Consider the following 54,737-nt stretch of genomic DNA (forward strand, 5'->3'; position numbering starts at 1 on the left):
GCGGTGACCTGCCATGCGTGCACGCGGTTCTCCTGAGGTCGGACGGGGTGGAGCGAAGGTCAGTCGGTGCCCATGGTGACGGCCGGCAGCGCACCGGCCATCCGCCGCATACCGGCGAGCCAGCGATCGGGATCGCTCGCGCGGCGGGCGTACATCGTGGCCACCTCGGGGTGCGGCAGGACGAGGAAGCGCTCCTCCTCCATCGCAGTGAAGAGGTCGCGCGCCACGTCGTCCGGGTCGACGGCGTCCGGCTCCATGAGGGCCCGCCCAGCGGTGCCGGAGCTCCACAGCATGTCCGTGCGGACGCCCTGGGGACACACTGCATGGACGCGGATTCCCTTGTCGCCGTAGGTCATCGAAAGCCACTCGGCAAATGCGTATGCCGCGTGCTTGGTGACGGCATAGGGCGCGGCTCCGGGGATGGAGAGCAGGCCGGCGGCCGAGACGGTCGCGACGAACGTGCCACTCCCCCGCTCGAGCCACCCGGGCACGAGCAGTTTGGCGGCGCGCACGTGCGCCATCACGTTGACGTTCCACGAGACGTCCCACGCCTTCTGGGCCACGGCCTCGGTCCCTCCACGGGCGACGCCCGCGTTCGCGCAGTAGACGTCGATCTCGCCGAGGTGCTGACGGGCCGACTGGACGAGCGCCGCCACGCCGTCCTCGCTGGAGGCGTCGCCGGCGACCGCGAAGGTGTTGTCCCCCAACGACTCCGCCACGGCGGTGGCGGCCCCGGCGTCGAGGTCATTGACGACGACCCGCGCACCGGCAGCGACGAACGCCTTCGCGTACGCGGCCCCGATCCCCCGACCGGCGCCCGTGACGACGACGCCCCGGCCCGCCAGGTCGAGCGTCACAGGTTGCCGCCGAGGGTGACGCCGCCGTCGACGACGAGCGTCTGCCCCGTCACCCAGCCTGCATCCCTGGACAGCAGGAACGACACGGCTCCCGCGATGTCCTCCGGCAGCCCGAGCCGCTTGAGCGGGTAGGCCGAGGCGACCTTCTCCTCACGACCCTCGTAGAGCGCCTCGGCGAACCTGGTCTTCACGACGGCCGGGGCCACGGCGTTCACGCGGAGGGCCGGTCCGAGCTGGTAGGCCAGCTCCACGGTGAGGTGGATCAGCGCGGCCTTGCTCACGGCGTACCAGCCGATCGAACCGGTCGCTCCGAGGCCGGCGATGGAGGCGACGTTGACGATCGCACCGGGGTTGCCCTCGCTGCCGAGTCCGGCAGCGACGGCCTTCTGGGTCCAGGAGAACGCCGACAGGACGTTGACCTCCATGATCTTGCGCGCCACGTCGAGCGGGGCGTCGAGCATCGGCCCGTACACGGGGTTGATGCCCGTGTTGTTCACGAGGTAGTCGAGGCCACCGAAGGTCTCGCGGGCAGCCGCGAGGACCTCGTCCTGGTGCGCCTCGTCGGCGGCGTTCCCGACGATGCCGAGGGCCTTGGACGGTCCGCCGAGGTGGGCGACCGCCTCGGCGAGGGCCTCGGGCTTGCGGGCCGTGATGACCACTCGGGCACCCTCGGCGACCAGCTTCTCGGCGATGCCGAGGCCGATCCCGCGAGAGGCGCCCGTGACGATCGCGACGGCGTTGTCGTGCGTCGGGTGGGTAGCCATGGGTGTCAGAGGCCGAGGTCGCGGCCGATGAGCTCCTTCATGATCTCGTTCGAGCCGGCCCAGATCTTCGAGACGCGGGCGTCGCGCCAGGCGCGGGCCACGCGGTACTCGTTCATGAACCCGTAGCCGCCGTAGAGCTGGACGCACTCGTCCAGGACGTCGTTCTGCACCTGTGCGGACCACCACTTCGCCTTGGCGGCGTCGACGGCGGTGAGGGTGCCGTCGGCGTGCGCGGCGATGCAGTCGTCGATGTAGGCCTGGGTGACCTCGAGCTTGGTCTGCAGCTCGGCCATCTTGAACTTGTTGTGCTGGAAGGACCCGATGGCCTGCCCGAACGCCTTGCGCTCCTTGGTGTACTCCACGGTCTCGCGGAAGATCTGGAACGCGTGCGCGGTGTTGGCCACGGCGGCGCCGATCCGCTCCTGCGGAAGGCGCTGCATCATCGAGATGAAGCCCAGGCCCTCCTCGCCGAGCCGGTTCGCGTCGGGGACGCGGACGTTCTCGAAGAACAGCTCGGAGGTGTCGGCCTCCTCCTGGCCCACCTTGTCGAGCTTGCGCCCGCGGTTGAAGCCCTCCATGCCGGCCTCGACCATGAGCAGGCTGATGCCCTTGGCGCCCTTGGAGGGGTCGGTGCGCGCCGCGACGATCACGAGGTCGGCCTGGTAGCCGTTGGTGATGAAGGTCTTGGAACCGTTGAGGATCCAGTCGTCACCGTCACGCACCGCGGTCGTCTTCAGGGCTGCGAGGTCCGAACCTCCGGAGGGCTCGGTCATCGCGATCGCGGCGATGAGGTCGCCACTCGCCATGCCCGGCAGCCAGCGCTGCTTCTGCTCCTCGGTGCCCAGGTCCACGATGTAGGGCGGGCAGACGTCGGAGTGGATGCCGAAGCACGAGGACACCGCGAAGTTGAAGCCGGCGATCTCCTCGGCGGCCACCGCGTTGAAGCGGTAGTCGTCGGCGCCCATGCCGCCGAACTCCTCGGGGATGTCGAGGCCGAACAGGCCCTGCTTCCCGGCTTCCTTCCAGATGTCGCGGTCGACCGACTTCACCTCGAGCATCTGCTCGGCCCGTGGCTTGAGGTTGCGGTCGATGAACTCGCGGACGGAGCTGCGGAAGGCCTCGTGGTCGGGGCCGTAGATGTTCCGGGGCATTGCGATCCTCCAAGTGACTAAGCGCTTGCTTAGTCTGCGATGGCTGCGGCATGCTGTCAACCATGTCGACCCCCGTGCGTGCCGCTGCCGCGAGCGAGCCCGGCACCGACACCGCGCACCGCCTCCTCGAGGCTGCCGCGGAGGCCTTCGCCGACCGCGGCTTCCATGCGACGACGACACGCGACATCGCCTCACGCGCCGGCCTGTCACCCGCCGGGGTCTACGTGCACTTCGCCTCCAAGGAGGAGCTGCTCTACCAGCTCAGCCGCGAGGGGCACGAGGCCGCGCGCGACATGCTCGTCGAGGCGTCCGAGGCGGCGGGGTCCCCCACCGAGGCGTTGCGCGCCATCATGGGCACCTTCTCGCGCTGGCACGCCGAGCACTTCCGCGTCGCGCGCATCGTCCAGTACGAGTTCGGCAACCTCACCCCCTCCCACCGGGACGCCGTCCTGGGACTGCGCAAGCAGATCGACGCCGTGGTCCGCGACGTCGTCACGGCGGGGGTCGCCTCGGGCGAGTTCAGCGTCGAGGACGTCCCCGACACGACGCTGGCCCTGATGTCGATGGCCGTCGACGTCGCGCGCTGGTACGACCCGGAGATCAAGCGCACCCCCGCCGCGATCGGCGAGGCCTACGCCGACCTCGGCATCCGCCTCGTCACCGCCCGCTGACCGACCCCACCGCGCCCGTATGGCGCAGGCTCCCCCGAGGGGGCCCGCGCCATACGTCGTTGGTCGGACTACTTCACCTCGGACCGGCGCACGCGCCAGAAGCCGATGGCGAGCGGGAGCACCACCCACACCAGGCTCGACGTGCCGACCTGCGCCCAGTCCCGTGCCGACATGGCTGCCCCCTCGAGCAGGGGTTCGGTGGCGGCGCCGATGTCGAGCCATTGGCCGACGCTCCTCATCTGCTCCACCAAACCGGTGACGATCGACCAGACCGTCGGGAGGACGAGGTAGCCGACGATGGCCGCCGGGGTGTTGAGCAGGGACAGTCCGAACCCGACACCCTGGGCCAGGCTCAGGACGAGCACGAGCGCCACGCCCCACAGCATCCCGGCGGAGAGGGTCCACGGGCTGTCCGCACCGCGCCCCTGGACGGCGACGAGGTTCGCCACCGCCGCGAGGGCCAGGGCGGCGACCAGGCAGGCCACCGCCGCGACCGTCGACGCGACCACCTTGGCCAGCACCACCCGGTGGCGCCGCGGCTCGAGCGCGAACGTCGTCAGTCCCGTGCGCTGGGACCACTCGGCGGTCGCGGCGAGGATGCCGACGATCGGCACCAGGAGCATCAGGGGCAGCGCGGTGGCCCCGAAGTACCCCTCGTAGCCGTGCGCACCTCCGCCGACGAACAGCATGATGGTGACGATGCCCGCGACGACCAGGCCGATGGTGACGAGCAGCCAGCGGCCGGCGCGCGTGTCGAGCTGCTTGCGCAGCTCCACGAGGGCGAGCCGCCCGAACGGGATCCCCGTCGTGGGACGCGCTCCGTCGATCCGCGGCAGCGAGACCTGGGAGCCGGGGCGCGTGACCGGGTGCGCGGGGTTGCCCGTCGCACCCGGCGCGGTCGCCGACGTGGGCTGGGTGCCGACCGGGGCGCTCATGCCGCCACCTCCTCACGGGCGGTGCTGGCGGTGAGCTCGAGGAACATGTCCTCGAGTCCGCGGCCGTCCGCCTGCCGCAGCTCGACCAGGACGATCCCGTGCCGGGCAGCCGCGGCACCGACACCGGCAGGTTCTGCCTCGGCGACGAGCCCGCCACCGGGGGCCCGGGTGCTGGCGATCCCCTCCGCTCGCAGCGCCCCCTCCAGGGCTGCGTCGTCGGTGGACCGGACCGTCGTGCCGGCCCCTCGCAGCAGCTCCGCCTTCGTGCCGGAGGCGACGATCCGGCCGTTCCCGATGACGACGATCTCGTCCGCGACGAGCTCGATCTCGTTCAACAGGTGCGACGAGAGGAGCACCGTGCCCCCGTCGTCGGCGAAACCGCGCAGCAGCGAACGCATCCACCGGATGCCGGCCGGGTCGAGGCCGTTCGCGGGCTCGTCGAGCACGAGGACCTCCGGGTCGCCCAGGAGGGCGTGCGCGAGGCCGAGCCGCTGCCGCATGCCGAGGGAGTAGTTGCGCACCCGTCGGTGGCTCTCGCGCTCGGTGAGCCCGACGACGTCGATCACCTCGTCGACCCGGCGGCGGTCGACCCCCATGACCAGGGCCGAGAGGGCGAGGACCTCGCGCCCGGTCCGCCCCGCGTGCTGGGCGCTGGCGTCGAGGAGGACGCCCACGTGGCGCCCGGGGTTCGGCAGGGCGGCATACGGGCGACCGAGGACGGTCGCGGTGCCGGAGGTGGCGGGCGTCAGGCCGCACAGGATGCGCATCGTGGTGGACTTCCCGGCACCGTTCGGGCCGAGGAAGCCGGTGACGAGCCCCGGCTTGGCGTCGAAGGTGACGTCGTCGACGGCCACCACGGGTCCGTAGCGTCTGGTCAGGCTGTTCACTGAGATCATGGAGCCAGCCTGCGGGCGCAGCGGTGGTCGCCACATCGGTCCGGGGCACCTGTGGGGTCATCCTTTGGTCTCGGGTCACGGGCCCGGAGGATGACGACCGGCCCGGGCTCGGCGGCATACGCTCGTCGCGTGCTGCTGCGAAACGCGTCCCCGCTCCCCCGCACCATCTGGGGCGAGACGTGGCGCCTGCTGCTCGCACTCGCCGTGGGGCTGGTGCTGTTCGGCATCGTCCTCACGGACGCCGAGCAGCCCGGCGCGCCCCAGGTCCCCGAGGTGCTGCCGTTCCTCGAGGTCGTGTTCGGGGTCGTCGCGCTGGCGCTGCTGCCGTTCCGCCGCCGGTTCCCCCTTCCCGTGGCCCTGGCCACGGCCGCCCTCAGCGGGGTCTCGTCGCTGGCCGTCGGTGCAGGACTGATCGCCATGGTGTCCCTGGCCAGCCACCGTCGCTGGCGCCCGGTCGCCCTCGCTGCCCTGGTGTCCGTCGCCGGCGGCCTCACGTACGAGGCGCTGCGTCCGACCCGGGACGGCCTGTGGTTCAGCCTCCTCAACGTCGTCATCGGCGCCCTGCTCGTGTCGCTGACGATCTCGATCGGCTACTACATCGGCGCCCGCCGCGACCTGATGGCGTCGCTGCGCGACCGGGCCGACACGGCCGAGCGCGAGCAGGCCAGCCGGGTCGCCGAGGCGAGGGCGAACGAGCGCGCGCAGATCGCCCGTGAGATGCACGACGTCCTCGCGCACCGGATCTCGTTGGTGGCCATGCACTCCGGCGCCCTGGCCTACCGCAGCGACCTCACACCGGACGAGACGACGAGGACCGCAGCGGTCATCCGCGACAACGCCCACCTCGCCCTCACCGAGCTGAGGGAGGTCCTCGGCGTGCTGCGCGACCCGACCAAGGGAGACCTCGGCGCCTCCGGCGTCGAACCACCCCAGCCGAGCCTGGAGTCCGTGCAGGCGCTCGTCGACGAGGAGCGCGCGGCGGGTCGTGAAGTGGCTTCCTCGATCGAGGTCTCCCACCTCGAGGATGCCCCGAATGCTCTGTCCCGCAACGCCTTCCGCATCATCCAGGAGTGCCTGACCAACGCACGGAAGCACGCGCCGGGGGCGCCGGTCTCGCTCGCCGTGACCGGCGCACCGGGGGTCGGGCTGGACATCAGGGTGAGCAACGCCGTCGCGGTGCCTGCGCTGGCGCACCCCCTCCCCCAGTCCGGGATGGGCCTGGCCGGAGTGACCGAGAGGGCGGTGCTCTCGGGTGGTGAGCTGACCTTCGGCACCGACCGGCGCGGCCAGTTCGTCGTGCGCGCCCGGCTACCGTGGCGCGCATGAGCGAGACCATCCGCGTCGTCCTCGTGGACGACGACCCGCTCGTCCGCGCGGGCCTCGGCATGATCCTCGGCGGCGCGCCTGACATCGAGGTCGTCGGGGAGGCCGGTGACGGGGTCGAGGCGGTCGCCACGGTCGGCACCACGCAGCCCGACGTCGTGCTGATGGACCTGCGGATGCCCCGCCGCGACGGGCTCGAGGCCACCCGGCTCGTCATCGCGGGACAGGCCGGGTCCGCACGCCTGACGCCGACCCGGGTCATCGTCCTCACCACCTTCGACACCGATGACATGGTGGTGTCGGCACTGCGCGTGGGGGCCAGCGGCTTCCTCCTCAAGGACACCCCTCCCCAGCGCATCGTCGACGCGATCCGGTCGGTGGCGGCGGGTGAGCCGACCCTCTCGCCGACCGTCACGGCGCAGCTGATCGCCTCGGTGACGGCGGGCGACACCGACCGCTCGACGTCTGCGAGGTCGCTGCTGGACACCCTCACCGAGCGCGAGCGCGAGGTCGCCGTGGCCATCGGCCGCGGACGGTCCAACGCCGAGATCGCGGCCGAGCTCTACCTCGGTGTCCCCACCGTCAAGACCCATGTCTCCCGGCTGCTCACCAAGCTGGACGCCGACAACCGCGTGCAGATCGCGCTGATCGTCCACGACGCCGGGCTCACCTGAGGCCCTGCTCCCCGGCGACCCGGCCGGCGGTCGGTCCGGCCGTTGCCATCAGCGTCGGTCCCACTGCTCCTTGGTGATCTCGAACCGGTAGCCGCCACGCTCCGCGCCCTCGACGCCCTGCATGTCCTCGGGCGTCGGGATCTGGGCGACGACGGACATGCCGAGCTTCGACATCACCTTCTGCGAGGAGACGTTGGACGCCATGGTCTCGCCCCAGACCATGGTGACTCCGAGCTCCGCGAAACCCTTGTCCACCAGCGCCCGCGAACCCTCCGTGGCGTACCCCTTGCCCCACGCGTCCTGTCGCAGCCGGTACCCGACCTCGACCTCGTCCAGGGGCCCCGTCCGCAGCGGGCGCAGGAGGAACCAGCCGATGAAGTCCCCGGTCTCCTTCTCGTGGGCGGCGAACAGCCCGAACCGGCTGTCCCACCGCTCGTAGGCGTTGAGCAGGCTCGGGATGACCTCGTCCCGCACGGCGTCCGGCGTCAGGTCCGGCTCGCCGCCGGTGAGGTACCGCATCACCGCCGGGTCGCTGTCGAGCTCGATCAGCAGGTCCGCGTCGTGCGCGGTGAACTGGCGCAGCAGCAGGCGATCGGTCTCGGCGTAGTCGGTCATGGCGCAAGCATGCCGATGGCGGTGCGCGCCGCCAACCGAGTTTCCTGCAGACCAGCGCGCGGCAGGTCGGTCAGCGGGCGCTCAGCGGCTCGACCTGCCGCACGAGCTCGGCGACCAGCACGTAGGTCGCGTCCTCGGTGTTGTCGGCCAGTCCCATGATCACCGTGTCGATCCCGGCCTCGGAGAGCTTCCCGAACCGCTCCACCGTCTCGTCGACGGTGGCGTACGGCATCCCGCCGGGGCCGCTGCCCGAACCGTCGCTGCTGAGGGCCACCCGCGCCAGGACCGTCTTGTCGATCTCGTCGTAGTCGCGCCCGACGTCGTCACAGTGACCGCGCAGGATGTCGAGCTTGCGCGGGATCCCCTCCGGGCCCAGACCGTTGTCGAACAGGTTGCACGCGTCGGCGTACTGGGCCACCAGTCGCAGCGTCTTCTTCTCGCCGCCTCCCCCGATGAGGATCGGCGGGTGGGGCCGGCTCAGGCTCTGGGGGACGTTGAGGGGCCGGTCGAGCTGGTAGTGCCGCCCGGCATACGGGGACTGGTCGCCGGCCCACATCTGCCGGCAGATCTGCAGCGTCTCCTCGAGCCGCTCGAAGCGCTCCTTGGTGGAGGGGTAGGGCACCCCCAGGCCACGGTGCTCCTCCTCGTTCCAGGCGGCACCGATCCCCAGCCAGGCCCGCCCACCGGAGAGGACGTCGAGACTGGTGACGGTCTTGGCCAGCAGTCCGGGGTGCCGGTAGGTGACACCGGTGACGAGCGTGCCCAGCCCGATCCGGCTGGTCTGTCCGGCAGCGAATGCGAGCGCGGTGTACCCCTCGACCATGTCGAGCTCCGGCGGCCCGATCATCGAGATCTGGAAGAAGTGGTCCATCACCCACAGGCTCGACAGACCCGCCCCCTCGCTGTTGCGGGCGATCCGGCCGAAGGTGGGCCCGATCGTGGCCGGCGCCCCCGGCCAGGAGAAGTAGGAGACCTGGTGTCCGAGTCGCATGCTCCATCCTGCGCACAGCCGCGCACCGACCACAACGGCGGGTGTGCCGCAGCCCGCGCCACCGGGTGGGTGGAGCGGGCTGCGGTGGTGCGCTACGGCTGCGGTGCGAACTGCGGTGGTGCGCTACGGCTGCGGTGCGAACTGCGGTGGTGCGTTGCGGCTGCGGCTGCGGCTGCGTCGGTGCGCTGGCGCTTCGGTCAGTCGCGGGTGAGCTTGCGGTAGGTCACCCGGTGCGGGCGGGCCGCGTCGGCACCGAGGCGCTCGACCTTGTTGGCCTCGTACGACTCGAAGTTGCCCTCGAACCAGTACCACTTGCTCGGGTTCTCCTCGGTGCCCTCGTAGGCGAGGATGTGCGTCGCCACCCGGTCGAGGAACCACCGGTCGTGGCTGATGACCACGGCGCAGCCCGGGAAGTCGAGCAGGGCGTTCTCGAGGGAGCCCAGCGTCTCGACGTCGAGGTCGTTGGTCGGCTCGTCGAGCAGGAGCAGGTTGCCGCCCTGCTTGAGGGTCAGCGCGAGGTTGAGGCGGTTGCGCTCGCCACCGGAGAGCACCCCCGTCATCTTCTGCTGGTCCGGGCCCTTGAACCCGAACTGCGACACGTAGGCCCGCGAGGGGATCTCGACCTGGCCCACCTGGATGTGGTCGAGGCCGTCCGACACGGTCTCCCAGAGGTTCTTCTTCGGGTCGAGGCCCGAACGGCTCTGGTCGACGTACGACATCTTGACCGTCTCGCCGATCTTGACCGAACCGTCGTCCGCCTCCTCGAGGCCGACGATGGTCTTGAACAGCGTGGTCTTGCCGACGCCGTTCGGGCCGATGACTCCGACGATGCCGTTGCGCGGGAGCGTGAACGACAGGTCCTCGATGAGGACGCGGTCGCCGAAGCCCTTCTTCAGCTTGTTGACCTCGATGACGGTCGAGCCCAGGCGCGGACCCGGCGGGATCGCGATCTCGTCGAAGTCGAGCTTGCGGGTGCGGTCGGCCTCGGCCGCCATCTCCTCGTACCTGGCCAGTCGGGCCTTGGACTTCACCTGGCGGGCCTTGGCGTTGGAGCGGACCCACTCGAGCTCGGTCGCGAGGCGCTTGGCCAGCTTGGCGTCCTTCTTGCCCTGGACCTCCAGACGCGCCTGCTTCTTCTCCAGGTAGGTCGAGTAGTTGCCCTCGTAGGGGTAGGCGCGGCCGCGGTCGAGCTCGAGGATCCACTGCGCGACGTTGTCCATGAAGTACCGGTCGTGGGTGACCGCGACGACGGCACCGTGGTAGGCGGCGAGGTGCTGCTCGAGCCACAGGACCGACTCGGCGTCGAGGTGGTTGGTGGGCTCGTCGAGCAGCAGGAGGTCGGGCTTCTGCAGGAGCAGCTTGCACAGGGCCACGCGGCGGCGCTCACCACCGGAGAGGACCGTGACGTCGGCGTCCGGCGGCGGGCAGCGCAGGGCGTCCATGGCCTGCTCGAGCTGGGAGTCGAGGTCCCAGGCGTCGGCGGCGTCGATGGCCTCCTGGAGCTTGCCCATCTCCTCCATCAGCGCGTCGAAGTCGGCGTCGGGCTCGGCCATCTCCGCGGAGATGGCGTTGTAGCGGTCGAGCTTGGCCTTGATCTCGCCGGCGCCCTCCTCGACGTTGCCGAGGACGGTCTTGGACTCGTTGAGCTCGGGCTCCTGCATGAGGATGCCGACCGAGTACCCCGGCGTCAGGCGGGCCTCGCCGTTGGACGGCTGGTCGAGCCCGGCCATGATCTTGAGGACCGAGGACTTGCCGGCGCCGTTGGGTCCGACGACGCCGATCTTGGCCCCGGGATAGAAGGAGATGGTGACGTCATCGAGGATGACCTTGTCGCCATGGGCCTTGCGGGCCTTCGACATGACGTAGATGAACTCGGGCATGGGGGCAAGGCTAACGGCCACCGCCCCCACGCCCGAATCCGCGTGCCGCCGTCTCAGACGGCGGTGAGCTCGCGACCGGAGTCCTCGCGCTCCGGGTCCTCCCGGTCGGCTTCGCGCGGCACCAGTCCCGTGGGCTGGGGCACGACGTCGTACTCGTCGTTCGCCGCGTCGAGCCCGCTCCCGGCCTCGAGCTCGGCGTGCACGGACTGGATCGCCTCGTCGGAGAGCCGGTCCGTCTGGTCCATCTGGGCCCGGCTCACCCTGACCAGCTCGGTGGTGCCCCACGTGAGGTCGTGCCCCACCGTGTAGGCGTCGATCTCGACCGAGGTTGCCGGGATGTTGTCGCTGCGCATCCACTGGTTCACCCGCATCCGGCCGTAGACGACCACGGGGTCGCCCTTCTTCAGCGAGTTGCCGACGTTCGCCCCCAGGGTGCGGAACGCCGTCACGTTGAAGAAGTTGGTCGGGCCGTCCTCGTACTCGCGGGTCTGCGGGTTGGGCCGGCGCACCGTCGACGCCAGCCGGAACGCCGTGAAGGGCACTCCCCCGCGTGTCGTCCGCGACTCCGGGTTGGCCACCAGTCGTCCCTGGACCGTCGTGTAGATCTCGTTCATGTCGTCCACCTCATCCTCTTCGTCCGTCCCCGTCAGCGGGGTTGGACGCAAGGGTGGCGAGCGACGAGGGGCCGCGGGAGGGTGGACGCCGGCACCTGTGGACAGCCGGTGACAGGACGACGAGGTGTGGACGGGCTACGGGTCGGGCCCTCAGGCAGAGGCGCGGTCGAGGCCTTCGCGGGCCGCCCGGTGCCTGGCCAGCACGGCACGCACCGGCCCCACGATCCGCTCCGCGGCCACCGCTGCGACCGCGTCGGTGAGGCGGCCACGGATGACCTGCCCTCGCCGGCGCGCACCGATGCGGGCCAACCACCGCGCCAGCGCGGCGAGCGCCAGGCCCAGCAGCAACCCGCCGGCGAACATCAGCAGCGGGTACGGCACCGGCCCGAGGCTCGGCGTGCTGACGTCATGGATGGCCAGCCACCCCAGGACGACGAGGACCACCAGCCACACCAGGCCGAGCACGGCCACGAGGGAGAGCAGCAGCTGGGCGATCCCGAACACCCGCCACCACAAGGGTGCCCGCATCCTCAAGGAGGTGCCGACGACGGCCTGGTCGAGGGCGTCGGAGAGCTCGGGACCGGGCGGCGTCGCCGCGTCGGACACGGCTTCCGCCCACCGGTGCGGCAAACCCTCGGCGGCACCGTCGCCCACACCCCGGGTCGCGAGGTCGACGGCGGCCCTGGCCGCCGGGGTGGGCGGGGGAAGGGAGGAGCGGCCCAGGACCGAGCGGACGTCCCCCGCGGTGACGGCGAGCTTCTCCTCCACGGAGTCACGGGTGTTGAGCCGCAGCCGCTTCATCGGGTCGGGGCGCAGCGCCCGGACCCAGCGCGTGAACGGCCAACCGGTCCTGCTCCAGGCCTGGTTGCGGTAGTCGCGCTCCACGGCCGCGACGACCGTCGGGATCCCCGCGGCACGGGACAACGCCTCGACGAGGGCGGCGTCCACGGCGTCGGGCAGGGTGTGCTCGGTGTCGGCGACGTCGACCCGGAGGCGGCCGGACGTCGCACGGATGTCGGCCGCCAGCCGTGCCTGCGCGGCGTTCCGGGCGGCCACGGCGGTGCCCAACCGCATCGCCAGCTCGTCGAGACCCGTGCGGGTCGTCGCGGACGTCGCGAGGACCTGCACCCCGGCGATGCCGTCCTCGGCGGTGAGGCGCGCGAGATCCCCTCGGATCTGCGTGACGGCGTCCGCCGACAGGCGGTCTGCCTGGTTGAGGACCACCACGGTGACGGCGTCGTGCGTCGACAGCACCTTGAGGAAGTCGTCGTGCAGCCGGGCGTCGGCGTACTTCTGGGGGTCGGTCACCCACACGAACACGTCGACGAGCTCGAGCACGCGCTCGGACTCGAGCCGGTGGGCCTCGACGCGGGAGTCGAAGTCGGGCAGGTCGAGGAGCACGAGGCCGTCGAGGTTCCAGGCCACCGCCGGGGCACCCTTCGACGGCCTCCCCCCGCCGGTCGCGGGAGCACCCGTGGAAGCTGCCTGCACGTGGTGCCGCTGCGCCACCTCGAGCCAGTCGAGCAGGTCACTCGCGTCGTCATCGCCCCAGACCGCGGCGATGGGGCGCGAGGTCGTCGGCCGCCGAGCGCCCACGGTTGCCACGCCATCACCGACGATCGCGTTGAACAGGCTGGACTTCCCCGAGCCCGTGGCGCCCGCGAGCGCGACCACGGTGTGGTTGCCGGACCTGGACGTGCGGGCCGTGACCTTCTCGATGACGGCTCGGGCGTCGACGACGCGGCCGGGGTCGAGCTGGCTCCCCCCGGCCTCGAGGGCGTCACTGAGGGCGGCGGAACGCTCGCCCAGCTCCTCGGCGCTCATCCCCTTGACCTTGCTCCGGCCCATGATCAACGGGCTCATCGAACCGCCTTCACCGCTGCTGCGGCATCTGCCAGGCGCTCGGCCCGGTCTTCCCTGGTGGCCACGCCCTCGAGGGCGTGGTCGTAGCGGAGCTGCTCCGCGGCATACAGCTCACGCACCCGCTCGAGGAGGCGCTTGCGGGCGCGGATGGCCATGTCGCGCACGGCCTGGTCGCCGAAGATGGCCTCGAGCACCTTCTGCGCGAGCACCGCGGTCCCGCCGGCGATGCCGACCTCGGCGCCGGCGAGGAGCCCGCCGGTGTGCGCGAACACCACCAGCATGAGGATCACACCGATCCCGTTGAGTCCGTATGCCGCGATGCGGGCCGTCGTGCGCCGGTCCTTGCCCTCGCTGCGCACCATGTCGAGCAGCTCGCCCTGCCAGTCGCGCACGAGGCGCTCGACGGAGGCGGTGAACTCGGGCGAGGCCTTGGCCATGCCCGGGTGCGCCTGGAGCACGGAGTCGCCGCCCGGCAGCTGACGCCACTGGCGGACCACGGTGGCGGCCGCTCCCTGGCCCTGCGACTGGATGAGGGCGGCGACACCGGTCTGCAGTGCCTCGCCGAGGTCGCCGGACGGGGGTGGGGTGCCCTTGATCGCGGCGGTGATGCGGTCGCGGACCTTGGAGATGGTCGACTCGACCTGCTTGAAGAACTCGCCGGTCCCGACGTACTCCTGCCAGCGGGCGAGCACCTCGCCACGCAGGAGGGTCCCGTCGGTCATGCCCTGCTCGACGTGGAGGACGGCGTCGCGGTAGGACAGCTCGGCCGCCTCGTGGAGCGCGGTCACGGCCGTCACCTGGTCGCGGGTCGAGCCGACGAGGGAGACGGTGCGCTCCTCGAGGGAGCCCAGCGCCCCGTCGAGGGTCTGCTTGACGATCACCGCGCGGGCCCGGGCGTCGCTCGCGAGCGCCGACAGCCACGACCGCAGTCGGGCGACGTCGGCCTCGGGGAGGCGACCCTCGGAGGTCAGGGCTGCCTCCGGGATGCCGAAGATGGGCGCGGTCGACAGTCCCTGGTCGCGCAGCATCGACGCGAGGTGGCTGCGGATGTCGGCCATCGCCTCGGGGGGCACCCGGTCGAGGACGATCGCCACGGCGGTGCCGCGCTCGGAGGCCTGGCGCAGCAGGTCCCACGGGACGGCGTCGGCGTAGCGGGCGGCCGTGGTGACGAACAGCCACAGGTCGGCCGCCGCGAGGAGCTGCCCGGCCAGGGCGCGGTTGGCACTGACCACCGAGTCGATGTCGGGGGCGTCGAGCAGGGCCATGCCCGGCGGCAGGGAGCTGGACGCCACCATCCGCAGCGAGGCCTCGCCGTCGTCCTCGGTCGCGGCGCCGGTGACCCGGCTCAGACCGGGCAGGATCCGGTCGTCGAGGAACCAGCGCTCGTCCTTGGGGTGGTGCACGAGGACCGGGGTGGTGGTCGTCGGCCGCAGCACTCCCGACCGGCTCACCTGGGCGTCGACGATGGAGTTGACCAGCGTCGACTTGCCCGCGCCCGTCGAACCACCCACGACCGCGAGCAGCGGGGCGTCCAGCGACCGCAGCCGCGGGATGACGTAGTCGTCGAGCTGCTTGAGCAGCGAGTCACGGGTCGCACGACCCGTGGCCACGCCGGGGATGTCGAGCGGCAGCTCTGCGTCTGCCACCTGGTCTCGGAGGGTCGTCACGGCGCCCAACATGGACATGGCGTCGTCCCGGGAAATCACACCGCAAGCCTAACGAACCGGACCGCATGCAACCTGCCACGACAGACCGTTGCGGACCCCTCATCGGTAACGATCGGGTCGTGCGCCCCCTCCGGAGGACCACGAGGCCCCTCCGCGGCGGGTTCACGAGGGTGGTCCGGTGCCGCCGAGGCAGTGACGGGAGGCCGGCTACCGCCGGAAGTACCCGTCGTACCCGCTCGCCGTGGACCCGTCCCCCGAGTCACTCTCGCGCGGCTGGAGGCGCTCGACGGGCTCGATCTGCTCCACCTCGTCGACGAAGATCGAGTCCCCGTCACCGCCCCGCGCAGGGCGGGCGGACCGAGACGCGCGCGGAACCTTCAGGTTCGGGAACCGGCCCGTTCGGACCGTCGGGATGAACGGACCGGCAGGTCGCCCGACCTCACCGTGCTCGGTCACCGCCACGGTCCTGGGCGTGCCGACGTCCGACGCACTCCCCTCCGGCACCCCGGTCACGAGCCCGGCCAGGGAGTCCTCGAGGTCGTCCATGTCGGGCAGCCGGGCCCACCACAGTCCGAGGGGGGCCAGCAGCAGGAGCGCACCCAGGGGCCAGGACAGGTTGCCGATCACCTGCTCGTGGTACCCCGGGCCGATGCTGCCCGAGATGACCCCGGGGTCGGTGGAGGCGTACGGGTTGTCGCCGAACAGGGCGATGATGCAGATGGCGCTCGCCACGAGGGAGAGCAGGGCCGCGACCGCCCACAGGACGAGCCACTCCCACCGCAGGTACCGCGTGTGGCTGACGGGCTGGCACCGGTGCAGGACCACCAGCAGGCCGGCGAGGGACACCGCGACGACCAGCACGCTGACGGGCGCGCGGTACCCGCCGAAGAGGGCCATGCCGATGATCCGCTGCATCAGCGAGACCGTGGGCACCCCCGACCCGAGGCCGGACTGGCCGGTGTACTGCGCGCCGAGGGCCCATGCGGATCGCGCCTCGATCAACGCACCCACGAGAAGGGCCGCCACCCCGACCTCGGCCACGCGCACGGTGAGGAACCACACCTGCGCCCCAGACAGCTCCCTCGCCTTCTGCAGCATCCCCACCCCTTCGTCGGTCCGACAAATCTATCCCGGTCGGAGGCGTCCACAATGGTGCGATGCGCATCTTTGCCGCGGTCGTGCCCCCGGAGGACGCCCTCGAGGACCTGGCGGACTTCCTCGACCCCCGACGGGACACCGACCGCGAGCTCCGCTGGACCGATCCCTCGCTGTGGCACATCACCCTCGCCTTCATGGCCGACGTCCCCGAGGGTCGCCTCGACGAGGTCGCGCTCGCCGTGGCCGAGGCCGCCGCCCACCGCGAACCGTTCGCCTCCCGGCTGCACTCGGGTGGGGCCTTCCCGCACGCGGCGGACGCCAGGGTCCTGTGGATCGGGGTCGACGGCGACGACGAGGCCAGGGGCTCCCTGGCCGCGCTGGCGCGCAACGTCCGGTCGTCCTGTGCCCACGTCGGCGCCACACCCGAGGGCGGTGGCTTCCAGCCGCACCTCACCGTGGCCCGGGCGCGGCACTCCTTCGAGGCGACCCGCTGGCTGCGGGTGCTCGACGCGTACTCCGGTCCGCGGTGGAACGCCGACGAGGTGACGCTGTTCGCCTCGCACGCGCCGTCGGGTGGCCGCCCGCGCCAGTACCGCCCTGTCGCGACGATGCCACTCGGTGGCGAGGAGTGAGCCCAGCCGCCGCTGCCCTCGCCCCGGTCGTCGACGTCCACCCGTATGCCGCCCGCGAGGCCTTCGCCGCGCTCCTCGCCCACGCGGTGCCCGGGCTCGAGCGGGTCGAGGCGTCGACCGGGACGTACGAGCGGCTGGTGCCGACGCCGGCGGGACCGCGCCTCCTGCAGGCGCACTTCGCCGGGGACCGGGTCACCGTCAGCGCCCGGATCAGGCCAGGGTCCGTCGACCAGCTCGGCGCCGTCGGCCACCGGGTACGACAGTGGCTCGACCTCGACACCGACCTCGCGGCAGCTGCCAGGCACCTGGGCGGCGACCCCGTCCTGGGGCCGCTCGTCGCCGCGAACCCGACGCTGCGGATCCTGGGCGCCTTCGACGGTTTCGAGGCCACCGTCATGACGGTGCTCGGCCAGCACGTCTCGCTCCAGGCCGCCCAGACCTTCGCCGCACGACTCGTCCAGCGCTGGGGAGTCCTCGATGCAGACTCCACGCTGCGCGAGTTCCCATCCCCTGCAACACTTTCCGTCGCCGACGCCACGCAGCTTCAGTCGGTTGTCGGCGTGACCGGGGCACGGGCTCGCACCGTCGTGGCCCTGGCGCAGGCCTGTGCGCAAGGGCTGGTCATCGCACCCGACTCGGACCACAGCGAGGTCCGGCGCCGCCTCCTCGCGCTGCCCGGCATCGGGCCGTGGACCGTCGACTACGTCGCCATGCGGGCACTCAGGGACGCTGACGCGTTCCCCCACGGCGACCTCGTCCTGCGCAAGGCTCTCGACCTCCCGACCCAGCACGAGGTGCTCACCCGGTCAGCGGGCTGGGCCCCGTGGCGGGCCTATGCGGCCATCCACCTGTGGCACCACGCGGCATACGCGAAGCACCTCTGACCACGCCGGAGCGGCGAGCCGGCACGTCCGCGCCCCAGGCTCATCGGCATGGGATGGCGCCCCCGGCAGGACTCGAACCTGCGACCCAGTCATTAGAAGTGACTCGCTCTATCCGCTGAGCTACGGGGGCCAGTGGGCCAGAGACTAACCGATCGCGAAACATCCTCCTGGCGGACGCCTTCCGCATCTTTCCCGCGATCTGAGGTCTCAGTCAGAGCTCGCTGCCGCCTGCGGCGCGCGGGCCGACAGCTGGGCCGTGCGGCGCAGGGCGAGCTCGGCGAGCAGGGCCGCCCCGTCCGGCACGACCGAGTCGTCGAAGTCAGCCCGCGGCGAGTGGTTGTCGGGTGCAGAGTCGTGGTCGGCCGCGGGACAGGCGCTGAGGTTGACGTACGCGCTGGGCACGAGCTGACCGACGAACGAGAAGTCCTCGGACCCCATCTCCGGATCGCGCTGGTGGCTGTAGCGGTCGGCGCCGAACAGGTCGACGATGGTGTCCTTGGCGAAGGCGTACTCGGCCTCGTCGTTGACCGTCACGGGGTAGCCGGGGAGGTGCTCGACGACGGCGGTGAGGCCGTGGGCGGCGGCGAGCTGGGTGCAGAGCCGTTCGATCTTCGCGCTGACCTCGGCTCGGGCCTCCTCCGAGAGGCTGCGCACGGTCGCCTCGAACACCGCCTCGTCGGGGATGATGTTGTCCTTGGTGCCGCCGACGAACTTCCCCACGGTGATGACGACCGGGTCGAACACGTCGAACTGACGGGTGACGAGGGTCTGCAGGGCCACGACGATCTCGCAGGCCACGGGGATCGGGTCCTTGGCCCGGAACGGCTGCGACCCGTGTCCGCCCTCGCCGACGATGGTCACCCTGACCTCGTCCGCCGCAGCCATGAGCGGACCGGGACGGCCGAACCAGACCCCCTTCGCGTACTCGGACGAGTAGACGTGCAGGGCGTAGGCGGCGTCGACACGACGGCCGGCAGCCTCGAGCAGGCCCTCGCGGATCATCGGCTCCGCTCCCCCGGGTCCCTCCTCCCCGGGCTGGAACATGAGCACGACGTCACCCTCGAGCTCGTCGCGCAGCTCGTGCAGGATCCGCGCCGCACCGACCAGCCCCGCGACGTGGAGGTCGTGGCCGCAGGCGTGCATCCGGCCGACGTGGCGTGAGACGTAGTCGAGGTCGAGGTCCTCGGTGACCGGCAGGGCGTCCATGTCGCCGCGCAGCAGGACGACCGGGCGGTCCGTCCCAGTGCGCGAGCCGCCACGGCCGCGCAGGACCGCGACGACCGACGACAGCTCGCGACCCAGCGTGACCTCGAGGTCGAGGCCGTCCAGCGCGTCGAGGACGGCCCGCTGCGTGAGCGGCAGGTCCATGCCGACCTCCGGCACCTGGTGCAGCTCGCGCCGGAGTCGGACGAGGTCGGGGCCGATGGTCGAGGCGATGTCGAGGGTGCGCACGACCTGCACGCTAGTACGCGCCGAGGAACTCCCGGCGTCGCGCCGTCAGCGCGTCGAGCAGCTCGCGCTCGGTCTGCAGGGCCTGGTCGTCGGCTGCGCTGTGGTGCATGCGCGCACGGAGGAGGGCGAGCTCACTGGCGGAGTCCTGGAAGCTGCGCATCGACGCCAGCGACGCACGCCCGGCCGACCGCGCCCACACCCGTGCGCTGCGCCGACCCGCCATGGTCGACAGCATCTGCACCTCGCTGGGCGAGAGCCAGCCGGCGTCGGCGTACGCGCTGAGGTAGCGGCCGATGAGCCGCCCCTCGCGTCGACGGGCCCACACCACGAGCGCGCCGAACGCCACGAAGATCGGCACCTCGACGAACAGGTAGACGGTGACCAGCCCGGCGCCTCCGGTGACGGCAGCCAGGTTCCAGATCGCGTGCAGCAGGGCGGCGAGGACGTACCCCGCCACCGGTGCGGCGACCTTGAGGACCCGGCTGCGGGTGGTGGCCGCGATCCCGATCCCGATGCCCGTCATCACCGTGAAGATCGGGTGGGCGAACGGCGTGAACAGGCACCGGGCGATGAACGTCCCGGTGAGGGCCGCGTCCCCGCCGTCGGCGTAGGCCAGGCCGAGGTACTGGATGTTCTCGGTGAAGGCGAAGCCGGCGGCGACGATCCCGGCATAGACCATCCCGTCGATGATCCCGTCGAACTCGCGCCGACGCAGGCGCCAGACCAGGAGCACCAGCAGCCCCTTGACCGCCTCCTCCACCAGCGGCGCGGAGAAGATCGCCGTGGCCAGGCCTGCAGTCTCGGTCCCGCCGGTGGCGGCCTGGAACGCGATGTTGGCGCCGGTGTTGAAGATCCCGGCCAGCAGTGCCGCGACGAGGGCGCCCCACCCGAACGCCACGAGCAGGTACCGGGTCGGCTCGGCCTCGAACCGGTCGAGCCACAGGAAGGTCGGGATGACGACGCCGAGCGGGATCGCTGCGAGCAGGATGGCGAGCAGGCTCGTCACGACGCCGAGCGTGGCCCCGTAGTAGACGGCGAGGACGACCGCGGCCAGGGCGAAACCGATGACGATGACGCCCGCGAGCAGCCACCGCCGCAACGTCCCACGACCGCTGCGCCGCACCGGACCGGAGGGGGCCGCCCCGGGCGCGCCCGCGGCATGCCCCGCCTCTTGTCCCCACGTCATGACGGGCAGGCTAGTGCAGCGGGCCCCGCGACGCGGGGCACGTGTCCGGGGGTGGCCATAGGGTGTGCGGGTGACGCAGAACCCCACCGACCGCTCCGTCAACGACCGCATCGTCTGGATCGACTGCGAGATGACCGGGCTGTCCCTCGAGAACGACGCCCTCATCGAGGTCGCGGCGCTCGTGACCGACTTCGAGCTCAACCAGCTCGGCGACGGTGTCGACGTCGTGATCGCACCGCCCGCCGAGGCGCTCGAGCAGATGGACGACTTCGTGCGCAACATGCACACGTCATCCGGCCTGCTCGACGAGTTGGCCGGCGGCACCACGATGGAGGCCGCGGAGAAGCTGGTGCTCGACTACGTCCGCGAGTGGGTGCCAGAGCCGCGCAAGGCCCCCCTGGGCGGCAACACCGTCGGCACCGACCGCAACTTCCTCCTGCGCGACATGGCCGAGCTCGAGGCCCACCTGCACTACCGCATCATCGACGTGTCCTCGATCAAGGAGCTGTCGCGGCGCTGGTACCCCCGCGCCTACTTCAGCTCCCCCAAGAAGTCCGGTGGCCACCGCGCGCTCGCGGACATCCGCGAGTCCATCGCCGAGCTGCGCTACTACCGGGAGGCCGTGTTCGTGGCCCAGCCCGGTCCGGACAGCGTCACCGCCAAGTCCATCGCGGCCCGTCACGTCGTCGACCACGGCACCGAGCCCGTCGCGGACGGCTCCCCCGCCTGATCGCGAGCACGTATGGCGCGGACCACGGTCCGCGCCGCAGGGACCCACCCGGGGTGGTCACGAGCACTGCCCCGGAGCAGGTACGATGGTCCACGCTTACGCGGCCGGCTCCTTTGTCCGGTCGTGTCGCATGGTGGGCGTAGCTCAGCTGGTAGAGCACCGCGTTGTGGTCGCGGGGGTCGCGGGTTCAAGCCCCGTCGCTCACCCCATACCGAACGGCCCCGGGTCTGCAGAGATGCAGACCCGGGGCCGTTCGGCGTTTTCCGTGCGACTTTACGCAAGTTCGAGCATTTGCTTGCCGTGGCTGCGCTCGCGGCGTCAGGATGTGCAGCGGCCGGGGGGACCGCACACGGGTGGTCGTACGGCACGACGAAGGGGGAAGGTCATGTCGGTTCGACGTCTGCTGGGGGGCGCGCTCGCGTTCCTCGTCGCCGGGGCGGTGGTGGTGCCGGCCACGACCACCGCGGCCTCCGGAGCCACACCGGCACCCGACCGCACGAGTGCGGTCGAGGCCCGCCGGGTCGACTCCCTGCCGGTCCCCAAGATCACCTGGTTCGACTGCAGCGTGATCACGCCGCGCGGCGCCTGCGGCACCGTGCGCCTGCCCGTCGACTACGACCAGCCCAAGGGCGCCACCACCGAGGTGGCCCTGTTCCGGGTCAAGGTCGCCGACCCGAAGAAGAAGATCGGGACGCTCTTCCTCAACCCCGGCGGACCCGGCGGCTCGGGCGTGCAGTTCGCCGCCGCGGCCCCGTTCTTCCTCGCGCCGGACGTCCTGGCGAAGTTCGACATCGTCGGGGTCGACCCCCGCGGCACCAACTTCAGCGACAACGTCCGGTGCTTCAAGGACCTCGGGGCGCAGGCGAAGGCCCTGTCGGGGCTCAACACGCCGTTCCCCACGACGGCGACGCAGCGCGAGGCCTACATCAAGTCGGCCATGGCCTTCGGCAAGACCTGCTCGACCGCGGGGCAGCCCCTCGTGTCGTCGATGTCGACCGCAGAGGTCGCCCGCGACATGGACGTGCTGCGGCGCACCTTCGGCGACACCAAGCTCTCCTACCTCGGGTTCTCCTACGGCACCTACCTCGGCCAGGTCTACGCGAACATGTTCCCGGACCGCGTCCGTGCGGTGGCCATCGACGGTGTGCTCGACCCCGTCGCGTGGTCGGGCAGCCAGGGTGCGACCCCCGAGCCGCAGACCCAGCGCCTCAAGTCGGGCGAGGGTGCCTACCGCGCCCTGGTGAAGATCCTCGACCTCTGCAAGACGTCCGGGCCCGACTTCTGCAACCTGGCCGCCATGGGTGACCCGCGGACGCTGTTCAACCAGGCGATGGCCGACCTGAGGGCCAATCCGATCGTCATCTCCGACCCCGAGACCGGTGAGGTCTTCTTCACCCTCGACTACGCCACCGCCACCGCGATGCTGCTGGGTGACCTCTACAGCCCCGACGGTTCGATGTTCGTCGACTGGGACCTCAGCAGCATCGTCTCGATCACGCAGGACCCGATGGCTCGCAAGGCGGCCACCCGACGGGCCGCTGCTGCCCTCCAGGCCCGTGCCGAGACGAAGGCTGCCGCTGACCGAGCCGCCAAGGTCAAGCTCGCCAAGGCCGGTGCGAGGGCCGGATGGGGCTTCCCGTACGACAACTCCCCCGAGGCGTTCCAGTCGGTGCTGTGCAGCGACGGGACCAACCCCAGCTCAGCACGCCTGTGGCCCTACTTCACGGCGACCGCGCAGCGCAACGCCCCCGGTTTCGGACCGCTCTGGTCCTGGGCGTCGGCCCCGTGCGCGTCCTCGACGTGGACGGCGACCGACGAGGACGCCTACCGCGGGCCGTTCACCAAGCGGACCGCCAACCCCGTGCTCGTCGTGGGCAACTACTGGGACCCCGCCACCAACTACGCCGGCGCGGTCAAGGCGTCCACGCTGCTGCCGAACAGCCGGCTGGTGTCCAGCAACAGCTGGGGCCACACGGCATACGGCACGTCCGAGTGCGTCACCAAGGCCGTGGACACGTACCTGCTGACTGCCGCGGTGCCGCCGGTAGGCACCCGGTGCGTCGGTGACCAGCAGCCGTTCACCGACCCGATCGAGCAGCCGCAGGAGCAGGAGCAGCTGCGTCAGGGCGGTACGGGTCGCATCCTGCCGCCGGTCGTGGCGCCGGTCCAGGGGGCACTCCCCCGGCTCTGACCGGAGCACCCCGCAAGGACTCCGCAGCACCCCGCACCACCCGCACCACCCGACAGGGCGTCTCGCACGAGGCGCCCTGTCGGCCTGTCCCGCACCGTTTGGCCGGGCCACACTGGACCCATGGCCGGATGCTGCGACCCCCAGGGGTACGACGAGATGTTCGGTCCCGGCTTCGCCCGCCACCGCGAGCGCCGCTACCGCCGCCGTGGGCTCGGTGCGACCGAACGCGACGTGGTCGCCTTCCTCACCAGCCACGGGATCGAGGGCGCCTCGGTCCTCGAGATCGGCGGCGGGGTCGGCGAGATCCAGCTCGAGCTGCTGCACCGCGGGGCCGCGAGGGCGACCAACCTCGAGCTCGTCAGCTCCTACGACGAGTCGGCGCGTCGCCTCGCCGACGACGCCGGCCTGACCACGCGTATGGAGCGGCGCATCCTCGACATCGTCCGTGACCCCGGAGCCGTCCCTGCCGCCGATGTCGTCGTCCTGCACCGGGTGGTGTGCTGCTACCCGGACCACGAACGCCTGCTCGCCACTGCCGCGGACCACGCACGGCGACTGCTGGTGTTCACCCACCCACCGCGCAACCTCGTCAGCCGTGCGCTGGTGTCGACTGAGAACGCGGTGCAGCGCCTCCGAGGTCGCTCCTTCCGGACCTGGGGCCACTCGCCGGAGTCGATGCTCACCGTGGTCCAGAGCCGCGGGTTCACCCAGGCGCACCACCATCGCGGGATCGCCTGGCACGTCAAGGGACTGGTGCGAGAGGGCGCAGCACCTGTTGAGCCCTGAACCCACCGTGAACCCTCTCGGTGCGCCTCGGGCAGGATGGCAGACGTGTTCCTCGAATCCGACCGCAAGCGCAGGACCGTCAAGATCACCGTGTGGGTGGCCGTGCTGGGGCTGCTCCTCGGGGTGCTCTCCTCGATCATCACCGCCGTCGCCGCGGACGCCCACGCGGCGCTGAAGTCGGTCGACCCGGCCGACGGCGCCCAGGTGGCCACGGCCCCGAGCCAGGTCGTCCTGGAGTTCAACGAGCCGATCAGCACCAGCTTCGCCACCGTGACGGTCACCGGCCCGTCGGGCGCCGCGAGCAGCGGCCGCCCCAGGGTGGACGGCACGACCGTCACCCAGGCGCTCACGGACGGACTCCCGGCCGGGAGGTACACGGTGACGTTCCGCGTCGTCAGCGAGGACGGCCACCCGGTCTCGGACACCACCAGGTTCACCGTCAACGGCGCGTCCGCCACCTCGTCGGCGAGCACCTCGCCCGAGCCGACCATGACCCCCGGCGCCGACACCCCGACGTCCACGACCAGCTCCACCAGCACCGACGAAAGCCCCACCACCGCAACGCCTTCCGCAGACGGTGACGGTCGGACCGTGCGCGTCGGACTCGCGGTCGGCGTCGGCGCGCTGGCCGTCGCGGCAGGTACCGCGCTGGTCGCCGCAGCGCGGCGACGGGGGTCGTCCTGATGCGCCACGGAGCCGATTTCACGTCCCCGGCATCGTCCTGCTAATGTCTCTCCTCGCGCGCCATTAGCTCAATTGGCAGAGCAGCTGACTCTTAATCAGCGGGTTCGGGGTTCGAGTCCCTGATGGCGCACCAACGTTGCAGGTCAGGCGGATGCACCATCCGCCTGACCTCGACTTTTGTCCGGGAAACCGTCCGTCTTTGACTTCGTGGCCGGGCTGAAGGCCGAGTCCAGTGCTGCCGCAGCGCCGGGGTTCTTTGCTCGCCGGCCCATGTAGACGTCTTGGGTCATCGACGGTCTGGCGTGGCCGAGCTGGTCGGCGATCTGCCGGGCCGACTGGCCCGCGTCGTCCAGGATGGTCGCGGCGGTCTTGCGGAAGGTGTGCGAGGTGATCCAGGCCAGGGCGTCGCCGTCCTCCGGTCGCGTCGCCTCCTCGGCCTGGCGCATCATGGCCGCCCGCTCCTTGACCTTCAAGCCGTACAGGTCCGCCAGGAGTGCGGCGGTCTCGACGTCGACCTTCACTCGGCCAGCCTCGATGAGATCGATTCGGGACCGGGGCCACCTCAGCGCCCGGGCCACATCCGGTCGCGACAGCGTGCCCGCCCTTCGTGCGGCGGCCAGGACTGCACCGAGTTCTTGCCTGGCCTTGCTGCCGCGGGGCGCGCGGGCCCGGCGAAGGTCGCCCAGCGCGTCGCCGAAGACGGGCCCATCCTGGTGGTGCCCGCTCGTACTCCTTAGCTCAAGCATTTCCGAGGCCCACTGTGGGAGCCGAAGGGTACGCTCCCCCGCCGAGCTCTTGGTGGCGACCAGCACGAGCCCCTCTCCCTTGACCCGGATGACCTGTCGTCGGATCTCGATCTCGCCGTTAGACAGGTCGACATCGGACCACAAAAGGCCAAGTGCCTCGCCGATCCGGGCACCGGTCGCGAGTAGGAACGAGGTCAGGTCAGGCAGATCCGCAGCCACCGCTTGAGGGTCGCTCGCGAGCGTGGCGAACCACGACCGGCGCTCGTCCTCGTCAAGGGCTCGAGGATGCCGCTTCGCCCGGGATGCGATGGTCTCCACGTCCCGGACCGGATTCGTGGCCAAGGCGCCGTGACGGACCGCGAGGTTCAGGACCCCGGAAATGACAGTGCGGCTGGACTTGGCTGTCGGCGGCCCGACCTGCGTCTTGATTGTCCGGATGACGCTGTCGACCAGCGGGGTGGTGATCTCGCTCAGACGGACCTGCGCCAGGGCGGGCAACACATGGTTGTCCAGCTTGCGTCGGTAGGCATCACGAGTGCCGGGTGACCGGCGACCCTCCGCGACCATCTCGTCGACATGCTCGAACCACAGCTGCGCAGCAACCGAGAACCTGTCTGTCGACTTCAGTGACCCGCCGTACCGCGCGCTGCCTCGCTCGCGCAGCTTGGCCAACAAGGTGGCTTCGGCTGAGCTCTTGGTGCGGCCTTCTGCTTTGACTTCGCGCGTTACTCCGTCAAGGTCGCGGTAGAGCGCACGGGCCCTGAATGACTGGGACTTGCCGCCGGGGCGGCTCGGACTCGGGCTGACCCAGATGCGTCCCCATGATCCGAGAGGAAGGGGTGGTCTCGCCATGTCGTCTCCTCAGGAAAGGTGCTGCTTGCGGCTCTCGACCCAGCCCACGGCGTCGTCCGCCACGTAACGCAGGTGCTTGCCCACCCGCAGGCACGGTGGACCGTGCTGCTCCAGGCGCCACTGGTACAGCGTCTTCACCGGGACCCCCAAGTAACTGGCAACGTCCTCGGCGCCCCAAAGGGGCCGTGGGCTCGGTCCTGTCTGTTCCCTGAGATCCATGGCGCTCCCCCACTCATCTGTTGGCGCGGTCATCAGAACTGCGACCGTTCATGAAGGACAACGCACAGGAAAGGGCACCATTGGGGGGCCAGCGCGCAATCGTGGCCTTCTCACCGCCATTCGGCGACACGCCGGAATGGCCAGGGGCATGCCGGCACAGTCTGATGGTGGCGACAAGGCCCTGACCTGCAAAGAGACATCGAGTTGGCGATGTTGGTCTGGGGGGGTCACCTCGCGGGCTGCGGACTACTCGCAGACCGCCAACCGATGGCCATCCAGTCCCCGGACCTTCAGACGCCGTGATCGGCGCGTGCTGCACACCGCTGCGTGTTGGCCACGACATGACGTCCCCTCATGCCGATGAGAACGCGCTTCCAGTTGTCGATCACGTCTGACGGTGGAGCTGTCCGGACTTAGGTCTTGACGGACGAACTTGTATTTTGCAAGCATGTCCGCATGAGCCTCTTCATCACGTGCCCGGTCCAGAGCGTCGACCGCGCGACTGCCTTTTACACCGCCCTCGGCTGGACGCTCAACGCCGAGATGTCCGATCACAACGTGTCGTGCTTCGCCATCGCGCCCGAGCAGTACGTCATGCTTGGCAGCCGGGAGATGTATGCGAGCGTCGGGGGCGCCGAAGAGCTTGTCGGTGGTCCGGGAACCCCCTCCAAGGTCACTGTTTCGTTTGACCTGGGCAGCCGCGAGGCCGTCGACGAGCTGGTCGAGCGCGCCCTTGCTGCGGGCGGACGGATAGGCGACACCGACGACTACCCATTCATGTATCAGCGCCAGTTCGATGACCCCGACGGCTATCACTACTCGCCGTTCTGGATGAAGCCAACCACCCATCCAACCGAGTGAGCGACCTCGCCACGGCTCTCGACATCGTGGGCAGCCGGTGGGCCCTGCTTATCGTGGAGCGGCTGCTCGAGGGGCCGCAGCGCTACAGCGACCTGCAGCGCGAACTCGGAGCGCCGACCAACATGCTGGCGACCCGACTGCGCGAGCTGGAAGCGGCTGGCGTGCTATCCCGACTGCCACTGCGCCACAACACCCGGGCTTATGCGCTGACTGAACGCGGGCTCGCACTGCGCGAGGCGATCGTCGCACTCGGACGCTGGGGTGCCCAAGAGCCTAGCCCGACATTGAGGCCCTTCCATCCGTAGGACGTCCGCTCATGCCGGCGGTCTCACGGGGTCAGCGCAACACTTCCTTGATTCGACTGTGTCGAGAAGGTTGTCGTGGGTCATGGCGACTACGAGAGGTTGACGCCGCAGGCGATCGACCAGGTCTGGGACCGGCTGAAGAATGGTGAGGCTGCCAAGCCCACCGCTCGTGCGTTGGGGTTGTGCACCGGGACCGTGCGGGCGTACCTGATCCAATGCGGTGGTATTCGTCCGGAGCCGCGCAGGCGTGCTGCTGACAGGTTGAGCTTGGCGGACCGGGAGGAAATCTCTCGTGGGCTGGCCGCAGACGAGTCGATTCGGGCCATCGCCGCCCGCGTCGGTCGGGCGCCGTCAACGGTCAGCCGGGAGTTCAACGCCAACGGTGGCCGGCACGGGTACCGGGCAGTGCGAGCCGACCAGCGGGCTTGGTCTCGGGCAACACGGCCCAAGGTGTGCAAGCTCGCCAAGGACCCGCGGCTACGTGCGATCGTGGAGGACAAGCTGACCCAGCGGTGGTCACCTCAACAGATCGCCGGCTAGCTGAAACGGACCTACCCCCAGCACCCACGGATGCAGGTGTCCCACGAGAGCATCTACCGCAGCCTGTACGTCCAGTCCCGCGGCGCGCTGAACAAGGAGCCCACACGGTACCTGCGCACCGGACGGGTCCTGCGCCGCCCCAAGGGAGTTCGCACCCCAAATGGTCGCGGATCAAGACCGAACACGGTCAACATCTCCGCGCGCCCACCCGAGGTCGCCGACCGGGCTGAGCCCGGGCACTGGGAAGGTGACCTGGTCTTCGGCAAGGGCATGAGCCCGGTGGCGACCCTGGTCGAACGCAAGACCCGCTACCTGATGCTGGTCGCCCTGCCCCGAGGGGACCACCGCGCCGACGCCGTCGCGCACGCCCTGGCCGACGCGGTCACCACCTTGCCCAAGGCGCTGGCCAAGACCCTGACCTGGGACCTGGGACACGAGATGGCCCAACACCAGCAGTTCACCATTGCCACCGGTGTTCAGGTCTACTTCTGCGACCCCAAGTCGCCCTGGCAACGCGGCAGCAACGAGAACACCAACGGCCTGCTACGTCAGTACCTGCCCCGCCGCCTCGACTTCCGCACCCTGACCCAAACCGACTTCGACGCCATCGCCGCAGAGCTCAACAACCGACCTCGACAAACCCTGGGCTTCAAGACACCATCAGAATCACTAGCCGAAGCGTTGCGCTGACCGCCTGAAGCCGCACCGCTGAGCGAACAGGATCCGTTCAGTCGGCCGCCCGTGGCAGCAGGTGCATGATGGTGCCCTGGTCCGCACCACCGCTGGTACCGGCGACACTGGCTACGACCGTCGCGTGGCCGAGCTGGTCGGACTATTGGCTCAGCTCGAGATCCAACCGATTGAGAAGGCTTTCGAGCGCATCCTCGAACTCGATCTTGGTGCGGTCCTCTGAGAGAAGTGTCTGCATGCGTAGGACGGTCGGGAAACGTTCGATGGGCAGTTGAGCGGCCCCGTTCGAGATGTCCGCGCCCCCCTCGTCCAAGGGTTCCTCGACGGGTGACGTCTCGGCACCCGACGTGGCTGCTTCCAAGAGGAGATGTCCGAGCAAGAAGCTGGTGAACGATCGGTAGGCGCGGGCTGCTTGGACGTCGGTGAGGCCGCGTGCGGTCAGAGCGCGCAGGAACTCTTCGACGACTCGCAGGCTACGCAGGGGTGGTCGCAACCATGGGGCGGCGGGGTGCCTAGTCGCGATGAGCGGGAAGATCTTGGGGTGGGCCAGCGCGAGCTGGCGTACCTCGTGAGCCAGCAGCTGCATGACGGATTGCCAACCGCTGTGGGGGGGCTGGGTGGACTCGGGGGCTACTCGGATCTGGTCCACGAGCTGGTCGACCACGCCTTCCAGCAGATCTTCGCGGCCGTTGACATGGTGGTAGAGGGACATGGCCTCCACGCCGAGGGCTTCCCCCAGCCGTCGCATCGTCAGTCCCTGTGCTCCCTCTGCGTCCATGAGCTCGATCGCAGTACTCAAGATCAGTCGGCGCGAGAGTGGATGGCGGTCTTCCGTTCCGGGCGTGTCGCGCTTCGTCACTGCCTCGCGTGCCATCGGACCTCCCTGTTGACGATCCCTGATGTTTACCAGACCGACTCGACGGGCAGTACTGCAGTCAGGCGGCCATTCGGTTTGCACTTTCAGCCTTAGTCCATAAGTCTCTTATTGTCCGTTTACCTCATAAGGGAGACTTCAATGACCCAAGCACTCAACGACGCGCTACGGAGCGTCGCGCTTTTCGTGCCCAAGCTGGTGGCCTTCCTTGCCATCCTGATCATCGGCTACTTCATCGCCAAGCTCATCGGCAAGGCTGTCGACAAGCTCCTCGAGCGCGTCGGCTTCGACCGCGCCGTCGAGCGTGGCGGCGTCAAGAAGGCGCTGTCCAAGAGCAAGTACGACGCTTCTGACATCGTCGGCAAGCTCGTGTTCTACGCACTGCTTCTCTTCGTGCTGCAGATGGCGTTCGGGGTATTCGGACCCAACCCCATCAGTGACCTGCTGACTGGCGTCATCGCCTTCCTGCCCAAGGTCATCGTGGCGATCGTGATCATCGTGGTCACTGCGGCGATCGCCACCGCGGTGCGCGAACTGATCTCCAACACGTTGGGCGGCCTGTCCTACGGCAAGACCTTGGCCAACATCGCCGCCTTCTTCATCATCGGTCTGGGTGTCATTGCTGCACTCAACCAGGTGGGCATCGCCACCACGGTCACCCTGCCGGTCCTGATCGCCGTTCTGGCCACCATCAGCGGAATCCTCATCGTCGGCGTCGGGGGCGGCCTTATCAAGCCCATGCAGTCACGCTGGGAGGGCTACCTCAACACGGCCGCCGCAGAGGCCGACACCATCCGCAACCAGGTGCGTCAGGCCCCTTCGCCGAGCCAGCAGGCACGCGCAGCCAAGGAACGCCTCGACGAGCAGGACCCCACCATGTCCCCCCAAGGTGGCACCAGCGACGCATACATCGGCCACGACACGACCGTCTATGACCAGACCTCCGCCGGTGGCTCGACCCGCGCCGACGGCACCGGTGCGGGTTCGCCGCGCAACTGATACCGGCATAGAGCCCTCCCGCCGCTCAGGCTGAACGGTGGGAGACCGGGGCGGGGGTCCGCCTTCACAACTGACCCCCGCCCTCTGACCCCAACCCATCACAATGAAGTGGAGCTCCATCATGATCGCAGAGAACGACATCCCGCAGGTGACGGGGGCCGACGTCTACGACTCAGAGGGCGACAAGATCGGTCGCGCCGGCCAGGTCTTCCTCGACGACGAAACCGGCCGCCCCGAGTGGGTCACGGTCAACACAGGCCTGTTCGGGACCAACGAGAGCTTCATCCCGCTGGCCGGGGCAGAGTTCGCCGACCAGGGGCTGACCGTCCCATTCGCCAAGGACGCCGTGAAGGACGCCCCCAACGTCGACACCGGCAACGACCACCTGTCACAGGACGAGGAACGGGCTCTGTACGAGCACTACGGCCTGGACTACTCCGAGCGTCGGTCCGACTCCGGCCTTCCGTCGGGACAGACGACCGACGCAGACCGGCACGGAGACACCCGCGACCTCGCCTACGGCGACGGATCGGATGGGCACGACACGTCCGGACCCAACACCGATGACGCGATGACGCGGTCGGAGGAGCAGCTCAAGGTCGGGACCGAGACGCAGGAAACTGGCCGGGCGCGCCTTCGCAAGTACGTCGTGACCGAGCAGCAAACCGTCAACGTCCCCGTGACTCGCGAGGAGGTCCGGATCGAGCGTGAGCCGATTACCGACGACAACCGCGGCGACGCGACATCCGGCCCCGACATCTCTGAGGAGGAGCACGAGGTGACCCTCCACGAGGAGCGCCCCGTGGTCGAGACCGAAGCGGTGCCTGTGGAGCGGGTGAAGCTCTCCAAGCAGCAGGTCACCGAGCAGGAGACCGTCACCGGTGAGGTCCGCAAGGAACAGATCGACACCGACGGTGTCAATGCCCGCAACAACTGAGTACTACTGAGGTGCTGGGGCCGGCATCAAGCCCGGCCCCAGCACCCGGTCGGAAGGAACCCATGATGAGCAGCACCCCCGAGCACCGTGCAGACGAACGACTTGAGCACCACAGCTCCAACACCACACTCAGTGACGTCCACGCCGCGGAGAAAGAGCGCTTCGGCGGAATCAAGATCGGCTCTGCCTTCTTCGGGTGGCTCACCGCAACAGGTATGGCGGTCATGCTCACCGCGACTCTGGCAGCAGCCGGTGGCGCCGTCGGAGTGGCCACCAGCACGGACCCGGCCACCGCAGGTCAAGCAGCCACTCAGGACCCCACAGCCCTTGGTGCGGCTGGGGCTGCCGTCCTAGCGGTCATTCTGTTCGTCGCCTACTACTGCGGTGGGTACGTCGCTGGTCGGATGGCCAGGTTCAGTGGCGCCAAGCAAGGCGTGGCCGTTTGGCTCTGGGCATTGCTCATCGCCGTCCTGGTTGCTGTTGCCGGCACCGTCGCAGGCGCGAAGTACAACGTCCTGGAGCAGGTCAACAGCTTCCCCAGGATTCCAGTCGGCGAGGGCGATCTCACGACTGTCGGGCTCATCGCCCTGGTCCTTGTGGTGGTCACCACGCTCCTGGGTGCCATTCTCGGCGGGATCGCGGGCATGCGTTATCACCGCAAGGTCGACCGCGCCGGGCTCACAGCCACCTAACCCTCGAACAAGCTTCCCCGAAAGGCTCAGTTCCTCGCTTTACCACCCACCATGGTCGTCTCGTTGGTATCGGGCGGCGCGTACCAAACCGGAATCTTCGACACATGCGCAGGAAGGACGAACGCCCCCGACCAAGGCGTCGACGCCCTCCCAACCCCAGCGCCCTACCCGCTTGAGGCGACACCACGCAAAATGCCTGCGTGATCAGTTGCGCCGGCCATGGTCACATGACCGGCGCTTCAGAAATCTGTCCGCCTGGGAGGCCCACGCCGCCGACCTCGTCGTGGGGCAGCAACTGTCGAGCAAGCCGGAGGCTACGCACGGGAGACACCCGCGCCTGCCGAATACGCTGCAGCGCCTTTTCTAACTAGGACGTTGATCACGATGCGCCGCGCTTGAGCACCGTACTTTTCTTTTGGGACAACTGGTTGCACCACAAGCATCCAGCCCGACTGCGCGGAGGGTCTTCTGCCCCCTGAACGCGGGCCGGCCTGCGTGGATCCAGCGGAGTTGGTCACGCTGCACGGCTAAGCGCCCTCCCTCCTCGCGAGCTCGGGCGCTTCGCTGCGGCTGTCCCAAGCGCCCCGACCAGGAGGCGCTGCGGAGATCGTGGCGAAGGGAGACCCCTGACGCGACGGTGACCACCGCCTGCCGCCGGCCCGATCCAGACCGAGCCGCGCGGGTATCCTCGATGGTCCTAGCGCGGCCCCGGTGCCCCCGCCCGCCCTGTTCCTCGAGACAGGGTGCGCTGCTGGATCCCAGGAGGACCCTCAGGAGCCACTCGTCACCATCCCCTCATGTACCGATGACGAGCGACTCCGCGTGACGAGGACCCATGCCCAGACCACGCACGACAACTCTTCGCCTCCACGCTCGAAATCGTTGTCTCTACCGTGCCAAGACCAGACCCCGTCTCAGAGTTCGTTACCTTGACGGCCCGCGACGCGCTGAAAGGGAGGCGTCCGAAGGGGGCTCTTGACTCGGCATAGTTCAGGGCTGAACATTGATGGATGGAGAGAGCCAAGCCCGAGCATGAGGCGGTCGGGTTGATGATGTTGATGGCACACCGCATGAAGCAGAGCGCGGGAGCTCGCCTACGGGCTGAGGACCTGACGCCGGCCAAGTACCAGCTGCTCGTGCGTCTCCGCTCGGCAGACGGCCTGCCGCAGGGAGAGCTGGGCACGCGCCTGGGGGTCACCAAGGGCAACGTGTCGATGTTGGTGACGCAGCTGGAGCGCGCCGCGTTGGTGACGAGGACTCCGGACGGCGCCACAAACCGGCTGTTCCTGACGGCACGCGGCGCCGCAGTCGTGGATCGACTGCTTCCAGACGAGCGCCGTTGGGCCGCTGACCAGTTCGCCGCGCTAACCACCGAAGAGCTCCATGAGCTCGTCAGGCTTCTGCACCGCCTCAAAGGCTGAGAACTGGGCTCAGTCTCTTGTCCCCATGGATGCTCAGTTCAGCCATGAACCTAGGCAGCATTGACTTTCGGAAAGGACGCATCATGCACACCGGACTCGAGGAGCGCGTCGGCGGCGGATCGACTTGGCGGCGGCTGGCCGTCAGGGCCTTGGCCGGCGTGACCGTCGGCACGGCGGGTGCCACTGCCCTGCTCGCTATCGCCACGGCTACCGGCCAGGCGCTTCACGTGCAGGTCGGCACCCGCGCCCCGCAGGACGTCACCGTCGGCGCCGTCCTCGTGATCGTCTTCCTGTCCGGCGCCGGCGCATTCGGCACTGCATCCCTCACGACGCGCTTCACCTCCAGACCTCGACCCGCCTTCCTGGGAGCGGCCGCCCTCGCGTTGGCTCTGTCTTTGCTCCCGCCGGCCGCGGCCGCTACCGGGGCCGCGGTCTGGTGGTTGGAGGCGATGCACCTCGTCGTGTTCGCAGCCGTCGTGCTCGCTCTGGCGCCGGCCCTGCCACCTCGACGGACCCCCGGGCGCACCGACCTGCTCTCGGTCGTCCAAGGCGACCCAGCGTGAGAGCGCGATCAGCCGCCCGCGATGTCGCCACGCTTATGGCCGCTGTCGCCCAAATAGTTCTCCCTGCAACGCTGCCCCAACGGGTGCGCTCCCAGCTGGACGAGATCGTGCCCGATGTCGTTCAGCCAACCGGTGCCACCTTCATCATCTGGCTGCCAATCTTCGCCTCGAGCTTGGCACTGCCTGTCCGGCAGTTGCTGCCACACCGTTGGCGGTCCACTGCTGTCGACGCCCTGGGTTGGTTGCCAGCGGCATCGTTCGGGGCGACCGGCCTGTGGTCACTGGCCATTCGCGCGAAGCGCTACCGCGTGGCGCAGCTGGCGCTTGTTGGTGGTGCGGCAACTGCCGAGGTGGCTCGGCGACGCCTCGGCTATCTCGAGGTCGAAGCCGGCTTGGACGCGGCTGACAGGGTCATGGCGGTGCCGGCAATGTGCATGCTTGCCGGCTGGGGGGTGGCGGCCTCGGGAGTCAACCTCGCTGCGCTAGTCGCGGCTGAAGGGCCAGTGACCAGCCCGCGGGGTCGTCGAGCTCTCGCAGCGGCCACGGTCACCGGGCTGGGGGCGCTTGCAGCCGAGTCGACCCGCGTGACCAACCCTGCCCCCAGGTCGACGCTCTGTTACTCCAGCACGGTGACGTGGGCCTTGGCCGGTGTAGCCGCACGTCGGCCAACGGACTGGGTACTGGCATCGCTCAGCGCCGCCGCCACCGGGACCGTCTGGCTGCGAGCCCGGCGAAGAGCAAGCTGAAACGTCGACGCCCGGACGCCAGCCACCCTCACAGAGCTGGACTGCTGCGCCATCCGGGCGCGTCGTCCCCTGTCGTATTCGCTTTCGTTCCGACAACGGAGGTCAGCCTGACCACCGTTGCCCTGGGGGCTCAGAAGTCCACCCCGGCTTGCGGGATGGTCAACGGTCCGAGCCATTCGGCCCGCACCGCCGTCTGCATGAGGTCCTCGACGTCGCCGTTGAAGCGGTCGATGCCCAAGGCGATGCACAAGAGCAGGGTCTCCAATCGTCGAACCGGTTCAGTCCACTTGAGCAGCACGCTGCGCGGCAACCCCTCCCTCATGAGCTGTACCTCGGGCAGGTCGGCTCGCCTGCCGCGCCAGGACCCGCCTTGCGCCATCCACACCGATCCCGCGGCTGTCGCCAGGTCGCAGGCATCGCGCACTTCGGAGGCCGTCAGGGATTCCGTGTCAAGAATGAGGCGCACGCGAACGCCCATGGGCGTCAAGGTGTCGACGAGTCCTGTGAGCGTCTCCTTGAACAGGGCGCCGGCGTTCACACGGAGCCGGGGGGCGGTGGCGAGCAGGCCCACCTCAGTGGCCCCCGCAGCCACCAGCAGGCAGGCTTCGTCGCGGGACGCCTCGAGATGCATGGGCTCGGAGTCGTCGGCGTTCCAGCCCACCACGGTCGTACACCCGACCATGGACCCGGTCAGCTCGGCGGCCGCCAGCGGGACGTCTTCGGGTCGGACGATGACGCTGGCGAGCCCCCAGTGACGGGCCCGGTCACAACCGGTTGCGACGTCGCGGTCAGAGAGGTGCTCGTCGTAGAGCCTGCTGTCCAGGCGCGACGCAAGCTGGGCCGACGTGATCTCCCGACGGACAGGTGTCCGGACCGCCCTATCCGGTGAATCCCGCACGACGCACCGCCCTTTCGGACTCGCGCGGGGCTTGCCCTCGCCAGACTGCGTGGTGCTTGCACACCCGCCGGCCGAGCTGCCCGCCGGCCGCGGGCGCACCTTTCACACTGCCCATCCGCAGCGCTCCTCCTTGAAGTCAGACTCATGCGTTCACGTCGGCGCGCACCGAGACTCGGGTCGCGCTCTGCTCCGTCACGGAAATCATCACAGCCGACCATGCGGCGACCAGGGTCCGTTGAACATGTGTGCGCAAATCGGACAGAAGGAGTCGTAGAACGGTCATCGCACCGGCCTCGCCCCGCGCGGAGGGACCGATGTGGTGCGATTCGACCGGCAACCCGGCGCTGCTGCTAGAGCCACGTGTGGATGCGGACGGCGGTGCCATCCGGGCCGGAGCGGACCTGCACGAGGTCGCAGAGCTGGTGGGCCATCCACAGTCCACGGCCGTTCTCGTCGTCCGCCGGAGGGGGGAGGCGCCCCACCATGGGGTCGACGATCCGGCCGGTGCTGCGTAGCTCGCAGACCAGAGCATCGCGGGTGGTCCAGATCCGCAGCTCGCCCGTTCCCCGACCGTACGTGACACTGTTCACGGCAACCTCGTGCACGGCGAGAGCGAGGTCGGCAGCCCGCTCATCGTCCACGCCTGCAGACAAGGCGTGTGCCCTCGTGTCCGCACGGATCGCGACGTAGTCCTGAGCTCCGAAGGCTCGTCGTGAGACCACCACCGCCGCGAGTGGCAGGTCGCGGCCGAAGAGCGCCTCGACGTGGTGGGCACCGCCGAAGGCCGTGCTCTCACGGTGCTGCTCGACATCGATGACGACCGGATGCGATCGCTGTGCCTCGGCCAGCAGCTCCGAGGACAACGTCCCCGTGTCGTACGGGCACATCAACCACAGGCGGGTGTCTGAGTGGATCGCCATGTTGAGCAAGGCTTCGTGCATCTGGCATTCGGCGACTTCATCGCGTCGGCGGCCGGCCCAGATCGGTTCACCGATCCCACGCACGGCCTGTCCGGGGTGCAGATCGGTGAAGGCGCGCCATCGCGGGATCATCCTGGCCGGGTTGGCAGTCAGCTCAGCCGGATCGACGAACTCAACCTTGGTCGCGTTCGACCCCAGACCACGGCGCAGCAGCTCTGCGCGGGCTGGGCCGACCGCGACCAGTACGGGTTGCCCAGCGGCAGTCCCGTTCGTGATGAACGGGAGTGTCCCGGCAAGGAACTGGTCGTCGTCCTTGCAGAAGAACGCCTCATGGCGAAAGCCGTCATGCGTCCGGGGACGACGATGGCCGCCCTCGAGAGCCTCGCCACCAGCCCACGAGGGCGAGACGCCTTGGTCCGGACGGTTCACGAACATCCGTATCCTCGTTCGTCGGGGCGGCACGATCTGGAGGGGGGAGCGGTCCCGGGGGCTGGGGTGTCCCGGGACCGCTCACCGAGCTGTCTGGGTTGTGGTTCGGGGGGCCAGACAACCCTGTGGTGGCTTCGTTCGAGTCCGTTCTCCCTCGGCCACGACCTCGGATGTCCGGACCACTGCCTTGCAGCACGCTCCGTCCGCATCTCGCGCGAACCGCTGGAACCAGGGCTCCGTCCGAACACCCGTCACCATGTAATCGCCTCCACCTCCGCTCGACTAGCCGCAGTGCGCAGGACGGTGGCCAGATCACGCCGAGCTGTCGCCGGCGTCCTCGCCGGAGCGGTCCTAGGCCGGCAGTCGCTTCAAGGTCTGCGATGGCAGCTCACCGAACGCCTGTCGGTACGCGGCGGCAAACCGGCCCATGTGCACCATCCCCCATGCGTAGGCCACGCTCTCCACGGTCGTGGTCATGACGCTCGCCTCCTCCAGGTCCTGCCGGATCCGGGTGAGCCTCAGCTCGCGCAGGTACGTCATCGGTGGCTTGCCGAGGTGGCGGATGAAGCCGTTCTGCAGGGAACGCAGGCTCACGTGAACTGCCCGAGCCAGGGTCGTCGTCGACCATGCCTCTTCCGGGTGATCGTTGAGGAGTTCGACCGCACGAGCGATGGTGGACGGGAGAACGGGGCTGGCAGAGCGGTCGAGCGCTTCGGTGTGGCTCTGCACGTGTCCCAGCAGCAAGGCGTCGATCAACGTCCTCTCCACCTGGCGTTCGGCGGCAGGGTGGGACAACATCCGTCCCCGTGTTGAAAGCTCTTCTGAGAGCAGGTTCACCATGCTGCGCCACACGCGGCCCTGGGACGTGTCGAGGCTCATGTGGAACGGCAGCCTGAACGGCTCCTTGACCTCCCGGTCCACGAGCGCCTCGAGTTCGTCCTGGAGGGTCGAATGGGGCACCATGACGCACAGCTGCGCGGCATCCGCGCTCCACTCGATCTCGGCTGGCGCACCGGGGGCGAAGACCGCCGCCGACCTGTTCGTCGTGGTCAGGGGCTCGGAGCCACCAGCGCGGGAGACGACGGAACCGCTCACAGGTGTGTTGACGTGGAGGTGCGTGGCCTCGTCCGTGAGCAGACGAAGGTGGCGCCCGTAGGCAAGCTGGCCAACCGTCGTCGCACCCACTCGCATCGCGACCAGGCTCATGTTCACCGGGCCCGGCTCGAGGGCGCGCACCTGGTTGGGCAGGAAGATCCTGCTCACGACGTCCTCCGCCTCATCGGACGAGACCGCCCTCAGAACCGTCACCCCCACGGGCTCGGGTGTGGCGTTCTCTTCACCCTGCGCCCAAGCCGGGTGGTCATCGCGTGCTGCACTGGACACCTCGTGCGCTCCCCTCTTCAGACGGCACGCGCTCGTCGCGTGACGTTACGACCAACACCAGTGACCTGGCGCCCCCTGCAGGGCCGGTCGTGCGAGCAGGAGCACGGAAGGACGCCATCGGGTCCGCGGTCTGCTGGAGCTGTCGCCGACGGATCGCGGGTGGAGGTCGTCCCTGTGCGTGCCCACCTACCTGATGCGCGCCCAGCAAGGGCTCGCGTTCGCATCAGTCCGTCAGCTCGTTCCCCTCGATTAGTTCGTGCACTAACTATAAGGGATCTCTGTTTCAATCAGAAATCGAGGCGTGGCTGCCGGTCCTCGAAGCCGACGCCATGAGGAGCGCACGGGGCCCGTGCAGCGGGACGGTGCCAACGCGTGGGATGGTAGGAGTCCACCAAGGAGACGAACACGTGCCGGACCTGCCCCAGACCACGCTCTGCGAGAGCTGCAACGAACCCATCGGCGCGGAACGGCTGGAGGCACTCCCCAACGCCACCACCTGCTTCGCCTGTGCGAACCTCCGGCGCCCGCCGTCGCGGGGCCGCTCGCACTGACCCTGCCGCCGACCGGCTGGCGGTGACCAGCTGGCGGCGACCAGCTGGCGCCGACCAGCTGGCGCCGACCGGCTGGCAGTGACCACCTGGCGGCGACCAGCTGGCGGCGACCAGCTGGCGCCGGTCGGGTGAGGGGACGACCAGCACGGGTGGTTCGTCCCGTCACGCGAGACACACCCCGAAAACCGTGGACGGGTTCCACCGACCCGTGCTCCACTGGTGGCATGTCTTCGACCACCGCAGTGATGCGCACGCACATGGGCTCCATGTGCTGCAGCGTCATGCGGTGCTGCTGCTGCGCCTGACCCCGGCCCGCACCAGCCCCGACGCCCTCTTCGCGGCGTCGCCCGAACCCACCGGAGACGTTCCATGGCCGCCAGCCACACGGCATACCGCCGCATCCACCTCGACCTGCTCCTGATCCAGGGATCGGTCTGTCGTCGCTCGAACACGGCCCGAATGTGTTGCCACCGCACGCATCTCGCCGCGACCCCCGCGACCTCCCAGACCATGACGACCCACCCGCAGGAGAAGGACCATGACCGCAATCACCACCGCCGGGACCCCCGGCATCAACCGCTTCACCCGTAGCCAGCTGCTCCGCACCGCCGCCCTGTTCGCCACCGACCCGGACCTCGAGCGGCTGGTCGACCTCGACGCGCCCGAGCGCACCTGGAAGCGCCTCGACGCCACCGACCACCTCGAGATCTGGCTGATCGGCTGGCCCGTCGGGACGTCCACCGGGTGGCACGACCACCTCGACTCGGAGGGCGCGTTCCTGACCGTCAAGGGGACCCTTGCCGAGCACTCCTGGTCGCAGCGCACCGCCCACGAACGGCTGTTGACCGAGGGCGAGGGCCGCTCGTTCGGGAGCCACCACGTCCACGACGTCCACAACCTCGGCGACACGCCAGCCCTGTCGGTGCACGTGTACTCCCCCGCCCTGCGGGGGATGACCCGCTACGCGCTGCTCGACGGCACCCTGCACGCCACCGGCGTCGAGAAGGCCGGTGAGCAGTGGTGACGATCACGACCGAGGCTCCCCGAACGTCCGACGTCCACTGGGAGACCCGCCTGTTCAGCGACCCCGCGGCCACGTCCCGCGCCCGCGGCTGGGAGGCGCCGGCCTATGCAGGGATCGACGACCAGCTCACCGACGCGCGCAGCCGGCTGCGCCGCATCAGCGTCCGAGCGGCCTTCCAGGAGGTCCTGCACGGCAGGGCCCTCCTCGTCGACATCCGGCCTGCCGCGCAGCGGGCCGCCGAGGGCGAGGTCGCCGCACACCTCGGGCCGCTGGTCGTCGAACGCAACGTCCTCGAGTGGCGCTTCGACCCCCGTCACGAGGCGCGGCTGCCGCAGGCCGGCTGGGAGACCCGGGTGCTCGTGCTGTGCCAGGAGGGGTTCACCTCGTCGCTGGCGGCGGACGCGCTGCTGCGGCTCGGGGTGCACCGCTCCACCGACGTGGTCGGCGGGTTCAGGGCCTGGCGCGAAGCCGGCCTGCCCGTCGAGCCTCAGAGGTAGAGGCCGGTCTGGCCGTCCTCGCTGACGCGGGCCGCGGCCACGGCGTGCAGGTCCTTCTCACGGAGCAGCACGTAGTCCTTGGAGTGCAGCTCGACCTCGGCCCGGTCCTCGGGGTCGAACAGCACCCGATCGCCCACCTCGACCTGGCGGACGTTCTGGCCGGTGGCGACGACGGTCGCCCAGGCCAGCCGCCTGCCCACGGACGCCGTGGCGGGGATGACGATGCCGCCGCCGGACCGCCGTTCGCCGCCCTCCCCCTCCAGGGAGACCAGCACGCGGTCGTGCAGCATGCGGATGGGCAACCTGTCGGCCGCCGCACGGGAGGAGGCGGACAGGCCGCCGGATGGGTTGGGTTCAGCCACGACGACGGCGGGCGGCCCCGAGGCCGATCAGCGCGACGGCCGCCGCCGCGAGCGCAGCCACCCGCTCGGTGCGCAGCTCGCCGGTGGGCGTCCGCGTGGCCTCGGTGAACTTCTCCCTGGCGGACGCCACCTGGCGGCGGGCGATCTCCTGCGGGGCGGTACGGGTGTGGAGCTCGTCGACGGTGCCGGCGAGGCGGTCGCGGGCCGCGGCGATCTCGGCCTCGATCTGCTCCACGGACTTGCTGGCGTGGTGGTCGCTCATGGCGATGGCTCCTCGGGTGGTGATCGGGTCAGGCACGGTGATCGGGTCAGGCGGGCGCCCGGGGGATGCGCAGCGGTATGGCGCTCAGTCGAGCCCGAGGTCGCGCCGCAGCTTGGCCACGTGGCCGGTGGCCTTGACGTTGTAGAAGGCGTGCGAGACGACGCCCTCCTCGTCGACGACGACCGTGCTCCGGATGACGCCCTCGACAGTCTTGCCGTAGAGCTTCTTCTCGCCGAACGCGGCGTACGCGTCCATGACGGCGCGGTCCGCGTCGGACAGGAGGGTGATGGACAGGCCGTCCTTCTCGCGGAACTTCGCGAGCTTGGCCGGGCTGTCGGGCGAGATGCCGAGCACCTCGTAGCCCTCGCCGCGGAGGGTGTTGATGTTGTCGCTGAAGTCGCAGGCCTGCGTCGTGCAGCCGGGCGTCATCGCGGCCGGGTAGAAGTAGACGATGACCTTGCGTCCGCGCAGGCCGGACAGCGAGACCTCGCCGCCCTGGTCGTCGGGCAGGGTGAAGTCGGGGGCGGCGTCGCCGGGGCTCAGTCGTTCGCTCACGGTCGCGGTGCTCCTCACGGGGTCGGTGGTGCGAGGTCGGCTTCGGGTGGAAGCGACCCGGACCGATCCGGTAATTGCGAACTGTTTGCAATAGAGTGATGATCGGTCTGCGGCAAACCTATCCCAGCAGCGGCCGCAGCACCCCCGGCAGGCAGGAGCACCCGTGCACGTCCCCGATGGTTTCCTCGACGCACCGACCTCGGTCGGGACCGCGGTCGTGGCGGTGGCCGCCGTGGGCGTCGCCCTGCGCGGCGCGCGGCGGGAGCTCGACGACCGCACCGCCCCCCTCGCCGGCCTCGTGGCCCTGTTCGTCTTCGCCACCCAGATGATCAACTTCCCCATCGCCGCAGGCACCTCCGGGCACCTGCTGGGAGGGGCCCTGGCAGCGGTGCTGGTGGGTCCCTTCACCGCCACCCTCGCGATCACCGTCGTCCTCATCGTCCAGGCGATCCTCATGGCCGACGGCGGCATCACGGCCCTCGGCACCAACATCACGCTCATGGGCATCGTCGGCGTCTGGGTCGGCTGGGGCGTCTTCAAGCTCGTCCAGGCCGTGCTGCCCAAGCGCACCGCGATGGTGGTGCCGGCCGCGGCCCTCGGCGCCCTCGTCTCCGTCCCCACCGCTGCCCTGGGCTTCTCCGTCCTCTTCGCCCTCGGCGGCAACGCCGACGTGCCCTTCTCCACGGTCGCCACCGCGATGGTCGGCGTGCACGTCGTCATCGGCATCGGGGAGGCCCTCATCACGGCCCTGGCCGTCGCGAGCATCGTCCTCACGCGCCCCGACCTGGTCCACGGCGCGAAGCCCCTTCTCGCGCAACGCGAGCTGACCATCCGGACGGCGGTGTCGGCGTGACGTCGCCCCGCTCGTCCCACCACCGCCTCTCCACCCGCACGCTCGTCGTGGTCGGCGTCCTGGTCTCTCTGTTCCTGGCCGGCGTGGTCTCCTACTACGCCTCCAGCCACCCCGACGGACTCATGTTCGTCGCGGGCGAGAAGGGATTCCTGGCCAGCGAGAAGGGGCACGCAACCAGCGGCTCGCCGTTCGCGGGGTACGCCACCCACGGGATCGGTGACGCGGGCCTCTCGGGCGGCATCGCCGGTGTCGTCGGGGTCGCCGTCGTGGGCGCCCTCGCCTTCGGACTGTTCACGGTGCTCCGTCGCCGCGGGCACGACCAGCACGGCGACTGAGGTGGGCGCCGGCCACGGTCACCACCTGCACTTCCACGGGCACTCCCGGGTCCACCACCTCCCCGCGCACGTCAAGCTCGTCACGCTGCTCACCTTCGTCGTGGCGGTGGTCCTTACCCCGCGCACCGCCTACTGGGCGTATGGCGTCCACCTCCTGCTCGTGCTGGTCGCCCAGCGCTCGAGCAGGGTGCCCTTCGGCTACTTCGCCAAGCGGATGGTGGTCGAGACGCCGTTCGTGGTGTTCGCCCTGCTCGTGCCGTTCGTGGCCACCGGCCCGACCGTCTCGGTCGGGCCGCTCGACCTGTCGCGACCGGGGCTGGAGTCCGCGTGGGCCCTGCTCGCGAAGGGCACCCTCGGGGTGATGGCGTCCCTCGTCGTCGCCACCACGACCGAGCCCCGCCACGTCGTCGCGGGGCTGGAGAAGCTGCGGCTGCCCAGCCTGCTCGTCCAGATCATGGGTTTCATGGTCCGCTACCTCGAGGTCGTCACCGGCGAGCTCGCCCGGATGCGGATCGCTCGCGAGTCACGCGGTTTCCAGGCCCGGTCCGTCCGGGCCTGGCCCGCCCTGGCCTCGACCGCAGGCGCGTTGTTCATCCGGTCCTACGAGAGAGGCGAACGCGTGCACCTGGCCATGCTGGCGCGCGGCTACCAGGGGCAGCTCCCCGTGACGCACCCCCTGACGGCGACACCGGCGCAGTGGCGGGTCGCGGGCGCCATACCGGGCATCGCGGTGCTCACCCTCCTCGCGGCGGTGGCGCTGTGAGCACACCGGTTCTCGACGTCAAGGGACTGGCGTTCGCCTATCCCGACGGGCACCAGGCGTTGTTCGGTGTGGACCTCCACGTCCACCGCGGGGAACGGGTCGCGCTCCTCGGCCCCAACGGCGCGGGCAAGACCACCCTGGTCCTGCACCTGAACGGGATCCTCACTGCCGGAGCAGGATCGGTCGCCGTGTCGGGGCTCCCGGTCACGCGTGACAACCTCATGGAGATCCGCAGGCGCGTCGGTGTGGTGTTCCAGGACCCCGACGACCAGCTCTTCATGCCGACGGTCCGGGCCGACGTGGAGTTCGGCCCGGCGAACCTCGGCCTGCGCGGGCAGGCGTTGGAGCGTCGGGTGCTCGACGCCCTCGACCGCGTCGGCATGGTCGACTTCATCGACCGGCCACCGCACCACCTGTCGTTCGGCCAGCGCAGACGCGTCGCCGTCGCCACCGTCCTCGCGATGGAGCCCGAGGTGCTCGTCCTCGACGAGCCGTCCTCGAACCTCGACCCGGCCTCCCGACGCGAGCTCGCCGACATCATCCGGTCCCTCGACGTGACGGTGCTGATGGTCACGCACGACCTCCCGTACGCGTACGAGCTCTGCCCGCGGTCCGTCGTCCTCTCGGACGGCGTCATCGTCGCCGACGACGCGACCCGCGAGGTGCTCACCGACGACGCGCTGATGGCCGCGCACCGGCTCGAGCTGCCGTTCGGGTTCGACCCCCGGACGATCCCTGCCCCCTAGGCCCTTCCGTCCGACCAGGTGGCGTCGTCGGTCCCCCACCGGTGCGCGGGGTGCGTGAACTCGATCGGTCCGTCACCGAGCCGGAACGCCGGTCTCGGCTGCAGGACGGTCCCGTCCGGTGTCGAGGTCGCGACGGTCCACGGCGACGGGTCCCCGATCCCGGCCGCGGGTCCGTCGAGCGCGTCGGTCTGCAGGAGCCAGTGCGCAGTCCGCGCCAGGTGCGCGGACACGCGCCACGTGCCGCCCACCTCGGCACGGCTCCTCAAGGCGGCGAGGACTCCCGCGGCCAGCAGGTACCCCGTCGCGTGGTCCAGCGCCTGGGCCGGAAGGGCACCGGGGGTCTCGCCGTCCACCGACTCGATGAGCGCGACACCGGTGGCCGCCTGCACGATGCTGTCGAATCCCCGGCGCCCGCCCCACGGTCCGTCCGGCGTCCACGCCGACAGGGAGGCGACGACGAGGGCCGGGTGGGAGCGCGCCAGCTCGTCGGGGTGCAGCCCGAACACCTCCAGGGCACCCGGCCGGTAGCCCGTGACGAGCACGTCCGCGCCGTCGAGCAGCTCGTGGAACCGTTGACGGGCACGGGTGTCGTGCAGGTCCACGAGCGTCGACCGCTTCCCGGCGCCCGTCTCGAGGTGCTGGGCCTCGATCTCCGGCAGGTGCGGGCTGTCGACGCGCAGCACGTCGCAACCCAGGAACCCCAGGGTGCGCGTGGCGACCGGACCCGCGATGACACGCGTCAGGTCGAGGACGCGGGGACGGTCCGGCACCGGTATGACGCCGGCCTCGCGAGTGCGGACGACGGCGAGGACGTCGTGCCTCGCCACCGCGACGGCCTGCTCGGACGCCATCCACTCGGTGAGGGGACGCACCCGCACCGCGATCCCGTGGTCGGCCGTGACGGTGTCCTCGACCTCCTGCGCGGACCGTTCCGCGATCGCCGCGGCTGCCTCGTCCCGACCGGCCGACTCGGGGAGGGCGAGCGCCCGGAGCAGGCGCGCCCGGTGGTGCGGGTAGTTGGCGTGGGTCCGCACCCACGCGTCACGGGCCCGGAAGAACCCGGACAGGGGCGCGAAACCGCTCACCACGGACCCGTCTGCGGCGCCCAGCTGGTCTCCCCGGAACGCCACCGACACCTGGAGGGGGTCGACGGACACCCGGTCACCTGGCCCCTCACCACGCAGGGCCAGCCCCGCGAGCCCGGCCGCAGCGACCGAGCCACAGGCCAGGGTGTTGACCGGGAGGGCCGAGGGCAACGCGTTGCCGGCTCGGAGGTCGAGGTGGTCGGCGGCATACGCCTCATCGAGTCCGAGGACGGGAAGGACCTGCCGCAGCAACGGGTTCACGTCCTCGAGCGTAGGGCCGGGCACCACCCATGACAGATGTCATGGGTGCAGACCGTCCTTTGAGCGGTCCCGCTACCGACCCGTGGGCCCCATCGTGACCCGCGGGACCACCCGTCCTGTTGATCAAGCATGGGAGCACACGATGACCCTTCGACTAGGTCTGGCGGCGGCTGTGGCCGGATGCCTGGGCTTGGCAGCCGGCGTACCCGCACTGGCGAGCACCACCACCCCGACCTCTCCCGGCACCGGGCTGTCCGCCCGAGCCCCGGAGAGCGCCTTCCACGCGGCCTCCGCAGCCTCGGCGGCCGCTGATCCCGCATCCTGCACCCGCCCTGCACCGGACGGCCGGGTCTCGACGACGATCCACTGCTACACGCCCGACCAGATCCGCGCCTTCTACGGACTCGCGCCCCTCACGGCATCGACCACGGACGGCGCCGGACAGACCATCGTGCTGGTGGACTCGTACGGGAGCCCGACCGCCGCCAACGACGTCAACTTCTTCGCCAGCACCTTCCACGGGCCCACCCCCGACTTCGAGGCCGTCTTCCCCATCGGCAAGGTCGACTACAAGAGCGCCACCGGGAACGGCTCCGGCACGGCTGGACCGACCTCCGCCGACGGCTGGGCGGGCGAGGCGAACCTCGACGTCCAGTGGGCCTACGCCATCGCCCCCAAGGCGCACATCGTGCTCATCGGCACCCCCGTTGCCGAGACCCAGGGCGTACAGGGCATGCCGAACTTCATGAAGGCGATCGACTGGGCCATCGCGAGGTATCCGTCAGGCACCGTGTTCTCGATGTCCTTCGGCACCAGCGAGGAAGCCTTCGGCGGCGCCTCGGCAAGTGCGCAGTTCGCCAAGTTCGACGCGACGTTCAAGCGCGGGCTCGCCAAGCACGACACGTTCTTCGCCTCCTCCGGGGATGACGGCTCGCTGGGGGTCAGCCGGGCACACAAGGCGACCGCGACGGTCGACCACCCCTCGGTCAGCTACCCGAACTCCTCGCCGTACGTCACCTCGGTCGGCGGCACCCAGGTCCAGTCCGGCTGGACGTGGAACCCGACGCAGGACAAGCCGTTCAATGACGACGGCAGCCGCAACCCGCTCTACTGGGCCTGGACCGTGGGCGGCAGCAGCGAAGCAGTCTGGAACGAGAGCTGGGCCTCCATCGGCACTGGTGGTGGCCTCTCCAGCGCCTACCCGCGGCCGAGCTACCAGTCGACCGTGGCAGGAGTCGTCGGCAACCGCCGCGGTGTCCCGGACGTGGCCTGGAACGCAGCCGTCAACGGAGGCGTGCTCGTCTACCACACCTACTTCCCGAGCATCGAGGGTCCGCCGGCATGGGGTGTCTTCGGCGGCACCTCGTCGTCGTCGCCGCAGGTCGCAGCTCTCACCGCCATCGCCAACGCCTCACGCAAGGCGGCGGGCAAGGGTGGCATCGGCAACCTCAACGAAGCCATCTACGCGGCGGGGTTCCCGAGGGCGAGCGCGTTCAGCGACATCGTCGTGCACACCTACGGCACCGCCCCCAGTGGCGTGCTCAAGGACAACCGGATGTGGGAGACCGGTCCCGACGGCTTCGTCTCCCCCGGACCCGTGGCCGGCCTGCCGACGACGGCGGGCTACGACCTCACCACCGGGTGGGGCAGCCCCAAGGCCGCGGGCTACGTGGCCGCGCTCACCGCGACACCCTGACCACCGGACAGCGGCTCAGGCCGCAGCCGGCCCCAGACGGCGGGACGTTCTGACAGACCCCCGCACCGAGACCCCGGGACCACCAGGTCCCGGGGTCCTTCGGGTCTCACGGGCGTGCCACTCCGAGTCGGGGCACGGCCGCCTTGGTCAGCTTCCAGGCCTTGTAGTCGGCGCGGAGGCAGGTGCCGCAGGGGCGGTAACCGGCCGCCACGGCAGCGGCGGCGTCGGCGAAGAAGACCCGGTGGGCGACGTATCCCCCACGACTGATCGCCCGCAGCGCGGACGGGCAGTCGAGCCGGCCGTAGATCCGGGCGCGGCGGTTGCCACCCATCGTCCCCGGGACGTCGCTCTCGTGCGGCTGGCCGTCGGGACCGGTCAGCCACCAGGTCATGCGTCGTACCCCTCGGGGAGCAGCTCCCCCACTGCCGCACGGGCCTCGAACCGGTTGGCGGCGGGGGCGAGGGGACAGACCCAGCGGTAGTCGTAGACGCAGGACGGGTTGTAGGCGAAGTTGAGGTCGACCATCCAGCGGTCCTCGCCGTCGCGGCCCAGGTCGGTGCCCTTGACGGTGTCGAGGAGGTACCGGCCGGCGCCATACGTCTCCTGCCCGGCCGAGCCGTCGCGCACCGGGAGGAACAGTCCACCGCCGTAGGAGTCCAGCCACCACAGGTCGAGGGTGCCCAACCCGTCCAGCGCCACCCGGCCGGCGCCGCGGAACGGCACCACCCCGTCGGTCGCGGACCGGAACTCCCACGGCTCCTGCTCCGCCGGCTCCACCGGCACGACGAACCGGAACGCCGGGTCGTAGGGCGCGTGGCGCAGGCTCTGCCCCTCGCGCCGGGGTGACGCGGGGTGCTCGAGGAACAGCCGCGACCTCGTCCCGACCCAGAGCGCGTGGGCCGTCGCCGGGTCGGGTTCTGCACGGATCGCGAGGTAGAGGGCGTGCACCTCGCGTCGCCAGGACGCCGTGTCGAGCGCGTTCTTGCTGGGCAGGTCCTGCGCGTCCTCGATGTCGTCCACCCACCGATCCTAGGGACCGCCGCCAGGCTTGGCATTGGGTGCCCAGACGGTCGGAACTCCGACCGTCTGGGCACCCAATGCGCGGGTGGGGGGGCACGCGCCCGGTCGGATCCTCCGCGGGCTACCTCGTGGTGCGCAAGGCGGGACTTGAACCCGCACGCCCGAAGGCACCAGCTCCTAAGGCTGGCGCGTCTGCCGATTCCGCCACTTGCGCGCGCCGGAAGTCTACGTCGTCAGCCGAGCAGGTCACGCAGGTGCGGGACCATGGCACGGAAGGCCTTGCCACGGTGGGAGATCGCGTTCTTCTCCTCGGGCGAGAGCTCTGCCGCGTGCCGGGTGTCGCCCTCGACGACCAGCACGGGGTCGTACCCGAAACCGTTGTCCCCCTTGGGCTCCCGCGCCAACGAGCCGGCCATCCGCCCCTCGGTCGAGCGCAGCGTCCCGTCAGGCAGGGCCAGCACCGCAGCGCACACGAACGCCGCCGCACGGTGCTCGTCCTTGACGTCGGACACCTGGGCGAGCAGCAGCTCGAGGTTGGCGACGTCGTCGCCGTGGCGGCCGGCCCAGCGCGCGGAGAAGATGCCGGGCGCCCCGCCGAGGACCTCCACGGCCAGCCCGGAGTCGTCGGCGAGCGACGGCAGCCCGGTGAAGTCGGCGAGCGCCTGCGCCTTGAGCCGTGCGTTCCCCTCGAACGTCACCTCGTCCTCGACGACGTCGGGGGCCCCGGGGAAGTCGCCGGCACCGACGATCTCGAGGCCGAGCTCGTCGACGACGTCGGCGAGGATGGCGCGGAGCTCGACGACCTTGTGGTCGTTGCGGGTGGCGAGGACGACGCGGGTCACTGCTGACGCTCCCGCGGGGTGGCGGCGAGCGCCTCCTGCTGCTTGACGGTCAGGTCGGCACAGCCCTGGGTGGCCTTGTCCAGCAACGCGTTGAGCATGTCGCGGTCGAACGGCTCGGCCTCCGCGGTGCCCTGCACCTCGATGAACCGTCCGTCGCCGGTCATGACCACGTTCATGTCGGTCTCGGCGGTCGAGTCCTCGGGGTAGTCGAGGTCGATGACGGCCTGGCCCTTGACGATGCCGACCGAGACGGCGGCGAGCGAACCGGTGAGCGGCTGCGCGTTCTTGGCGATGAGGCCCTTGGCCCGCGCGTCCTCGATGGCGTCGACGAGCGCGACGTACGCACCGGTGATCGCGGCCGTGCGGGTCCCACCGTCGGCCTGCAGCACGTCGCAGTCCAGGACGATGGTGTTCTCGCCGAGGGCCTGGGTGTCGATGACGGCGCGCAGGCTGCGGCCGATGAGGCGGCTGATCTCGTGGGTGCGGCCACCCACCTTGCCCTTGCGGGACTCGCGGTCCGAGCGGGTGTTGGTCGAGCGCGGCAGCATCTCGTACTCCGCGGTGACCCAGCCGCTGCCCTTGCCCTTGAGCCAGCGCGGGACGCCCTCGGTGAACGACGCGGCGCACAGGACGCGGGTGCGGCCGAACTCGACGAGCACGCTGCCCTCGGCGTGGTCCAGCCAGTTGCGGGTGATGCGCACCTCGCGGGTCTGGTCGGGGGTGCGGCCGTCGTGGCGGGCCTGCGGGGTCGAGGCGGTGGAGTCAGTCACGCCCGCAAGGCTAACCGTCGTCGGTGGGCCGTCCTAGGGTGGACCCATGGCTGCAACGTTCCCGCTCGGTGCCCACGTCGACTCGGCGGACCCGGTGTCCGCCGCCCGGGAGCGCGGAGCCGGACTCTCGCAGTTCTTCCTCGGCAACCCGCAGAGCTACAAGGGGCCGGAGTTCGAGTACGCCGGTGGCGCCGAGGCCCTCAGGGCCGCCGCCGAGGCGGCAGGGGTCGACCTCTACGTCCACGCGCCATACCTGATCAACGTCGCCACGACGAACAACCGGATCCGCATCCCGAGCCGCAAGCTGCTCCAGCAGTTCATCGACGCTGGCGCCTCGATCGGCGCCAAGGGACTCATCGTCCACGGCGGCCACGTCGACAAGGCGGAGGAGGTCGAGAAGGGGTTCGACAACTGGCGCAAGGCCATCGAGGCGACCGACCTCAAGATCCCGCTCCTGCTGGAGAACACTGCCGGTGGTGACAACGCGATGGCCCGCACCCTGGAGCGCATCGCCCGGACGTGGGACGCCATCGGGCAGGCCGAGGGGTCCGAAAACGTCGGGTTCTGCCTCGACACCTGCCACGCCCACGCCGGAGGCATCCCGCTCGCCACCGCGGTCGACCAGGTCAGGTCGATCACCGGTCGGATCGACCTCGTCCACTGCAACGACAGCCGTGACGAGTTCGACTCCGGTGCCGACCGCCACACCAACCTCGGCGAAGGTCTCATCGACCCCGACGAGCTGGCCGCGGCCGTGAAGGCCGCTGCGGCACCCGTCGTCATCGAGACGCGTGGCGGCCTCAACGGCCAGCGGGCCGACCTCGACTGGCTGCGCGCCCGCCTCTAGCCGGCAGGGTCAGTCGACCGTCGGGTGGCTCGCGAGGAACCGGCGGATCTGATCGCGTGGCTGCTCGCTCAGGTGCGGCCCGTGCGTGAAGGCGGCGGTGGTGTACTCCAGCTCGCTGAGCCGGTGCGCCGTCCGCGTCGTCATCGCGAAGTTCGTGCAGAACGCCTTGATCGGCCAGCGCAGCCCGCGGACGTTGAAGATCGAGTCGCCGGTGATGAGCACCCCCGACGCGCGGTGCAGGTATGCCGCGTGGCCGGGTGAGTGCCCCGGCGTGTGCACGACCTCGATGCCGCCGGCGAACGGCACGACCTGCCCGTCGGTGAAGGTCTCCCCCACCGTCAGCGGGGCGAACCCACCGCCACCCATCCGATCCATCAGGCGTCCGAGCCGCAGGGTGTGGTCCCGAGGAGGCGACGCCCCGGCCGACGCGAACCCTGCGTCGGCCTCGTGGATCCCGAAGTCGCGCCCGGTCTGCTCGGCGACGTGGGCCGCACCACCGGCATGGTCGGGGTGGGCGTGCGTGAGCATCAGCCGGGTGACGTCGCTGGGGCCCGACCCGATCGCGGCGAGCGCCGCCATCACCTTGGCGCCGGACTGCTTGACGCCCATGTCGATGAGCGTCACCTGGCCGTCGTCGTCACGCAGCATGAACCCGTTGACGAAGTCACCGACCAGCGGGATGCGCCACACGTTGGGCGCCAGGACGACTGCCGGGTTCTTGGCCATGCCCGGAGCGTACGCCGGTCAGTCCGCGAGGTCCGGGGGCCAGGCGATGTCGAACCGCTCGAAGACGACCTCGAGCTCGTCGGAGAACTCGATCCCGATGCGGTCGCACTCCCGGCGGAAGAACCGGTTGTGGCCGTCGAGCCAGGACTCGAGGCTGCGGTCGTACTCGCCCTCGTCCCAGGCGAACTGGGCATCGACGGTGTGCAGCGGCCCCACCCGGAGCTCGCGGGTCCGCAGCACGACGCGGGGGCGTCCATCGCCGCCGCAGGCGACCCAGTGCGCGCCGATGCGCGGGAGCGGGTCGCCGTCGGCGGCATACGCGGCGACGAGGCCGGCAGTCGCACGCTTGGGGCCCTCGGTCACGAAGGCGATGAGCTCGTCGGCGAGCGCGGAGGTGTCGCCGAAGCACTCGACCGGGGGTTCGCCCTCGTCCGGCAGGCCCGGGCGGGACGCCCGGTAGTTGTCCCACATGGCCAGCCCGGCAGCGCGGTCGATCTGGACCGCCCCCGGACCGTGGCCGCCGGTCCCGTCGGCCGTCCGGTCGGTCGTCCGGTCGGTCGTCCGGTCGGTCGTCCCGCCCACGGTCCACGTCGAGCCCGGCGCGGCGAGCTCCAGTGGTCCGTCCCACACCTCGGCCGCCTGCGCCCGGCACACCTGCGGGTCGTTCCACGGTGGGATGTGGGTCAGCACGAGCCGCTCCACCCCGCCGGCGGCGACCGCAGCCTCGGCCGCGCGACGCCCCGAGAGGTGGATCCCCTCGACGTCGTCACGCCCGTCGACGAAGGCGCTGTCCATGAGTGCGAGGTCGGCACCGGCGAGCAGCGGGCCGAGAGCCGTGGTCGCGTCGGTGTCGCCGGTGTAGGCCAGGACCGCACCGTCGGCCTCCACGCGGAAGCCGTAGGCCTCGACCGGGTGGTTGACGCGGTAGGAGGTCACGGTGAACGGCCCCACGGTCCTCACGCGCGCGTCGCCCAGCTCGTGTACGGCGAACTCCGCCGACATGCCGGCGTGCTCGAGGCCGTGGTACATCAGCGCGAACCGGTCGGCTGCCCCCGTGGGGGCGTGCACGTCGAGCTGTCCGGGCACCGCACCACCGGGCCGGTACTTGCGGGTGACGTACAGACCGCAGATGTCGACGCAGTGGTCGGGGTGCAGGTGGCTGATGAAGACGGCGTCGAGGTCGGCCAGGTCGACGTGGCGCTGCAACGGCCCGAGGGCTCCGTTGCCGAGGTCGAGCACGATGCTCCAGGTGCGTCCCCCGTGCTCGGCCTGCACCAGGTAGGACGACGCCGGCGAGTCCGGGCCCGCGAACGACCCCGAGCACCCGACGACGGTCAGCCTCACCGAGCACCTCCCCGAGGTCCAGCACCAGCAGCGGCAACCACGGTGCGCACGACGGCATCGCCGAACACCCCGTCGCCGTCAGCGCCCACCTCGGGCCCGAGGAACCGGCGCGCCAGGCGGGTGAACTCGGCCGCGTCACCCGTCGTCGTGAACCCGTGGCTCGGGGGTGGCAGGTCGGGCGGTCGCAGCGCGTCGGTGTCGGCGAGCACGCGGTAGACGTCCTTCGCGGTCTCGTCGGCGGACGACACCAGGGTCACCGACTCCCCCATCACGTAGGAGATCGCCCCCGTGAGCAGCGGGTAGTGGGTGCAGCCGAGGACGAGGGTGTCGACCTCGCCTTCGACCAGGGGGGCGAGGTACTCACGCGCCGTGGCGATCACCTCGGAGCCGCTGGTCACCCCGGACTCGACGAACTCGACGAACCGCGGGCACGGCACGCTCGACACCGACAGGTGCGGGGCGGCGGCGAAGGCGTCGACGTAGGCGCCCGACTGGTGGGTCCCCCGCGTGGAGATGACACCGACGCGGTGGTTGCGCGTGGCTGCGGCGGCCCGGCGCACGGCGGGGCGGATCACCTCGACGACCGGCACGTCATACCTCTCCCGCGCGTCGTGCAGCACGGCGGCACTGGCCGTGTTGCAGGCGATGACGAGGACCTTGACGCCGTGGTCGACGAGGCGGTCCAGGCACTCGAGGGCGAACTCCCGGGTCTGGGCGATCGGTCTCGGGCCGTACGGGGCGCGGGCCGTGTCACCGAAGTAGGCGATCGACTCGTGCGGCAGCTGGTCGAGCACCGCCCGGGCGACGGTCAGCCCGCCGTATCCCGAGTCGAAGATCCCGATGGGTGCGTCAGCCACGGGGTCAAGGCTAGACGGGCCGGACCGGGCCGAGGCCACCGCCGGGCCGTCGGCTCGGTCACATCGTCCCTGCGCGTCCTCGTCCACCACGGCCGGGCGCGAGGAGGCGTCAGGGAGCCAGCGCGTGCGCGAGCGTCTCCTGCAGCCAGGTCAGGAAGTCGTAGACCGCGAGCGCGTACACCGCCGGGTCATCCTCCTGGAGGCTCGAGACCTGCTCCTCGATGAGCTCGAGGTCGTCGTCCTGCTTGAGGCCGAGTCGCTCCCCCAGCACCAGCCGGACGTCCGTCAGCGCGACGACGAGGGCCACCGCCTGGGCCTGGTCGAGGCTCACCTTCTGGTCGTCGAGGTGGGCGAGCGCGGCGATGGCGGTGTCGAGGTTCGCCGTCTTGCGGGCCCGCAGCCCCTGCTCGGTGAGCTGGCGGAACTCGGCCGCGATCTGGTCGTCCTGGCGGTTGGCCGTCGGGAAGATGCGGTCGAGCGCCGGGTCGCGCGGTGCCGGGACTCCCCCAGCCAGCTGCACCTGGTCGTCGGCGGCGAGCGAGATGCCCATGCCGATGCCACCGAGCCCGGCGACGATGCGGTCGAACTCGTCACCGCCGCCCTCGGGCGACTCGGCCACGGGCGCGGGCTCGACCAGCTCGCGGACCTGCTCCATCAGCCCGACGACGAGGCCACGTTCGACGGCGTCGAGCTTCGCGACATACGCGCCGTGCCGCTTCTTG

58 protein-coding genes, 4 tRNA genes and 2 pseudogenes (2 of these 64 only partly in view) are annotated in these 54,737 nt (G+C 70.3%); 28 read left to right on the top strand and 36 right to left on the bottom strand.

Annotated elements, in window-relative coordinates:
- The 4 genes in view from ASD62_RS19140 to ASD62_RS19155 are tightly spaced (at most 36 nt apart) and all read right to left on the bottom strand, a layout consistent with a single transcriptional unit that may run on beyond the window.
- Positions 1-23: the beginning of an NADPH:quinone oxidoreductase family protein gene (locus ASD62_RS19140; RefSeq protein ID WP_056917791.1), read on the bottom strand. It extends 982 nt beyond the left edge of the window; 23 of the gene's 1,005 nt are visible here — the first part of the coding sequence; its start codon is at positions 21-23; its stop codon lies off the left edge, out of view.
- A gap of 36 nt (positions 24-59) precedes the next feature.
- Complete coding sequence (locus tag ASD62_RS19145) at positions 60-857, bottom strand: SDR family oxidoreductase (protein ID WP_056917792.1); 798 nt, start codon at positions 855-857, stop codon at positions 60-62.
- Positions 854-1,621: an SDR family oxidoreductase gene (locus ASD62_RS19150; protein WP_056917793.1), complete on the bottom strand. Its 768-nt coding sequence runs from the start codon at positions 1,619-1,621 to the stop codon at positions 854-856. The genes ASD62_RS19145 and ASD62_RS19150 overlap by 4 nt, the downstream gene beginning before the upstream one ends.
- Before the next feature lie 5 nt (positions 1,622-1,626).
- Positions 1,627-2,772, bottom strand: a complete 1,146-nt coding sequence (locus tag ASD62_RS19155; RefSeq protein WP_056917794.1) for an acyl-CoA dehydrogenase family protein — start codon at positions 2,770-2,772, stop codon at positions 1,627-1,629.
- A 62-nt stretch (positions 2,773-2,834) separates the two neighbouring features.
- Here ASD62_RS19155 and ASD62_RS19160 point away from each other — a divergent pair, with 62 nt between their 5' ends.
- Positions 2,835-3,443, top strand: coding sequence for a TetR/AcrR family transcriptional regulator (locus ASD62_RS19160; RefSeq protein ID WP_235530798.1), 609 nt, complete (start codon positions 2,835-2,837; stop codon positions 3,441-3,443).
- 68 nt (positions 3,444-3,511) lie between these two features.
- On the opposite strand, the gene ASD62_RS19165 is transcribed toward ASD62_RS19160, so the two are convergent.
- Positions 3,512-4,378 (bottom strand): hypothetical protein, encoded by an 867-nt coding sequence (locus ASD62_RS19165; protein ID WP_056917796.1) that lies wholly within the window; start codon positions 4,376-4,378, stop codon positions 3,512-3,514.
- Positions 4,375-5,274 (bottom strand): ABC transporter ATP-binding protein, encoded by a 900-nt coding sequence (locus ASD62_RS19170; protein ID WP_082581092.1) that lies wholly within the window; start codon positions 5,272-5,274, stop codon positions 4,375-4,377. Before ASD62_RS19170 ends, ASD62_RS19165 begins: the two co-directional genes overlap by 4 nt.
- A gap of 129 nt (positions 5,275-5,403) precedes the next feature.
- Here ASD62_RS19170 and ASD62_RS19175 point away from each other — a divergent pair, with 129 nt between their 5' ends.
- Positions 5,404-6,600 carry a sensor histidine kinase gene (locus ASD62_RS19175; protein ID WP_235530799.1) on the top strand — a complete coding sequence of 399 codons (1,197 nt, stop codon included), beginning with the start codon at positions 5,404-5,406 and terminating at the stop codon, positions 6,598-6,600.
- Positions 6,597-7,271, top strand: coding sequence for a response regulator transcription factor (locus ASD62_RS19180; protein WP_056917799.1), 675 nt, complete (start codon positions 6,597-6,599; stop codon positions 7,269-7,271). The genes ASD62_RS19175 and ASD62_RS19180 overlap by 4 nt, the downstream gene beginning before the upstream one ends.
- A gap of 48 nt (positions 7,272-7,319) precedes the next feature.
- Here the strand turns inward: ASD62_RS19180 and ASD62_RS19185 are convergent, their stop codons facing one another.
- The 7 genes from ASD62_RS19185 to ASD62_RS19215 form a co-directional block, all read right to left on the bottom strand.
- Positions 7,320-7,886: a GNAT family N-acetyltransferase gene (locus tag ASD62_RS19185; RefSeq protein WP_056917800.1), complete on the bottom strand. Its 567-nt coding sequence runs from the start codon at positions 7,884-7,886 to the stop codon at positions 7,320-7,322.
- Positions 7,887-7,956: 70 nt separating this feature from the next.
- On the bottom strand, positions 7,957-8,877 hold the full coding sequence (locus ASD62_RS19190) for an LLM class F420-dependent oxidoreductase (RefSeq protein WP_056917801.1): 921 nt from the start codon (positions 8,875-8,877) through the stop codon (positions 7,957-7,959).
- 197 nt (positions 8,878-9,074) lie between these two features.
- Positions 9,075-10,757, bottom strand: coding sequence for an energy-dependent translational throttle protein EttA (gene ettA, locus ASD62_RS19195; protein WP_056917802.1), 1,683 nt, complete (start codon positions 10,755-10,757; stop codon positions 9,075-9,077).
- A 53-nt stretch (positions 10,758-10,810) separates the two neighbouring features.
- Positions 10,811-11,371 (bottom strand): single-stranded DNA-binding protein, encoded by a 561-nt coding sequence (locus ASD62_RS19200; RefSeq protein WP_157581647.1) that lies wholly within the window; start codon positions 11,369-11,371, stop codon positions 10,811-10,813.
- Positions 11,372-11,521: 150 nt separating this feature from the next.
- Positions 11,522-13,234 (bottom strand): GTPase, encoded by a 1,713-nt coding sequence (locus ASD62_RS19205; RefSeq protein ID WP_056917804.1) that lies wholly within the window; start codon positions 13,232-13,234, stop codon positions 11,522-11,524.
- A complete protein-coding gene (locus ASD62_RS19210) occupies positions 13,231-14,901 on the bottom strand; it encodes a dynamin family protein (protein WP_369818832.1) in 1,671 nt (556 codons plus the stop codon). The genes ASD62_RS19205 and ASD62_RS19210 overlap by 4 nt, the downstream gene beginning before the upstream one ends.
- A 207-nt stretch (positions 14,902-15,108) precedes the next feature.
- Positions 15,109-15,999 (bottom strand): hypothetical protein, encoded by an 891-nt coding sequence (locus tag ASD62_RS19215; RefSeq protein ID WP_056917806.1) that lies wholly within the window; start codon positions 15,997-15,999, stop codon positions 15,109-15,111.
- Between the two features lie 59 nt (positions 16,000-16,058).
- Here ASD62_RS19215 and thpR point away from each other — a divergent pair, with 59 nt between their 5' ends.
- On the top strand, positions 16,059-16,631 hold the full coding sequence (thpR, locus tag ASD62_RS19220) for an RNA 2',3'-cyclic phosphodiesterase (protein ID WP_056917807.1): 573 nt from the start codon (positions 16,059-16,061) through the stop codon (positions 16,629-16,631).
- Positions 16,628-17,515, top strand: a complete 888-nt coding sequence (locus ASD62_RS19225; protein WP_082581070.1) for a DNA-3-methyladenine glycosylase — start codon at positions 16,628-16,630, stop codon at positions 17,513-17,515. Before thpR ends, ASD62_RS19225 begins: the two co-directional genes overlap by 4 nt.
- Positions 17,516-17,569: 54 nt before the next feature.
- Here ASD62_RS19225 and ASD62_RS19230 read toward each other — a convergent pair.
- The 3 genes from ASD62_RS19230 to ASD62_RS19240 all read right to left on the bottom strand — a co-directional run bounded on the left by ASD62_RS19230 (position 17,570) and on the right by ASD62_RS19240 (position 20,153).
- Positions 17,570-17,645: transfer RNA gene (locus tag ASD62_RS19230), tRNA-Arg, on the bottom strand.
- A gap of 77 nt (positions 17,646-17,722) precedes the next feature.
- The gene (locus ASD62_RS19235) at positions 17,723-18,967 is read right to left on the bottom strand and encodes a M20 family metallopeptidase (RefSeq protein WP_056917902.1); all 1,245 of its coding nucleotides are present in this window, start codon (positions 18,965-18,967) and stop codon (positions 17,723-17,725) included.
- 10 nt (positions 18,968-18,977) lie between these two features.
- On the bottom strand, positions 18,978-20,153 hold the full coding sequence (locus tag ASD62_RS19240; RefSeq protein ID WP_056917808.1) for a PrsW family intramembrane metalloprotease: 1,176 nt from the start codon (positions 20,151-20,153) through the stop codon (positions 18,978-18,980).
- 70 nt (positions 20,154-20,223) lie between these two features.
- Between ASD62_RS19240 and orn the strand changes: the two genes are divergently transcribed.
- The 6 genes from orn (at position 20,224) to ASD62_RS19270 (ending at position 24,677) form a co-directional block, all read left to right on the top strand.
- Positions 20,224-20,883: an oligoribonuclease gene (gene orn, locus ASD62_RS19245; protein ID WP_255354156.1), complete on the top strand. Its 660-nt coding sequence runs from the start codon at positions 20,224-20,226 to the stop codon at positions 20,881-20,883.
- A gap of 133 nt (positions 20,884-21,016) precedes the next feature.
- Positions 21,017-21,092: transfer RNA gene (locus ASD62_RS19250), tRNA-His, on the top strand.
- A 176-nt stretch (positions 21,093-21,268) separates the two neighbouring features.
- Positions 21,269-23,074, top strand: a complete 1,806-nt coding sequence (locus ASD62_RS19255; RefSeq protein ID WP_056917809.1) for an alpha/beta hydrolase — start codon at positions 21,269-21,271, stop codon at positions 23,072-23,074.
- Positions 23,075-23,194: 120 nt separating this feature from the next.
- Positions 23,195-23,860, top strand: coding sequence for a bifunctional 2-polyprenyl-6-hydroxyphenol methylase/3-demethylubiquinol 3-O-methyltransferase UbiG (locus tag ASD62_RS19260; RefSeq protein WP_056917810.1), 666 nt, complete (start codon positions 23,195-23,197; stop codon positions 23,858-23,860).
- Between the two features lie 45 nt (positions 23,861-23,905).
- Complete coding sequence (locus tag ASD62_RS19265; protein ID WP_056917811.1) at positions 23,906-24,544, top strand: copper resistance CopC family protein; 639 nt, start codon at positions 23,906-23,908, stop codon at positions 24,542-24,544.
- Between the two features lie 57 nt (positions 24,545-24,601).
- Positions 24,602-24,677, top strand: a tRNA-Lys gene (locus tag ASD62_RS19270).
- Between the two features lie 10 nt (positions 24,678-24,687).
- On the opposite strand, the gene ASD62_RS19275 is transcribed toward ASD62_RS19270, so the two are convergent.
- Both ASD62_RS19275 and ASD62_RS21060 read right to left on the bottom strand, forming a co-directional pair.
- Entirely contained in the window at positions 24,688-26,142 is a 1,455-nt protein-coding gene (locus tag ASD62_RS19275; protein WP_082581073.1) for a tyrosine-type recombinase/integrase, read from the bottom strand.
- Between the two features lie 9 nt (positions 26,143-26,151).
- Positions 26,152-26,394 (bottom strand): helix-turn-helix transcriptional regulator, encoded by a 243-nt coding sequence (locus ASD62_RS21060; protein WP_369818833.1) that lies wholly within the window; start codon positions 26,392-26,394, stop codon positions 26,152-26,154.
- 423 nt (positions 26,395-26,817) lie between these two features.
- Between ASD62_RS21060 and ASD62_RS19285 the strand changes: the two genes are divergently transcribed.
- The 3 genes and pseudogenes from ASD62_RS19285 to ASD62_RS19295 all read left to right on the top strand — a co-directional run bounded on the left by ASD62_RS19285 (position 26,818) and on the right by ASD62_RS19295 (position 28,757).
- Positions 26,818-27,222: a VOC family protein gene (locus ASD62_RS19285; protein WP_056917814.1), complete on the top strand. Its 405-nt coding sequence runs from the start codon at positions 26,818-26,820 to the stop codon at positions 27,220-27,222.
- The gene (locus ASD62_RS19290) at positions 27,219-27,527 is read left to right on the top strand and encodes a helix-turn-helix domain-containing protein (RefSeq protein ID WP_056917815.1); all 309 of its coding nucleotides are present in this window, start codon (positions 27,219-27,221) and stop codon (positions 27,525-27,527) included. The genes ASD62_RS19285 and ASD62_RS19290 overlap by 4 nt, the downstream gene beginning before the upstream one ends.
- A gap of 75 nt (positions 27,528-27,602) precedes the next feature.
- Positions 27,603-28,757 (top strand): annotated as a pseudogene (locus tag ASD62_RS19295) (IS30 family transposase).
- A 142-nt stretch (positions 28,758-28,899) separates the two neighbouring features.
- On the opposite strand, the gene ASD62_RS19300 reads toward ASD62_RS19295, so the two are convergent.
- A complete protein-coding gene (locus tag ASD62_RS19300) occupies positions 28,900-29,631 on the bottom strand; it encodes a TetR/AcrR family transcriptional regulator (protein ID WP_056917816.1) in 732 nt (243 codons plus the stop codon).
- A gap of 141 nt (positions 29,632-29,772) precedes the next feature.
- Between ASD62_RS19300 and ASD62_RS19305 the strand changes: the two genes are divergently transcribed.
- From ASD62_RS19305 to ASD62_RS19325, 5 genes are all read left to right on the top strand, one after another.
- Positions 29,773-30,630 (top strand): hypothetical protein, encoded by an 858-nt coding sequence (locus ASD62_RS19305; RefSeq protein WP_082581074.1) that lies wholly within the window; start codon positions 29,773-29,775, stop codon positions 30,628-30,630.
- Between the two features lie 121 nt (positions 30,631-30,751).
- Positions 30,752-31,567, top strand: coding sequence for a PRC and DUF2382 domain-containing protein (locus ASD62_RS19310; protein ID WP_056917817.1), 816 nt, complete (start codon positions 30,752-30,754; stop codon positions 31,565-31,567).
- A gap of 65 nt (positions 31,568-31,632) precedes the next feature.
- Entirely contained in the window at positions 31,633-32,259 is a 627-nt protein-coding gene (locus tag ASD62_RS19315) for a hypothetical protein (RefSeq protein WP_082581095.1), read from the top strand.
- A 1,010-nt stretch (positions 32,260-33,269) separates the two neighbouring features.
- A complete protein-coding gene (locus tag ASD62_RS19320; protein ID WP_056917819.1) occupies positions 33,270-33,680 on the top strand; it encodes a MarR family winged helix-turn-helix transcriptional regulator in 411 nt (136 codons plus the stop codon).
- Between the two features lie 83 nt (positions 33,681-33,763).
- On the top strand, positions 33,764-34,243 hold the full coding sequence (locus tag ASD62_RS19325; protein WP_056917820.1) for a DUF6069 family protein: 480 nt from the start codon (positions 33,764-33,766) through the stop codon (positions 34,241-34,243).
- A gap of 876 nt (positions 34,244-35,119) precedes the next feature.
- Here ASD62_RS19325 and ASD62_RS19335 read toward each other — a convergent pair.
- The 3 genes from ASD62_RS19335 to ASD62_RS19345 form a co-directional block, all read right to left on the bottom strand.
- Entirely contained in the window at positions 35,120-35,887 is a 768-nt protein-coding gene (locus ASD62_RS19335; protein ID WP_056917822.1) for a hypothetical protein, read from the bottom strand.
- A gap of 350 nt (positions 35,888-36,237) precedes the next feature.
- The gene (locus ASD62_RS19340) at positions 36,238-37,242 is read right to left on the bottom strand and encodes a sensor histidine kinase (RefSeq protein ID WP_056917823.1); all 1,005 of its coding nucleotides are present in this window, start codon (positions 37,240-37,242) and stop codon (positions 36,238-36,240) included.
- Positions 37,243-37,587: 345 nt separating this feature from the next.
- Positions 37,588-38,499, bottom strand: coding sequence for an AraC family transcriptional regulator (locus ASD62_RS19345; protein WP_157581648.1), 912 nt, complete (start codon positions 38,497-38,499; stop codon positions 37,588-37,590).
- A 497-nt stretch (positions 38,500-38,996) separates the two neighbouring features.
- On the opposite strand from ASD62_RS19345, the gene ASD62_RS21065 reads away from it, so the two are divergent.
- The 3 genes from ASD62_RS21065 (at position 38,997) to ASD62_RS19355 (ending at position 40,691) form a co-directional block, all read left to right on the top strand.
- The gene (locus ASD62_RS21065; RefSeq protein ID WP_369796252.1) at positions 38,997-39,170 is read left to right on the top strand and encodes a TraR/DksA family transcriptional regulator; all 174 of its coding nucleotides are present in this window, start codon (positions 38,997-38,999) and stop codon (positions 39,168-39,170) included.
- A gap of 538 nt (positions 39,171-39,708) precedes the next feature.
- A complete protein-coding gene (locus tag ASD62_RS19350) occupies positions 39,709-40,194 on the top strand; it encodes a hypothetical protein (RefSeq protein ID WP_056917825.1) in 486 nt (161 codons plus the stop codon).
- Entirely contained in the window at positions 40,191-40,691 is a 501-nt protein-coding gene (locus ASD62_RS19355; RefSeq protein ID WP_235529286.1) for a rhodanese-like domain-containing protein, read from the top strand. The genes ASD62_RS19350 and ASD62_RS19355 overlap by 4 nt, the downstream gene beginning before the upstream one ends.
- On the opposite strand, the gene ASD62_RS19360 is transcribed toward ASD62_RS19355, so the two are convergent.
- From ASD62_RS19360 to bcp, 3 genes are all read right to left on the bottom strand, one after another.
- A complete protein-coding gene (locus tag ASD62_RS19360) occupies positions 40,682-40,981 on the bottom strand; it encodes a co-chaperone GroES (protein ID WP_200947851.1) in 300 nt (99 codons plus the stop codon). The two genes, ASD62_RS19355 and ASD62_RS19360, sit on opposite strands and share 10 nt — an antisense overlap.
- A gap of 64 nt (positions 40,982-41,045) precedes the next feature.
- Positions 41,046-41,315 (bottom strand): DUF3618 domain-containing protein, encoded by a 270-nt coding sequence (locus ASD62_RS19365; RefSeq protein WP_056917826.1) that lies wholly within the window; start codon positions 41,313-41,315, stop codon positions 41,046-41,048.
- 84 nt (positions 41,316-41,399) lie between these two features.
- Positions 41,400-41,870, bottom strand: a complete 471-nt coding sequence (gene bcp, locus ASD62_RS19370; protein ID WP_056917827.1) for a thioredoxin-dependent thiol peroxidase — start codon at positions 41,868-41,870, stop codon at positions 41,400-41,402.
- A gap of 163 nt (positions 41,871-42,033) precedes the next feature.
- On the opposite strand from bcp, the gene ASD62_RS19375 reads away from it, so the two are divergent.
- The 4 genes from ASD62_RS19375 to ASD62_RS19390 are packed head-to-tail and all read left to right on the top strand — an operon-like array spanning position 42,034 to position 44,567.
- Positions 42,034-42,723 carry an energy-coupling factor ABC transporter permease gene (locus ASD62_RS19375; protein ID WP_056917828.1) on the top strand — a complete coding sequence of 230 codons (690 nt, stop codon included), beginning with the start codon at positions 42,034-42,036 and terminating at the stop codon, positions 42,721-42,723.
- Positions 42,720-43,058 (top strand): PDGLE domain-containing protein, encoded by a 339-nt coding sequence (locus tag ASD62_RS20400; RefSeq protein ID WP_056917829.1) that lies wholly within the window; start codon positions 42,720-42,722, stop codon positions 43,056-43,058. The genes ASD62_RS19375 and ASD62_RS20400 overlap by 4 nt, the downstream gene beginning before the upstream one ends.
- Before the next feature lies 1 nt (position 43,059).
- Positions 43,060-43,821: a cobalt ECF transporter T component CbiQ gene (cbiQ, locus tag ASD62_RS19385; RefSeq protein ID WP_056917830.1), complete on the top strand. Its 762-nt coding sequence runs from the start codon at positions 43,060-43,062 to the stop codon at positions 43,819-43,821.
- Positions 43,818-44,567 (top strand): energy-coupling factor ABC transporter ATP-binding protein, encoded by a 750-nt coding sequence (locus ASD62_RS19390; RefSeq protein WP_056917831.1) that lies wholly within the window; start codon positions 43,818-43,820, stop codon positions 44,565-44,567. The genes cbiQ and ASD62_RS19390 overlap by 4 nt, the downstream gene beginning before the upstream one ends.
- On the opposite strand, the gene ASD62_RS19395 is transcribed toward ASD62_RS19390, so the two are convergent.
- Complete coding sequence (locus ASD62_RS19395) at positions 44,564-45,913, bottom strand: CoA transferase (protein WP_082581096.1); 1,350 nt, start codon at positions 45,911-45,913, stop codon at positions 44,564-44,566. The genes ASD62_RS19390 and ASD62_RS19395 overlap by 4 nt on opposite strands.
- A 142-nt stretch (positions 45,914-46,055) precedes the next feature.
- Here ASD62_RS19395 and ASD62_RS19400 point away from each other — a divergent pair, with 142 nt between their 5' ends.
- Positions 46,056-47,609: a S53 family peptidase gene (locus ASD62_RS19400; protein ID WP_157581649.1), complete on the top strand. Its 1,554-nt coding sequence runs from the start codon at positions 46,056-46,058 to the stop codon at positions 47,607-47,609.
- Positions 47,610-47,715: 106 nt separating this feature from the next.
- Here ASD62_RS19400 and ASD62_RS19405 read toward each other — a convergent pair whose 3' ends face one another.
- The 5 genes from ASD62_RS19405 to rph all read right to left on the bottom strand — a co-directional run bounded on the left by ASD62_RS19405 (position 47,716) and on the right by rph (position 50,241).
- The gene (locus ASD62_RS19405; RefSeq protein WP_056917833.1) at positions 47,716-48,000 is read right to left on the bottom strand and encodes an Ada metal-binding domain-containing protein; all 285 of its coding nucleotides are present in this window, start codon (positions 47,998-48,000) and stop codon (positions 47,716-47,718) included.
- The gene (locus ASD62_RS19410) at positions 47,997-48,629 is read right to left on the bottom strand and encodes a DUF1684 domain-containing protein (protein ID WP_235530800.1); all 633 of its coding nucleotides are present in this window, start codon (positions 48,627-48,629) and stop codon (positions 47,997-47,999) included. The genes ASD62_RS19405 and ASD62_RS19410 overlap by 4 nt, the downstream gene beginning before the upstream one ends.
- 129 nt (positions 48,630-48,758) lie before the next feature.
- Positions 48,759-48,843: transfer RNA gene (locus ASD62_RS19415), tRNA-Leu, on the bottom strand.
- A gap of 19 nt (positions 48,844-48,862) precedes the next feature.
- A complete protein-coding gene (rdgB, locus tag ASD62_RS19420; protein WP_056917834.1) occupies positions 48,863-49,471 on the bottom strand; it encodes an RdgB/HAM1 family non-canonical purine NTP pyrophosphatase in 609 nt (202 codons plus the stop codon).
- Positions 49,468-50,241, bottom strand: a complete 774-nt coding sequence (gene rph, locus ASD62_RS19425; RefSeq protein WP_056917835.1) for a ribonuclease PH — start codon at positions 50,239-50,241, stop codon at positions 49,468-49,470. The genes rdgB and rph overlap by 4 nt, the downstream gene beginning before the upstream one ends.
- A gap of 46 nt (positions 50,242-50,287) precedes the next feature.
- Here rph and ASD62_RS19430 point away from each other — a divergent pair, with 46 nt between their 5' ends.
- Positions 50,288-51,088, top strand: coding sequence for a deoxyribonuclease IV (locus ASD62_RS19430; RefSeq protein WP_056917836.1), 801 nt, complete (start codon positions 50,288-50,290; stop codon positions 51,086-51,088).
- A gap of 9 nt (positions 51,089-51,097) precedes the next feature.
- On the opposite strand, the gene ASD62_RS19435 is transcribed toward ASD62_RS19430, so the two are convergent.
- The 5 genes and pseudogenes from ASD62_RS19435 to ASD62_RS19450 all read right to left on the bottom strand — a co-directional run.
- Positions 51,098-51,814 (bottom strand): MBL fold metallo-hydrolase, encoded by a 717-nt coding sequence (locus tag ASD62_RS19435; protein ID WP_056917837.1) that lies wholly within the window; start codon positions 51,812-51,814, stop codon positions 51,098-51,100.
- 18 nt (positions 51,815-51,832) lie between these two features.
- Complete coding sequence (locus tag ASD62_RS20875; protein ID WP_235530805.1) at positions 51,833-52,285, bottom strand: ASCH domain-containing protein; 453 nt, start codon at positions 52,283-52,285, stop codon at positions 51,833-51,835.
- A gap of 108 nt (positions 52,286-52,393) precedes the next feature.
- Positions 52,394-53,158, bottom strand: a pseudogene (locus ASD62_RS20880) (MBL fold metallo-hydrolase); the annotation flags it as partial.
- The gene (gene murI, locus ASD62_RS19445; protein ID WP_056917838.1) at positions 53,155-54,015 is read right to left on the bottom strand and encodes a glutamate racemase; all 861 of its coding nucleotides are present in this window, start codon (positions 54,013-54,015) and stop codon (positions 53,155-53,157) included. The pseudogene ASD62_RS20880 and the gene murI, both read right to left, overlap by 4 nt.
- A 109-nt stretch (positions 54,016-54,124) precedes the next feature.
- On the bottom strand, positions 54,125-54,737 hold the 3' portion of the coding sequence (locus ASD62_RS19450) for a DUF2017 domain-containing protein (protein ID WP_056917839.1). It continues 14 nt past the right edge of the window; 613 of the gene's 627 nt are visible here — the last part of the coding sequence; the start codon falls outside the window, past its right edge — the gene reads right to left on this strand; its stop codon occupies positions 54,125-54,127.

The organism is Phycicoccus sp. Root563 (assembly GCF_001427915.1).
Taxonomy (GTDB): Bacteria; Actinomycetota; Actinomycetes; order Actinomycetales; family Dermatophilaceae; genus Pedococcus.

Excerpts from the sequence above, each read along its gene's own strand:
- ASD62_RS19150 (WP_056917793.1), bottom strand. The coding sequence starts at position 1,621 with ATGGCTACCCACCCGACGCACGACAACGCCGTCGCGATCGTCACGGGC.
- ASD62_RS19155 (WP_056917794.1), bottom strand. The coding sequence starts at position 2,772 with ATGCCCCGGAACATCTACGGCCCCGACCACGAGGCCTTCCGCAGCTCC.
- ASD62_RS19160 (WP_235530798.1), top strand. The coding sequence starts at position 2,835 with ATGTCGACCCCCGTGCGTGCCGCTGCCGCGAGCGAGCCCGGCACCGAC.
- ASD62_RS19165 (WP_056917796.1), bottom strand. The coding sequence starts at position 4,378 with ATGAGCGCCCCGGTCGGCACCCAGCCCACGTCGGCGACCGCGCCGGGT.
- ASD62_RS19170 (WP_082581092.1), bottom strand. The coding sequence starts at position 5,274 with ATGATCTCAGTGAACAGCCTGACCAGACGCTACGGACCCGTGGTGGCC.
- ASD62_RS19180 (WP_056917799.1), top strand. The coding sequence starts at position 6,597 with ATGAGCGAGACCATCCGCGTCGTCCTCGTGGACGACGACCCGCTCGTC.
- ASD62_RS19185 (WP_056917800.1), bottom strand. The coding sequence starts at position 7,886 with ATGACCGACTACGCCGAGACCGATCGCCTGCTGCTGCGCCAGTTCACC.
- ASD62_RS19190 (WP_056917801.1), bottom strand. The coding sequence starts at position 8,877 with ATGCGACTCGGACACCAGGTCTCCTACTTCTCCTGGCCGGGGGCGCCG.
- ettA (WP_056917802.1), bottom strand. The coding sequence starts at position 10,757 with ATGCCCGAGTTCATCTACGTCATGTCGAAGGCCCGCAAGGCCCATGGC.
- ASD62_RS19200 (WP_157581647.1), bottom strand. The coding sequence starts at position 11,371 with ATGAACGAGATCTACACGACGGTCCAGGGACGACTGGTGGCCAACCCG.
- ASD62_RS19205 (WP_056917804.1), bottom strand. The coding sequence starts at position 13,234 with ATGAGCCCGTTGATCATGGGCCGGAGCAAGGTCAAGGGGATGAGCGCC.
- ASD62_RS19215 (WP_056917806.1), bottom strand. The coding sequence starts at position 15,999 with ATGCTGCAGAAGGCGAGGGAGCTGTCTGGGGCGCAGGTGTGGTTCCTC.
- thpR (WP_056917807.1), top strand. The coding sequence starts at position 16,059 with ATGCGCATCTTTGCCGCGGTCGTGCCCCCGGAGGACGCCCTCGAGGAC.
- ASD62_RS19240 (WP_056917808.1), bottom strand. The coding sequence starts at position 20,153 with ATGACGTGGGGACAAGAGGCGGGGCATGCCGCGGGCGCGCCCGGGGCG.
- ASD62_RS19255 (WP_056917809.1), top strand. The coding sequence starts at position 21,269 with ATGTCGGTTCGACGTCTGCTGGGGGGCGCGCTCGCGTTCCTCGTCGCC.
- ASD62_RS19260 (WP_056917810.1), top strand. The coding sequence starts at position 23,195 with ATGGCCGGATGCTGCGACCCCCAGGGGTACGACGAGATGTTCGGTCCC.
- ASD62_RS19275 (WP_082581073.1), bottom strand. The coding sequence starts at position 26,142 with ATGGCGAGACCACCCCTTCCTCTCGGATCATGGGGACGCATCTGGGTC.
- ASD62_RS21060 (WP_369818833.1), bottom strand. The coding sequence starts at position 26,394 with ATGACCGCGCCAACAGATGAGTGGGGGAGCGCCATGGATCTCAGGGAA.
- ASD62_RS19285 (WP_056917814.1), top strand. The coding sequence starts at position 26,818 with ATGAGCCTCTTCATCACGTGCCCGGTCCAGAGCGTCGACCGCGCGACT.
- ASD62_RS19300 (WP_056917816.1), bottom strand. The coding sequence starts at position 29,631 with ATGGCACGCGAGGCAGTGACGAAGCGCGACACGCCCGGAACGGAAGAC.
- ASD62_RS19305 (WP_082581074.1), top strand. The coding sequence starts at position 29,773 with ATGACCCAAGCACTCAACGACGCGCTACGGAGCGTCGCGCTTTTCGTG.
- ASD62_RS19310 (WP_056917817.1), top strand. The coding sequence starts at position 30,752 with ATGATCGCAGAGAACGACATCCCGCAGGTGACGGGGGCCGACGTCTAC.
- ASD62_RS19315 (WP_082581095.1), top strand. The coding sequence starts at position 31,633 with ATGAGCAGCACCCCCGAGCACCGTGCAGACGAACGACTTGAGCACCAC.
- ASD62_RS19320 (WP_056917819.1), top strand. The coding sequence starts at position 33,270 with ATGGAGAGAGCCAAGCCCGAGCATGAGGCGGTCGGGTTGATGATGTTG.
- ASD62_RS19325 (WP_056917820.1), top strand. The coding sequence starts at position 33,764 with ATGCACACCGGACTCGAGGAGCGCGTCGGCGGCGGATCGACTTGGCGG.
- ASD62_RS19340 (WP_056917823.1), bottom strand. The coding sequence starts at position 37,242 with ATGTTCGTGAACCGTCCGGACCAAGGCGTCTCGCCCTCGTGGGCTGGT.
- ASD62_RS21065 (WP_369796252.1), top strand. The coding sequence starts at position 38,997 with ATGGTAGGAGTCCACCAAGGAGACGAACACGTGCCGGACCTGCCCCAG.
- ASD62_RS19350 (WP_056917825.1), top strand. The coding sequence starts at position 39,709 with ATGACCGCAATCACCACCGCCGGGACCCCCGGCATCAACCGCTTCACC.
- ASD62_RS19360 (WP_200947851.1), bottom strand. The coding sequence starts at position 40,981 with ATGCTGCACGACCGCGTGCTGGTCTCCCTGGAGGGGGAGGGCGGCGAA.
- ASD62_RS19365 (WP_056917826.1), bottom strand. The coding sequence starts at position 41,315 with ATGAGCGACCACCACGCCAGCAAGTCCGTGGAGCAGATCGAGGCCGAG.
- ASD62_RS19400 (WP_157581649.1), top strand. The coding sequence starts at position 46,056 with ATGACCCTTCGACTAGGTCTGGCGGCGGCTGTGGCCGGATGCCTGGGC.
- ASD62_RS19405 (WP_056917833.1), bottom strand. The coding sequence starts at position 48,000 with ATGACCTGGTGGCTGACCGGTCCCGACGGCCAGCCGCACGAGAGCGAC.
- ASD62_RS19430 (WP_056917836.1), top strand. The coding sequence starts at position 50,288 with ATGGCTGCAACGTTCCCGCTCGGTGCCCACGTCGACTCGGCGGACCCG.
- ASD62_RS19435 (WP_056917837.1), bottom strand. The coding sequence starts at position 51,814 with ATGGCCAAGAACCCGGCAGTCGTCCTGGCGCCCAACGTGTGGCGCATC.
- ASD62_RS20875 (WP_235530805.1), bottom strand. The coding sequence starts at position 52,285 with ATGTGGGACAACTACCGGGCGTCCCGCCCGGGCCTGCCGGACGAGGGC.